Annotated in this window: 48 protein-coding genes, 1 tRNA gene and 1 riboswitch (2 of these 50 running past the window's edge); of the genes, 25 read left to right on the top strand and 24 right to left on the bottom strand. The window is 62.5% G+C overall.

The genetic code is table 11. From position 1 onward, the window contains the following. The 7 genes from uvrC to HDE77_RS06340 all read right to left on the bottom strand — a co-directional run. Nucleotides 1–458, bottom strand: the start of a protein-coding gene (gene uvrC, locus HDE77_RS06370) for an excinuclease ABC subunit UvrC (protein ID WP_184416310.1). Its footprint begins 1384 nt before the window's first position; the window shows 458 of its 1842 coding nt (coding positions 1–458); its start codon is at nucleotides 456–458; the stop codon falls past the left edge of the window. Between the two features lie 34 nt (nucleotides 459–492). Next, nucleotides 493–1056 carry an HIT family protein gene (locus HDE77_RS06365; RefSeq protein ID WP_221444141.1) on the bottom strand — a complete coding sequence of 188 codons (564 nt, stop codon included), beginning with the start codon at nucleotides 1054–1056 and terminating at the stop codon, nucleotides 493–495. 4 nt (nucleotides 1057–1060) lie between these two features. Continuing rightward, nucleotides 1061–1840: a 3-deoxy-manno-octulosonate cytidylyltransferase gene (gene kdsB / locus HDE77_RS06360; RefSeq protein WP_184416309.1), complete on the bottom strand. Its 780-nt coding sequence runs from the start codon at nucleotides 1838–1840 to the stop codon at nucleotides 1061–1063. A 62-nt stretch (nucleotides 1841–1902) separates the two neighbouring features. After that, nucleotides 1903–3210: a 3-phosphoshikimate 1-carboxyvinyltransferase gene (gene aroA / locus HDE77_RS06355; protein WP_184416308.1), complete on the bottom strand. Its 1308-nt coding sequence runs from the start codon at nucleotides 3208–3210 to the stop codon at nucleotides 1903–1905. 41 nt (nucleotides 3211–3251) lie between these two features. Beyond that, entirely contained in the window at nucleotides 3252–4340 is a 1089-nt protein-coding gene (gene pheA, locus HDE77_RS06350; protein WP_184416307.1) for a prephenate dehydratase, read from the bottom strand. Nucleotides 4341–4416: 76 nt separating this feature from the next. Continuing rightward, the gene (gene serC / locus HDE77_RS06345; protein ID WP_184416306.1) at nucleotides 4417–5502 is read right to left on the bottom strand and encodes a 3-phosphoserine/phosphohydroxythreonine transaminase; all 1086 of its coding nucleotides are present in this window, start codon (nucleotides 5500–5502) and stop codon (nucleotides 4417–4419) included. Between the two features lie 253 nt (nucleotides 5503–5755). Next, nucleotides 5756–6523: an FHA domain-containing protein gene (locus tag HDE77_RS06340; protein WP_184416305.1), complete on the bottom strand. Its 768-nt coding sequence runs from the start codon at nucleotides 6521–6523 to the stop codon at nucleotides 5756–5758. A gap of 179 nt (nucleotides 6524–6702) precedes the next feature. Between HDE77_RS06340 and HDE77_RS06335 the strand changes: the two genes are divergently transcribed. Together HDE77_RS06335 and infA are read left to right on the top strand one after the other, a co-directional pair. After that, entirely contained in the window at nucleotides 6703–6978 is a 276-nt protein-coding gene (locus HDE77_RS06335) for a polyhydroxyalkanoic acid system family protein (RefSeq protein WP_184416304.1), read from the top strand. 93 nt (nucleotides 6979–7071) lie between these two features. Further along, on the top strand, nucleotides 7072–7290 hold the full coding sequence (gene infA / locus HDE77_RS06330; RefSeq protein WP_007508585.1) for a translation initiation factor IF-1: 219 nt from the start codon (nucleotides 7072–7074) through the stop codon (nucleotides 7288–7290). A gap of 196 nt (nucleotides 7291–7486) precedes the next feature. On the opposite strand, the gene clpA is transcribed toward infA, so the two are convergent. Further along, nucleotides 7487–9766 (bottom strand): ATP-dependent Clp protease ATP-binding subunit ClpA, encoded by a 2280-nt coding sequence (gene clpA / locus HDE77_RS06325; RefSeq protein ID WP_184416303.1) that lies wholly within the window; start codon nucleotides 9764–9766, stop codon nucleotides 7487–7489. Nucleotides 9767–9831: 65 nt separating this feature from the next. Further along, nucleotides 9832–10158 (bottom strand): ATP-dependent Clp protease adapter ClpS, encoded by a 327-nt coding sequence (gene clpS / locus HDE77_RS06320; RefSeq protein ID WP_184416302.1) that lies wholly within the window; start codon nucleotides 10156–10158, stop codon nucleotides 9832–9834. 200 nt (nucleotides 10159–10358) lie between these two features. Here clpS and HDE77_RS06315 point away from each other — a divergent pair, with 200 nt between their 5' ends. The 8 genes from HDE77_RS06315 (at nucleotide 10359) to HDE77_RS06280 (ending at nucleotide 21076) form a co-directional block, all read left to right on the top strand. Further along, the gene (locus HDE77_RS06315; RefSeq protein WP_184416361.1) at nucleotides 10359–10859 is read left to right on the top strand and encodes an NUDIX hydrolase; all 501 of its coding nucleotides are present in this window, start codon (nucleotides 10359–10361) and stop codon (nucleotides 10857–10859) included. Further along, nucleotides 10856–12007 carry a tRNA 2-thiouridine(34) synthase MnmA gene (gene mnmA, locus HDE77_RS06310; protein WP_184416301.1) on the top strand — a complete coding sequence of 384 codons (1152 nt, stop codon included), beginning with the start codon at nucleotides 10856–10858 and terminating at the stop codon, nucleotides 12005–12007. Before HDE77_RS06315 ends, mnmA begins: the two co-directional genes overlap by 4 nt. Before the next feature lie 28 nt (nucleotides 12008–12035). Further along, nucleotides 12036–12659 (top strand): high frequency lysogenization protein HflD, encoded by a 624-nt coding sequence (gene hflD, locus HDE77_RS06305; protein ID WP_184416300.1) that lies wholly within the window; start codon nucleotides 12036–12038, stop codon nucleotides 12657–12659. Between the two features lie 206 nt (nucleotides 12660–12865). Continuing rightward, the gene (locus HDE77_RS06300) at nucleotides 12866–13531 is read left to right on the top strand and encodes a response regulator (RefSeq protein WP_184416299.1); all 666 of its coding nucleotides are present in this window, start codon (nucleotides 12866–12868) and stop codon (nucleotides 13529–13531) included. Beyond that, nucleotides 13528–14931, top strand: a complete 1404-nt coding sequence (locus HDE77_RS06295; protein WP_184416298.1) for an ATP-binding protein — start codon at nucleotides 13528–13530, stop codon at nucleotides 14929–14931. Before HDE77_RS06300 ends, HDE77_RS06295 begins: the two co-directional genes overlap by 4 nt. 203 nt (nucleotides 14932–15134) lie before the next feature. Next, complete coding sequence (locus HDE77_RS06290; protein ID WP_184416297.1) at nucleotides 15135–18374, top strand: efflux RND transporter permease subunit; 3240 nt, start codon at nucleotides 15135–15137, stop codon at nucleotides 18372–18374. Next, a complete protein-coding gene (locus HDE77_RS06285) occupies nucleotides 18364–19572 on the top strand; it encodes an efflux RND transporter periplasmic adaptor subunit (RefSeq protein ID WP_184416296.1) in 1209 nt (402 codons plus the stop codon). The genes HDE77_RS06290 and HDE77_RS06285 overlap by 11 nt, the downstream gene beginning before the upstream one ends. Further along, nucleotides 19550–21076 carry an efflux transporter outer membrane subunit gene (locus HDE77_RS06280; RefSeq protein ID WP_184416295.1) on the top strand — a complete coding sequence of 509 codons (1527 nt, stop codon included), beginning with the start codon at nucleotides 19550–19552 and terminating at the stop codon, nucleotides 21074–21076. The genes HDE77_RS06285 and HDE77_RS06280 overlap by 23 nt, the downstream gene beginning before the upstream one ends. A 245-nt stretch (nucleotides 21077–21321) precedes the next feature. Here the strand turns inward: HDE77_RS06280 and HDE77_RS06275 are convergent, their stop codons facing one another. Then, nucleotides 21322–22668 (bottom strand): hypothetical protein, encoded by a 1347-nt coding sequence (locus tag HDE77_RS06275; protein WP_184416294.1) that lies wholly within the window; start codon nucleotides 22666–22668, stop codon nucleotides 21322–21324. 400 nt (nucleotides 22669–23068) lie between these two features. On the opposite strand from HDE77_RS06275, the gene rnt reads away from it, so the two are divergent. The 6 genes from rnt to phoU all read left to right on the top strand — a co-directional run bounded on the left by rnt (nucleotide 23069) and on the right by phoU (nucleotide 28598). Then, on the top strand, nucleotides 23069–23707 hold the full coding sequence (gene rnt, locus HDE77_RS06270) for a ribonuclease T (RefSeq protein WP_255482562.1): 639 nt from the start codon (nucleotides 23069–23071) through the stop codon (nucleotides 23705–23707). A gap of 156 nt (nucleotides 23708–23863) precedes the next feature. After that, nucleotides 23864–24898 (top strand): phosphate ABC transporter substrate-binding protein PstS, encoded by a 1035-nt coding sequence (pstS, locus tag HDE77_RS06265; RefSeq protein WP_221444158.1) that lies wholly within the window; start codon nucleotides 23864–23866, stop codon nucleotides 24896–24898. A 151-nt stretch (nucleotides 24899–25049) separates the two neighbouring features. Further along, nucleotides 25050–26072, top strand: a complete 1023-nt coding sequence (pstC, locus tag HDE77_RS06260) for a phosphate ABC transporter permease subunit PstC (protein WP_184416291.1) — start codon at nucleotides 25050–25052, stop codon at nucleotides 26070–26072. Further along, complete coding sequence (gene pstA, locus HDE77_RS06255; RefSeq protein WP_184416290.1) at nucleotides 26072–26938, top strand: phosphate ABC transporter permease PstA; 867 nt, start codon at nucleotides 26072–26074, stop codon at nucleotides 26936–26938. The genes pstC and pstA overlap by 1 nt, the downstream gene beginning before the upstream one ends. Then, nucleotides 26931–27752, top strand: a complete 822-nt coding sequence (pstB, locus tag HDE77_RS06250) for a phosphate ABC transporter ATP-binding protein PstB (protein ID WP_184416289.1) — start codon at nucleotides 26931–26933, stop codon at nucleotides 27750–27752. Before pstA ends, pstB begins: the two co-directional genes overlap by 8 nt. 120 nt (nucleotides 27753–27872) lie before the next feature. After that, nucleotides 27873–28598, top strand: a complete 726-nt coding sequence (gene phoU / locus HDE77_RS06245; RefSeq protein WP_184416288.1) for a phosphate signaling complex protein PhoU — start codon at nucleotides 27873–27875, stop codon at nucleotides 28596–28598. A 58-nt stretch (nucleotides 28599–28656) separates the two neighbouring features. On the opposite strand, the gene sugE is transcribed toward phoU, so the two are convergent. The 4 genes from sugE to rnr all read right to left on the bottom strand — a co-directional run bounded on the left by sugE (nucleotide 28657) and on the right by rnr (nucleotide 32851). Next, entirely contained in the window at nucleotides 28657–28974 is a 318-nt protein-coding gene (gene sugE, locus HDE77_RS06240) for a quaternary ammonium compound efflux SMR transporter SugE (protein WP_184416287.1), read from the bottom strand. A gap of 237 nt (nucleotides 28975–29211) precedes the next feature. Continuing rightward, complete coding sequence (locus tag HDE77_RS06235; protein ID WP_184416286.1) at nucleotides 29212–29493, bottom strand: hypothetical protein; 282 nt, start codon at nucleotides 29491–29493, stop codon at nucleotides 29212–29214. After that, nucleotides 29490–30236, bottom strand: coding sequence for a 23S rRNA (guanosine(2251)-2'-O)-methyltransferase RlmB (rlmB, locus tag HDE77_RS06230; RefSeq protein ID WP_184416285.1), 747 nt, complete (start codon nucleotides 30234–30236; stop codon nucleotides 29490–29492). Before rlmB ends, HDE77_RS06235 begins: the two co-directional genes overlap by 4 nt. Then, the gene (gene rnr, locus HDE77_RS06225; RefSeq protein WP_343206066.1) at nucleotides 30233–32851 is read right to left on the bottom strand and encodes a ribonuclease R; all 2619 of its coding nucleotides are present in this window, start codon (nucleotides 32849–32851) and stop codon (nucleotides 30233–30235) included. Before rnr ends, rlmB begins: the two co-directional genes overlap by 4 nt. A gap of 271 nt (nucleotides 32852–33122) precedes the next feature. Here rnr and HDE77_RS06220 point away from each other — a divergent pair. Together HDE77_RS06220 and HDE77_RS06215 are read left to right on the top strand one after the other, a co-directional pair. Continuing rightward, nucleotides 33123–33209: transfer RNA gene (locus tag HDE77_RS06220), tRNA-Leu, on the top strand. A gap of 22 nt (nucleotides 33210–33231) precedes the next feature. Beyond that, the gene (locus tag HDE77_RS06215; protein ID WP_184416283.1) at nucleotides 33232–33423 is read left to right on the top strand and encodes a hypothetical protein; all 192 of its coding nucleotides are present in this window, start codon (nucleotides 33232–33234) and stop codon (nucleotides 33421–33423) included. A 76-nt stretch (nucleotides 33424–33499) separates the two neighbouring features. Here HDE77_RS06215 and HDE77_RS06210 read toward each other — a convergent pair whose 3' ends face one another. After that, entirely contained in the window at nucleotides 33500–33907 is a 408-nt protein-coding gene (locus HDE77_RS06210; RefSeq protein WP_184416282.1) for a VOC family protein, read from the bottom strand. A gap of 380 nt (nucleotides 33908–34287) precedes the next feature. Continuing rightward, a riboswitch (glycine riboswitch) is annotated at nucleotides 34288–34425 on the top strand. A 39-nt stretch (nucleotides 34426–34464) separates the two neighbouring features. Here HDE77_RS06210 and gcvP point away from each other — a divergent pair. Continuing rightward, nucleotides 34465–37335: an aminomethyl-transferring glycine dehydrogenase gene (gene gcvP, locus HDE77_RS06205; protein WP_184416281.1), complete on the top strand. Its 2871-nt coding sequence runs from the start codon at nucleotides 34465–34467 to the stop codon at nucleotides 37333–37335. Nucleotides 37336–37549: 214 nt separating this feature from the next. Here gcvP and HDE77_RS06200 read toward each other — a convergent pair whose 3' ends face one another. Together HDE77_RS06200 and HDE77_RS06195 are read right to left on the bottom strand one after the other, a co-directional pair. Next, nucleotides 37550–38290: a hypothetical protein gene (locus HDE77_RS06200; RefSeq protein ID WP_184416280.1), complete on the bottom strand. Its 741-nt coding sequence runs from the start codon at nucleotides 38288–38290 to the stop codon at nucleotides 37550–37552. A 179-nt stretch (nucleotides 38291–38469) separates the two neighbouring features. Then, complete coding sequence (locus tag HDE77_RS06195; protein WP_184416279.1) at nucleotides 38470–39492, bottom strand: phospholipase D-like domain-containing protein; 1023 nt, start codon at nucleotides 39490–39492, stop codon at nucleotides 38470–38472. 151 nt (nucleotides 39493–39643) lie between these two features. On the opposite strand from HDE77_RS06195, the gene HDE77_RS06190 reads away from it, so the two are divergent. Continuing rightward, nucleotides 39644–41227 (top strand): inorganic phosphate transporter, encoded by a 1584-nt coding sequence (locus HDE77_RS06190; RefSeq protein ID WP_184416278.1) that lies wholly within the window; start codon nucleotides 39644–39646, stop codon nucleotides 41225–41227. Between the two features lie 163 nt (nucleotides 41228–41390). After that, the gene (locus HDE77_RS06185; RefSeq protein WP_184416277.1) at nucleotides 41391–43505 is read left to right on the top strand and encodes a catalase; all 2115 of its coding nucleotides are present in this window, start codon (nucleotides 41391–41393) and stop codon (nucleotides 43503–43505) included. 185 nt (nucleotides 43506–43690) lie between these two features. Here the strand turns inward: HDE77_RS06185 and HDE77_RS06180 are convergent, their stop codons facing one another. The 7 genes from HDE77_RS06180 to miaA form a co-directional block, all read right to left on the bottom strand. Beyond that, nucleotides 43691–43957, bottom strand: a complete 267-nt coding sequence (locus tag HDE77_RS06180; protein WP_184416276.1) for a hypothetical protein — start codon at nucleotides 43955–43957, stop codon at nucleotides 43691–43693. Between the two features lie 171 nt (nucleotides 43958–44128). Continuing rightward, nucleotides 44129–45421, bottom strand: a complete 1293-nt coding sequence (locus HDE77_RS06175; protein WP_184416275.1) for an adenylosuccinate synthase — start codon at nucleotides 45419–45421, stop codon at nucleotides 44129–44131. 90 nt (nucleotides 45422–45511) lie between these two features. Next, nucleotides 45512–46390 (bottom strand): protease modulator HflC, encoded by an 879-nt coding sequence (hflC, locus tag HDE77_RS06170; RefSeq protein ID WP_184416360.1) that lies wholly within the window; start codon nucleotides 46388–46390, stop codon nucleotides 45512–45514. After that, nucleotides 46390–47466, bottom strand: coding sequence for an FtsH protease activity modulator HflK (hflK, locus tag HDE77_RS06165; protein ID WP_184416274.1), 1077 nt, complete (start codon nucleotides 47464–47466; stop codon nucleotides 46390–46392). The genes hflC and hflK overlap by 1 nt, the downstream gene beginning before the upstream one ends. 176 nt (nucleotides 47467–47642) lie before the next feature. Next, entirely contained in the window at nucleotides 47643–48944 is a 1302-nt protein-coding gene (gene hflX / locus HDE77_RS06160; RefSeq protein WP_184416273.1) for a ribosome rescue GTPase HflX, read from the bottom strand. 61 nt (nucleotides 48945–49005) lie between these two features. Beyond that, a complete protein-coding gene (gene hfq / locus HDE77_RS06155) occupies nucleotides 49006–49293 on the bottom strand; it encodes an RNA chaperone Hfq (protein WP_184416272.1) in 288 nt (95 codons plus the stop codon). A 168-nt stretch (nucleotides 49294–49461) separates the two neighbouring features. Continuing rightward, the gene (gene miaA / locus HDE77_RS06150) at nucleotides 49462–50433 is read right to left on the bottom strand and encodes a tRNA (adenosine(37)-N6)-dimethylallyltransferase MiaA (protein ID WP_184416271.1); all 972 of its coding nucleotides are present in this window, start codon (nucleotides 50431–50433) and stop codon (nucleotides 49462–49464) included. A gap of 524 nt (nucleotides 50434–50957) precedes the next feature. On the opposite strand from miaA, the gene HDE77_RS06145 reads away from it, so the two are divergent. The 4 genes from HDE77_RS06145 to kbl form a co-directional block, all read left to right on the top strand. After that, a complete protein-coding gene (locus HDE77_RS06145) occupies nucleotides 50958–51680 on the top strand; it encodes a hypothetical protein (protein WP_184416270.1) in 723 nt (240 codons plus the stop codon). A gap of 136 nt (nucleotides 51681–51816) precedes the next feature. Further along, nucleotides 51817–52839 (top strand): L-threonine 3-dehydrogenase, encoded by a 1023-nt coding sequence (gene tdh, locus HDE77_RS06140; RefSeq protein ID WP_184416359.1) that lies wholly within the window; start codon nucleotides 51817–51819, stop codon nucleotides 52837–52839. A gap of 185 nt (nucleotides 52840–53024) precedes the next feature. Beyond that, nucleotides 53025–56669, top strand: a complete 3645-nt coding sequence (locus HDE77_RS06135) for a DUF748 domain-containing protein (RefSeq protein ID WP_184416269.1) — start codon at nucleotides 53025–53027, stop codon at nucleotides 56667–56669. Between the two features lie 292 nt (nucleotides 56670–56961). Then, on the top strand, nucleotides 56962–57671 hold the 5' portion of the coding sequence (gene kbl / locus HDE77_RS06130; RefSeq protein WP_184416268.1) for a glycine C-acetyltransferase. Its footprint extends 490 nt past the window's final position; only the first 710 of its 1200 coding nucleotides appear in the window; its start codon is at nucleotides 56962–56964; its stop codon lies off the right edge, out of view.

Raw genomic sequence — 57671 nt, 5'->3', positions numbered from 1 at the left:
AATTTCTGCATCAGGCTGAGGCTTTCGCGCACAGCGTAGGTGCTTGGGTACGGCCCGAAATAACGCCCTGGCAGGTTGCGTGCGCCGCGATGAAACGCCAGCCGCGGGTAATCCTCGCCGCTGGACAGATAGATATACGGGTAGCTCTTGTCGTCGCGCAGCAGGATGTTGTAGCGCGGCTTGAGCGACTTGATCAGCTGCGATTCCAGCAGCAACGCCTCGCCCTCGGTACGCGTCACCGTGATCTCGACGCGAGCGATCTGCGCCACCATCGCGGCGATGCGCGGCTCCATCCGCGGCTTCAGAAAATAGCTGCCAACGCGCTTTTTGAGATTGCCGGCCTTACCGACATACAGCAATTCGCCAGCCGCATCGAAATGGCGATAGACGCCAGGCGAGCTGGTCAGCGTGCGGACGAAAGATTTACCGTCAAACGGATGCGGCTGGGTGGACTGCATGGATCAGAGTTTATCTTGTCAACGCAGCGAACGATCACTGCATCGCGACAGCGATTCTGGCCGCCAGCGCCATGCGATCCAGCTGACCGCTCTTGTCCCGGGCGAACCGCGGTGGCTTGCCGTTCCAGCAAGGGATCACATGGACGTGCAGATGAAAAACTGTCTGCCCTGCGGCGGCCCCGTTGTTTTGTTGAACGATCATGCCATCGGCGCCCAGGGCGATGCGCTCGGCACGGGCAACGCGCTTGACGACCAGCATGATCCGCGTGAGATCTGCCGGCGACATATCCAGGATATTGCGGGCCTGAGAGGTCTTGGAAATCACCAGTACGTGACCGGGCGCTTTCTGATTGGTCGACAGAAAGGCCACGACGTCGGCGTCTTCGTAGACTTTATCTACTGGCAACTCGCCACGGAGAATCTTGGCGAAAGGGTTCTGCGGGTCATAGTGACCATCCAGCTGCTGATCGACTGCAGGCTTGTCGGTTTTGACCACACCGGTATGGCCGAAAGCCGGGGCCGCAACACACAGGACCGCCGCACACGCCAGTCGAAGCATGAATTTCATGGTTGATCCGTGGGAGATGGCAGCCAGCACAGGATTACGCATGCTCCGCCAACCAGCGCTCGGCGCGCTCCAGATCGCCGAGGGTGTCGATACCGGGCGGGAACGGTTCGGGAGTGAGTCGCACGGCAATCGCGTAGCCGTGTTCCAGCACGCGCAATTGTTCCAGCGATTCGGTCTGTTCCAGCGGCGTGCGCGGCAAGCCGGCGTAACGCGCGAGAAACTCCGCCCGATAGGCGTAGATGCCGATGTGCCGCAGGAAGGGTGACCCCGATGGCAGCGCATGCCGATCGGTGGAAAATGCATCGCGCGCCCACGGCAACGGGGCACGGCTGAAATACAGTGCGCGCCCGTTCACCCCACGCACCAGTTTCACCACATTCGGATCGAACAACTCCTCGGCGTCGATGATCGGTGTCGCCAGGGTCGCCATCGGCGCGTTGTCGCCAGCCAGCGCCTCCGCCACGGCACGGATGCCGGCGGCTGGCGCAAACGGCTCGTCGCCCTGCAGGTTCACCACGATAGTGTCGTCGGCCCAGCCGTAGTGGGCGGCACATTCGGCCAGCCGGTCACTGCCCGAGGCGTGGTCGCTGCGGGTCATGCAAATGTCCACGCAGGCCTGCCCGGCCAGTGCGTCGGCGATGCGCTGATCGTCCACCGCCACCACCACCTGGCTCGCGCCAGCCTGCAGTGCCCGCTGGGCCACCCGCACCACCATGGGCACGCCGCCGATCTCGCGTAACGGCTTCGCCGGCAGCCGGGTCGAGCCGTAGCGGGCGGGGATGGCGACGATAAATGGAAGCGTGGCGTTGGACATGGGCAATCTCGTGGCTCAGTGGCAAGCCTAGCGGCAACCATGCACCTGAGCGAGAGAATGATTCAATCGACGGACTGCAACGCAAAACCACAGCGATTGGCCAGCTCGAGAAAACCGGGAAAGGATGTGGCGACATGCCGGCAATCGTTGATTCGCACCGGCCCGGATGCCACCAGTCCGGCCACCGCAAAGCTCATGGCGATGCGGTGGTCGAGATGGCTTTCGACAGAGCCGGCACCGATCCTGCCACCCTGGATGATCGCGCCGTCCGGGGTTTCCTCGATGGCTACGCCCAGCGTACGCAGGCCGGTGGCCATCGTCGCAATGCGATCGGACTCCTTCACCCGCAGCTCCGCCGCGCCCCGGATGACAGTACGGCCGCTCGCCACGGCAGCGGCGATGAACAAGCAGGGAAACTCATCGATCATGTCCGGCACCAGCACCTCTGGCAGATCCACGCCGTGCAGCGGCGCATGACGCACCAGGAGATCGCCGACCGGTTCGCCACCACTTTCGCGAGGGTGCTCGACCACGATATCCGCGCCCATCAATCGCAGCGCCTGTAACAACCCGGTGCGGCGCGGATTGAGGCCGACTGCCGGCAGGCGCAATTCGGAACCCGGTACGATGCTGGCGGCGACCAGAAAGAACGCGGCCGAAGAAAAGTCAGCCGGCACGTCCACATCCGCAGCGCGCAGCGTGTGACCGCCTGCCAGGCGGGCACGACCCGGCGCAAACGTAATCGGCCAGCCGAAGGCCGCGAGCATGCGCTCGGTGTAATCGCGGGTGGGATGCGGTTCGATGATCTCGGTTTCGCCAACAGCGTACAAGCCGGCCAGCAAAAGCGCCGATTTGACCTGTGCACTGGCAACCGGCAACTCATAACGAATGCCTTGCAACGACTGTCCGCCACGAACATCCAACGGCGGCAGTCCATCCTGCGTGTCGATGTGCGCACCCATCTGCGCCAACGGATCAGTCACCCGGCGCATCGGTCGCTTCGACAGCGAGGCGTCGCCGACCAGCATGCTGTCGAACGCCTGCCCTGCCAGCAGGCCGGCAAGCAGGCGCATGCCGGTGCCGGCATTGCCGCAGTCCAGCGGTTGCGACGAGCCGCGCAGGCCGTGCAAGCCGACGCCATGCACGTATCGCTCCCCCACTGAAGGTGTCTCGATGTGCACGCCGAGCTGCGACAGTACCGCCGCCGTGGCGCGGGTATCTTCTCCTTCCAGGAAGCCGCGAATGCGCGAATCCCCTTCGGCGATCGCCGCCAGCATCAGAGCGCGATGCGAAACGGACTTGTCACCGGGCACTCGCACGCTGCCGTGCAAAGCCTTGCCCGGTTGGCTGCTCCAGTCGAGACGATTCAATCGAATTCCTTCAGTGTGAAACTGGCAAGGTCAGGGCAAGCTCAGGGCAATGCCACCGGATAGGAGCCCAGCACGCGTATCGTCGCCGCCGACTCACCAATCTCATCCACGGCAGCCTGCAATGCCGCATCGTCGATATGGCCGGAGACATCGATGAAGAACGCGTACTGCCACTTGCCGGTGTGCGCCGGCCGCGATTCGATCCGGTTCAGGCTCACCCCATGCTTGGCGAACGGGCTGAGCACATCGTAAAGCGCGCCCGGCTTGTCGTTGACGGTGATCAGCAGCGACGTGCGATCGTTGCCTGACGGCGGAAACAGCGAACGGCCGATGACAAGGAAGCGCGTGGTGTTGTCGGCGCGATCCTCGATGCCTTCCGCCACGGTCTTGAGCCCGTAGATTTTCCCGGCAGTCTCGCCGGCAATCGCTGCGCTGTCGTCGGCATGCCGTGCCATCCTGGCCGCCTCGGCGTTGCTGCCCACCGCGATGCATTCGACGCCCGGCAGGTTGATGCGCAGCCAGGTCTTGCATTGCTGCAGCGACTGCGCGTGGGCATAGACGCGCTTGACGTCTTCAAGTTTTCCCAGCTGCGAATGCAGGCACTGGTGTACGCGCAGCTCCACTTCACCGCAGATCGTCGCGGCCGAGGTGAGAAACATGTCCAGCGTCACCTGGATCATGCCCTGGCCGGAGTTTTCCACGGGTACCACGCCGAAATCCGCATGGCCGGCGGCGACTTCCTGAAACACTTCCTCGATGCTGCCCAGCGGCAGACCGTAGGCGGCATGTCCGAAATGTTTGCGCACGGCCTGCTCACTGAAGGTACCTTCCGGGCCGAGAAAGCCGATCTTCAGCGGGTCTTCCTGCGCCAGGCAAGACGACATGATCTCGCGGAACAGGCGCACCATTTCGGTATCGGACAGCGGGCCGTCGTTACGATCCACCACCATGCGCAACACGTGCGCCTCGCGTTCCGGTCGGTAATAGTCGATCGCCGATAGTCCCTCGCCTTTTACCTTGGCCACTTCCTGCGCGCGATTCGCACGCTCGGAAATCAGCTGCTGGATCTGCCGGTCGATGCTGTCGATACGCTCGCGCATTTCGCTCAGCGAGGTTTTCGGGTCACTCATACTACTAACCGCCTGGAAGTAAAGAAGTCCAAATGATGTACGGGTATCTTGCCTGAAAAGTGTCGCGGATGTTCGATCAACCGTGCTGACGCGTGAACTCGCGCATGAATGCCGTCAGCGCCTCGACAGCCTCCAGCGGCACCGCGTTGTAAAGCGAGGCGCGCATGCCGCCCAGCGCCTTGTGGCCCTTCAAGGCAAGCAGGCCAGCCGCTTCCGATTCTTTCAGGAAAGCGGCGTCCAGCGCACTGTCGTGCAGCGTGAACGGGATATTCATGCGCGAGCGCGCGGACGGATCGATCGGGTTGCGGTAATAGCCATCCGAACCGTCGATCGTTCGATACAGCAACTCGGCCTTGGCGCGATTGCGCTCGGCCATGACCGTGAGACCGCCCAGAGCATTCAGCCACTGGAAGGTCAGGCCGGCCAGGTACCAGCCCCAGGTGTTCGGCGTGTTGAGCATTGAATCGTTCGCCGCCTGCTCGGCATAACGAAAGATCCGCGCCATCGGTCGACTGGCCCGCTGCAGCAGATCGCGGCGGATGATCATCACCACCAGACCCGACGGACCGATATTTTTCTGCGCGCCGGCATAGATCAGCCCGAAGCGAGAGACATCCAGCGGCCCGGACAGGATATTCGACGACATGTCCGCCACCAGCGGCACGGTGCCGACATCCGGAATCCCATGAAACTCCACGCCATGAATCGTCTCGTTCGGCGTGTAATGCACATACGCGGCACCCGGATCGAGCCGCCAGCTGTCACGCGCGGGCAGCCGAAGATAGTTGTCGGCCTTGCCGCTGGCTGCCACGTTGACGCGCACGTACGGTGCCGCCTCGCTGATCGCCTTCTCGCTCCAGTGACCGCTGTCGATGTAGTCGGCGCTGTCTCCCTCGCCGGCCAGATTCATCGGAATCTGTGCAAATTGCTGGGTGGCGCCTCCCTGCAGAAACAGCACGGCGTAATCGGCAGGAATCGCAAGCAGCGTGCGCAGGTCGGCTTCAGTCTGCGCGGCCATCTCGATGAAGCGCTTGCCACGATGGGATTGCTCCATCACCGACGCACCGCTCCCATTCCAGTCAAGCAATTCGCGCTGGGCGCGCTCGAGAACGACAGGCGGCAACGCCGCCGGACCGGCGCTGAAATTCCAGACTCTGCTCACGTGCTCTTGCATCCCGTCGAGGTGGTCCCCGCATTATGGCGCGGCGCAGCATGGGGCGGTCAACTGCGCATGCAAATCGAGCGAGGGGAGTCTCTCCACGTAGCTTCGAAGCACTCCCTCCTCTGCTCGCATGGGAGGGTTGGGGCGGGGTCGCTCTTGGCGCAGAAGATCAAAAAGCCCTACCCCTCCCAACTTCCCCCTGCGAGCAGGAGGAGCAAAGCAGGCGACGCATGCAGAAGGTTTGGAACAGGATTCAGAACCGAATCAGCAGCACCAACGCAATGCCCAGTGCCAGCACGGCGGCAGTAACGATCAGCCACCACACTTCGCCAATCGGGCCAGCCGCTTCTTCCGGTAGATGCACGGGCTCTGGCTCCTGCATGACGATCTCGGGCTCGGGTTCCATTCCCGGCGCATCGATTACGAAGCGGTGCTTGGCCAGACCGACCTGATCACCGGGCTGCAAGGCCAGTTTTTGCGCGATGACGCCGTTGACCCGCAACGGATGACGCTCGGACGGCTGAGTGACTTCCAGTAGCAGCTGGCCGTCTTGCCAGAAAATGCGCAGCGAGGCGACGTCGCCCTGCGGCAACTCCAGCGGGCAGCGGCCCTGTGGGCCAAGCTCAAGACTGTCCTCCAGCGACAGCACCTTGCCGGAAAGCGGGCCTGCCACAGCACGCAGCGCCACCGTGCAACGCCCCTGTTCCGGCACGCTCAGCGGCGACCTCTGGGCTGGGTCCTGATCGGCGCGCAGCAGCATGCGGCAATCACCTACGCTGACCACGTCGCCAGCACGCAATAATGCCCGTTCGCGCACCGGCCGCGCATTGACGTGGATACGGTCCGCCGACGGCAAAACCTGCAATATCCAGCCGCGACGATCCTGCTGGATTCGCAGATGCTGGGGTGCGGCCTGGCCGGCGGCGAGCACGAGGTCATTGTCGGGCGCGCTGCCTATGCGCAGCTGCGCCTGTGTCCAATGGAAATCCTCGCGGGCCGCATTGGGAAATTCGATGCGCATGGGTGAACCGGTCGATAGACCCCGAAACTCTAACATGCAGTCCACCAGGTCTCGGTGCATGATGAGCCTGCACTTCGCTGACCCGTACTTCGTTGGCCCGTACTTCGTTGCCCCCTGCACGTCCATAAGCCCGCACCTCATAAAGCATTAAGATGCGCTGCTTACGTCAGGAGCCCGTCATGCCGAAAATCGATATTCGCCGCCCGCACCAGCTGTCGATCTCCGAGGCCCGTGCTGTGGTCGACAAGGTCGCCGCGCGAATGCGCGAGAAATTTGGCATGGATGGGCAGTGGCAAGGCGATACCCTGCGATTCTCGCGCCCCGGAGTCAGCGGCACGATCGCCGTCGGCAGCGACGCCATTCAGGTCAATGCGGAACTGGGGATGATGCTGGCGCCGCTGAAGGGCATGGTCGAACAGGAGATCCGGCGCAAGCTGGATGAACATTTCGCCTGACCGATTGCTTGATGATTCTTTAACCAAACGCTCATCCATGGCATACTCGACGGCTTACGCAGCCATGACGGCTGTGCGTGAACCCCGGAACACATGGCCAAAGACGACGTCATCGAAATGGAAGGCACGGTCCAGGAGACCCTGCCCAACACCATGTTTCGCGTGCAACTTGAGAACGGGCACGTCATCATCGCCCACATCTCCGGCCGCATGCGCAAGCATTACATCCGCATCCTCACCGGCGACAAGGTCAAGATCGAAATGACCCCATACGACCTGAGCAAGGGTCGTATCACGTACCGCATGAAGTAAGTGGGGATGAAGTAAGTCGAGTCACGACCCAGCAGCGCTAGTGCGCAGTGGGACAGATTCGATGGGTGTTGAAACGAAAGGCGGCGCAATGCGCCGCCTTTCGTTTGGGTGTGCCTGGGATTTTTGTTGGGGCGAAAGATCAAAGCCCCCCCCCCTCGCAACCTCCCCCTGACAGCAGGGGGAGGGGCACAGCAGATCAGCCTGGTTCAACCACGGCCGGCAGCTTTTCGAGCGTCTCGCAGTCGACCTTCAGTTCGCCATCGTGAACGCTGAGGCGCACCTGGCCACCGTCGGCGAGCTTGCCAAACAGCAGCTCGTCGGCCAGCGCACGCTTCACCTTCTCCTGGATCACCCGCGCCATCGGCCGTGCGCCCATCTGCGGATCGAAACCGTGCTCGGCCAGCCAGCGGCGGGCATCGGCATCCACGTCCAGACTCACGTGCTTCTCGGTCAGCTGGCTTTCCAGTTCGATCAAGAACTTGTCCACCACGCGCAGGATGTGCTCGAAATCGAGCGCACGGAACTGGATGACCGCGTCCAGCCGGTTGCGGAACTCCGGCGTGAAGATGCGGCGGATCACTTCCATCGCGTCCGACTCATGCTTCTGCTCGACGAAACCCATGCTGCGCCGTGAAGCGAGCGCGGCGCCCGCGTTGGTGGTCATCACCACCACCACGTTCTTGAAGTTTGCCTCGCGACCGTTGGTATCGGTCAGCACGCCGCGATCCATCACCTGCAGCAGGATGTTGAACACATCCGGATGGGCCTTCTCGATCTCGTCCAGCAGCAGTACCGCGTGCGGGTGCTTGGTCACCGCCTCGGTCAGCAGGCCACCCTGGTCGAAACCGACATAGCCCGGGGGCGCGCCGACCAGCCGTGACACCGAATGACCTTCCATGTACTCGGACATGTCGAAGCGGATCATCTCGATCCCAAGCTGCATCGCAAGCTGCTTGGTCACCTCGGTCTTGCCCACGCCGGTAGGCCCGGCAAGCAGGAAGCAGCCGATCGGCTTCGACGGATCGGCCAGGCCCGAACGGGCCATCTTGATCGATGCGGCGAGCGCTTCGATCGCCGGATCCTGGCCAAACACGACCATCTTGAGGTTGCGCTCCAGGTTGCGCAGCACGTCGCGATCCGACGCCGACACCTGCTTGGCCGGAATGCGCGCCATCTTGGCGATGATGTACTCGACCTCGGTCACATCCACCTTGCCCGTGCGCTGGTCCAGCGGGAGTAGCCGTTGCCGAGCGCCCGCCTCGTCGATCACATCGATCGCCTTGTCCGGCAGCAAACGGTCGGGAATGTGCTTGACCGACAGGTCCACCGCCGCCTTCAGCGCCTCGTTGGTATAGGCAACGTGGTGATGTTCCTCGAAACGCGAACGCAGGCCCTTCAGGATCTCGATGCTGTCGGCCACGGTCGGCTCGACCACGTCGATCTTCTGGAAGCGCCGCGCCAGTGCGCGGTCCTTTTCGAACACGCCGCGGTATTCCTGGAACGTGGTCGAACCTATGCAGCGCAGCTCACCGGAAGCGAGCATCGGCTTGATCAGGTTGCTGGCGTCCATGGTGCCACCGGAAGCCGACCCGGCACCGATGATGGTATGGATTTCGTCAATGAACAGGATTGCACCCGGCTGCTTCTTCAGCTGAGCGATGACGCCCTTGAGGCGCTTCTCGAAATCGCCGCGATACTTGGTGCCAGCCACCAGCGCGCCGAGGTCCAGCGACCAGATGGTGGCGCCTTCCAGCACCTCCGGCACCTCGCCATCGACGATGCGCTTGGCCAGGCCTTCGGCCAGGGCCGTCTTGCCCACGCCGGCATCGCCGACGTAAAGCGGGTTGTTCTTGCGCCGGCGGCACAGCACCTGAATCGTGCGCTCGATCTCGTCGGCGCGCCCGATCAGTGGATCGATCTTGCCTTCCAGCGCCAGTTCGTTGAGGTTGCTGGCGAATTCATGCAGCGGATTGCCCTTCGGCTCGCCGCCCTCCTCAGACTCGCGCTCGCTTCCGCCGGCTGCGCCCGCAGCCGGTTCATCACCGATCTTGGCGATGCCGTGCGAGATGTAATTGACCACGTCGAGCCGGGTGATTTCCTGCTGATGCATGAAATACACCGCGTGGGAGTCCTTTTCGCCGAAGATCGCCACCAGCACATTGGCGCCGGTGACTTCCTTTCGACCCGAGGATTGCACGTGATACACGGCACGCTGCAACACCCGCTGGAAGCCCAGCGTGGGCTGGGTATCGCGTTCGTCGCCGTGCGGCAGAACCGGCACGGTTTCGGCGATGATCCGCTCGAGTTCGGTCGACAGACGTGGCAAATCCACGCCGCAGGCGCGCAAGGCACCCAGTGCCGACTGGTTTTCGGTCAGCGCCAGCAGCAGGTGCTCCACCGTCATGAATTCGTGGCGCTGCTCGCGGGCCTGCTTGTAGCAGTGGCCGATGGTGACTTCAAGATCCTTGCTGAACATTCGGATCATCTCCGCTTGAAAAGTGAGCGGCCTTCAGCGCCGCAATGAGCACAAAATGGGGTCGCTCAGAGCTTTTCCATAGTGCACAACAACGGATGCTGATGGGAGCGTGAATATTCGTTCACATGGGTTACCTTGGTCTCGGCTACTTCCCGCGTAAATACACCACATACGCCCTTACCGCGCGTATGTACATGCAACATCACCTGCACCGCCTGTTCCTGGTCCAGGTTGAAAAAACCGCGTAACACCTCGACCACGAAATCCATCGGGGTGAAGTCGTCATTCAGCAGCAGCACCTGAAACAGTGGGGGACGCGCCACCTCCGGTTTGGCGGTTTCCAGTGCCAGTCCGCGGCCGCTGTCTTGCTCGTGTTCGGATTCGTGGGCCATAGTTTCTTGGGTGTTCGATCTTTGATACGAAGTATACGCCGCCGTGGATGCACCACTTAGGGCCTGATTGTGATCTCGTCGGTGGCCCGCGCCGGGATCTGCGGGGATCACAAACCCGCTCTTGGCAGCGACCGTCCCCACAGGTGATGGCACAATGGCCGCTTTTCCAGTGCCCCGTGCCCAGTCTCTTGCCCAACCTGATGGCCAACCCCCTTTCCACCACCGACAATTCCGGCGCCGACATCTGGCGTCCGCGCGTCACCGTGGCCTGCGTGGTCACCGCTGGCGATCGTTATCTGATGGTCGAGGAAGAAGTGAACGGGCGGCTGGCCTATAACCAGCCGGCGGGCCATCTGGACGACGGCGAAAGCCTGGTGACTGCCGCCGTGCGCGAAACGCTGGAAGAAACCGGCTGGACGGTCGAGCTGCAGCACCTGATCGGCGTGCATCAATGGCGCAGCACCGAGCATGGCGATGCGGTGGTCCGCTTCAGTTTTGCCGCTCGCGCCTTGAGCCATGATGCAGCTCGCCCGCTGGACGACGGCATCCGACGTGCGCTGTGGCTAACCCGCAGCGAGATCGCTGCGCTCGGCGAGCGCCTGCGCAGTCCGCTGGTGCTGCTGAGCATCGATGCCTGGCTGGCTGGCCAACGGCTGCCGCTGAGCACGCTGGGCTATCTACCCGAAGCTCGCAACGCATGAACGGCACTCACACCAAAGTCATGCTCGGCATCTCCGGTGGCGTCGACTCCTCGGTGGCGGCACTGTTGCTGCAACAGGCGGGCTACCAGGTCGAAGGCCTGTTCATGCAGAACTGGGAGGAAGACGAGCGCAGCGGTCCCTGCACTACCGACGCCGACCGCAAGGACGCCGTGGCCGTCTGCGGCCGGCTTGGCATTCCGTTCCATGCACGCAATTTCGCCGCTGCCTACTGGGATGGTGTGTTCGAGCACTTCCTCGCCGAGTACCGCGCCGGGCGCACGCCGAACCCCGACGTGCTGTGCAACCGCGAGATCAAATTCAAGACGTTTCTGGACGAAGCGCACTCGCTGGGCGCGGAAAAAATCGCGACCGGCCACTATGCCCGCGTCGACTGCCGCGACGGCCAGTATCGCCTGCTGCGCGCGGTGGACATGGCCAAGGACCAGAGCTATTTCCTGCATGCACTGGGACAGCAAGCGCTCGCCGCCACACTGTTTCCGCTCGGCGAGATGGAAAAGCCCCGCGTGCGCGAGCTGGCCCGTGAAGCCGCGTTGCCCACGCATGCGAAGAAAGACTCCACCGGCATCTGTTTCATCGGCGAGCGCGATTTCCGCAGTTTTCTCAGCCAGTACATCCCGGCCCGCCCAGGCGAGATGCGCACCCCGGCCGGCGAGCTGATTGGCGAGCATCAGGGCGCGATGTATTACACCCTGGGCCAGCGCAACGGGCTGGGCATCGGCGGCCGTCACGGCGCCAGCGGGGAGGCCTGGTACGTGGTCGGCAAAGACGTGGCTACCAACGTGTTGTATGTCGCCCAGGGCGGCGAAAACCATTGGTTGTATTCAGAGCGGTTGCAGACCGAGACGCCTACCTGGGTCGCCGGTGCCGCGTCGGCCAACCCGTTCCGCTGCACCGCCAAGACCCGCTATCGTCAGGTGGACCAGAGCTGCCTCGTCACCGTTCTGGACCACGGCCTTGAGGTACGCTTCGACGAACCGCAACGCGCCGTCACCCCCGGGCAGTCCGTAGTCTTCTACGATGACCAGGTCTGTCTTGGCGGCGCCGTGATCGCCGCGACCGATGCACCCTATGGCGGCCTGTTGCCTGCATTCTCGCCGTCTCCCACGTTCACTTCTGCGACAGGATAACCGCGACCCCGTGTTTGAAACCTTTGCCATGAATGAAGAGCGCGTGCTCGCCCTTGCCGGGCTGTTCCAGGCCTGTGCACTGGCGCAGCAGCTGGCCAATGAAGGCACTTGTGATGAAGCCACGATGGAGGCCAGCGTGGCTAGCGTGTTCCGCATCGACGCACCCTCGGTCGTCGGTGTCTACGGCAATATTTCGGGCCTGCGACTGGGCCTGCGCAGCTTGATCGCACAGCTCGATGAAAGCGACCGCGATATGTCAGTGACCAAGATGGTGGTGACCGTGATGCGACTGGAGCGCAGCCTGTCGAGGCGACCGGAGTTGCTCGGCAAACTTCAGCAAGGCATCGTCGCGGCGCAGCGCCAGGTCGAGCACTTTGGCCAGGGTTCGACGCAGGTCATCGGTCGGCTGGCCGAATTGTATGCGTCCACCCTGTCCACGCTGAAGCCGCGGGTCATGGTGAGCGGCAATCCGCAACAGCTGCAACAAGCTGCCGTGGTGGAAAAAGTGCGCGCCAACCTGCTTGCTGCCGTGCGTTCGGCAGTGCTGTGGCGCCAGGTGGGCGGCCGGCAATGGCAACTACTCCTGTATCGTCGCCAGTGCGGCATGCTGGCACGTGGGCTGTTGACCGGTGCGACGCTGGACAATCGCTGACTGCGCAGATTGGCTGGGATCCAGCGCCTCATCGGTATGCTGCGGGCGCGAGTCTTCGCATGTGAAGGCGGCCGCTTCCGAAAGACGTAATTTCACCTTAAGCATTGCCAGGGATGATCGACAGCGGAAGATGATCGATACCGAGACCCACTGCCAGCCATAGGGCAGACATCAAGGTCTCGCTTGCTGACGACAGGTGACCCAACGTGCACATAGTGCTTGTGGAAGATGATGCCCAGCTCGGCGACGCCATCCGCATCGCCCTGGAACATCAATCCTATGCGGTCACCTGGCTGCGCAACGGGCGCGAAGCGACCCTCGCGCTGCGCGATCAAACCGCCGATCTGGTGCTGCTCGACCTTGGCCTGCCTGACAAGGATGGCCTCGAAGTGCTGGCCGAAGCACGACGCATGGGGATCAAGACGCCGGTCCTGGTGATGACCGCAAGGGACGCGCTGGAGACGCGCATCCGCGGGCTCGATCTGGGTGCCGACGATTACCTGATCAAGCCGTTCCATCTGGAGGAACTGGCGGCGCGGATCCGCTCATTGACGCGGCGCGCGCAGGGCCTGGCCGACAGCGTAGTCGAAGCGGGTGGCCTGCGCTTGAACCTCGCCACGTCCGAAGTGGAATTTCGCGGCAACCGCATCGTTCTCACACGCCGGGAGTTCGCCCTGCTGCGTGTGTTGATGGAGCGCGCCGGGCGCATCGTCCGACGCGAAAGCCTGGAAAATTCCGTCTATGGCCTGGATACCAACGTGGAAAGCAACGCGCTGGAAGTCCAGGTGCATTGGTTGCGCCGCAAACTGAGCCCGGACGTCATCCACACGGTGCGTGGCGTCGGCTACATGATTCCGCGGGAACCGAAATGAAACCGGTCAGCCTGCGCACACGACTGACCTGGCTGATCATTACCGTCATGGTCCTCGTGCTGATCCCGCTTGGCTTCCTGAGCTACCAGCGCGAGTCGAGGGAAATGAACGAGCTGCTGGACGGGCGTCTGGCCCAGGCCGGCCGCACGCTGGGCATCCTTATCGAGCACAGCGACGCGATGGCCCAGCAGGGTCCCAATGCCAGCACGTCGGGCACGCCGCTGCCGGTACGTCAGGCGATGGTGGTTTCCGTGCATCGCCACAACTACGAACCCGAGGTGGGATTCCAGGCTTACGGGCCACAGCGGCAACTGATCGTGGCAACCGCGAACCTGGAAGATCTACCGCCGCCGACACCCGCGGACATGGGCTTCCGCGACATCCTGCACGAAGATCATCGTTGGCGGATTTTCACCTTGCAGAATCGCGCCAACCTGGTGATCCGCATTGGCGAGCGCTACGACAACCGGCAGGACATTACTCGCGGGCTGATCCTCGAACACAGCCTGCCCTTGCTGATCGGCCTGCCCTTGCTGGCCCTGCTGGTCAGCCTGGCCGTGCGTAGAGGCTTGCTCCCCTTAAGGTCGCTGACCAAGTCGCTGGACGAGCGCACACCCGGCAGCCGGCAACCGGTGGCCATCGACGACACGCCGCCCGAACTCAAGCCATTGATCCGCACCTTGAACCAGCAGTTCGAGCGGCTGGAAGACGCGATCGAACGCGAACATCGCTTCAATGCCGATGTGGCGCATGAGCTGCGCACACCGTTGACGGCAACCATGATCCACCTTGAGAGCGCCGCCATCGCCGGTACGCCGCAGGACGTCGAGTCGGCGCTGAAGAGCGCACAGCAGAGCCTGACCCGGTTGGCACGACGCATCGAACAGATTCTGGCGCTGGCCACGCTGGAGGCCGGCGCTGCTGCCAACCAGCGCGTCACCCTGGATCTGGTCACGGTTGCCACCGAGGTAATCGAGGAGCTGGCCCCACTGATCGTCGAAAAAGGTGTCGAGCTCAGTCTCGTGCATGACATCCCGCAATTGCCCGTACTCGGACACGAAGCGGCACTCACCGCGATGTTCCGCAACCTCATCGAGAATGCTTTGCGCTACGTCGGACCGAACGGTCAGGTCGAGGTGGCGCTATGCAAGTCGCCGCAGGCAGCGGTCATCGATATCAGCGACGACGGTCCCGGCATTCCGGCCGAGCGTCGAGAAATCGTGTTCGACCGCTTCCACCGCGAAGACAAGCAGCCCAGCAATGGCCACGGCCTGGGCCTGAACATCGTCAAGCGCGCCGCACAACTGCACGATGCCCGGATCGAGCTGCTCGATTCAGCGTTCGGTCATGGCCTGCACGTGCGCGTCAGCATCCCGCTGAATCCCTCGGCCACCCTGTAGGAGCGCACCCCGTGGGCGCGCGCAGCCTGCCCCGGACTCGATCTGGGGGTGCGCTCCAACAACAGGCGCCGAGTGAAGGATACGTGGACAAAAGGTTGCCATAAGGCGGAGTCGTGATCATGCAATGACTGCAGTTCGATACTGAGCCGCATTACGCACTGCTTGCACCGACGTTCACCGCCGACGTTTACGGAACCCCCTCCATGCTTGGTCTCGTTCGCTTAGCACTCGCACGGCCCTACACTTTCGTTGTGCTGGCGCTGGTCATTCTCATTGCCGGGCCGCTGGCAGCGCTGCGGACGCCCACTGACATCTTTCCGAACATCGGCATACCGGTGATCAGCGTGGTATGGACCTACAACGGCCTGCCGCCGAATGAAATGTCCGGCCGCGTGATCTACTACTACGAACGCCAGCTGACCACTTCGGTCAACAACATCGAGCACATCGAATCGCAGTCCCTGCCTGGCGCCGGCATCGTCAAGATCTTCTTTCAGCCGGGTGTGGATATCCGCACGGCGACCGCCCAGGTCACCTCGATCTCGCAGACGGTGGTCAAACAGATGCCGCCCGGCATCACGCCACCGCTGATCCTCAACTACAACGCCTCGACGGTGCCGGTGCTGCAGATGGCGCTGTCCAGCAGAGCGCTGTCTGAAGCGAAGATTCGCGACATTGCCCAAAACGACGTGCGCCCCACCCTGGTCTCGGTGGACGGCGTGGCGATACCGACGCCCTATGGTGGCAAGCAGCGCCAGATCACGCTCGATCTCGATCCGCAGGCGCTCGCCGCCAAGGGGCTGTCTGCGCAGGATGTGGCGAACGCCCTCGCCGAGGAGAACCAGATCATTCCGGTCGGCACCGCGAAAATCGGCACCTACGAATATCACATCCAGTTGAACAACAGCCCGACCGCGATCGATGCGCTGAACAGCCTGCCGATCAAGACAGTCAACGGCGCGAGCATCACGATCGGCGAAGTGGCTCACGTGCGCGATGGCTCGCCGCCGCAAAACAATGTGGTGCGCGTGGACGGCAAACGCGCGGTCCTGATGCCGATCTTGAAGACCGGCAGTGCGTCGACCCTGGCCGTGGTCGCCGGCGTCAAGAAGCTGATGCCGCTGATCGAGGAGACCATGCCCGCCTCGCTAAAGATCTCGATGCTCAACGATCAGTCGGTCTTCGTGAAATCGGCGATTGCGTCGGTGGCACGCGAAGGCATCATCGCAGCGTTGTTGACCTCGGTAATGATCCTGGTCTTTCTCGGCAGCTGGCGCTCCACTGTCATCATCGCGGTGTCGATTCCGTTATCGATCCTGTCAGCGATCGCCCTGCTCTCGCTGACCGGCCAGACCCTCAACATCATGACACTTGGCGGTCTGGCGCTCGCGGTGGGTATCCTGGTCGACGATGCCACGGTGACCATCGAGAACATCAACTGGCATCTCGAACAGGGCAAGGACGTGCACTCGGCGATCATGGATGGGGCGAGGCAGATCGTCACGCCAGCGTTCGTGTCTCTACTGTGCATCTGCATCGTGTTCGTGCCGATGTTCATGCTCGATGGTATTGCCGGCTTCCTGTTTCGCCCGATGGCGTTGGCGGTGATCTTCGCGATGGCCTCGTCGTTCCTGCTGTCACGCACGCTGGTGCCGACGATGGCGATGTATCTGCTCAAGCCCCACGTGACCGAGCAGGGCATGGGTGATCATCCCGAAGACATTTACATCAACCATCACGAAGGCGATCAGCACCAGGCAGCCCGTCACCTGATCGTGCGCAAGGCGATCGCCTTCCAGCTGGGCTTCGAACATCGCTTCACAAAGATCCGCGACGGCTACTACGCCATCCTCGGCATCGCGATGGCGCAGCAACGACGCTTCATCATCGGCTTCCTGGCGTTCGTGGTGGTTTCGTTTGCGTTGGTGCCTTTCCTCGGCCGCGACTTCTTTCCCGATGTCGACGCCGGCGCGATCGCGCTGCACGTTCGCGCACCGATGGGAACCCGTGTGGAAGAAACGGCCGCCGAGTTCGATCGTATCGAAGCAGCCATCCGCAAAGTGATTCCAGCCGATCAACTGGAAACCGTCATCGACAACATCGGCCTGCCATTGAGCAGCGTGAACCTGGTTTACAGCAATACCGGCACCATCGGGCCACAGGACGGCGACATCCAGATCGCTCTGAAGCAAGGCCACCAGCCCACCGCTGAGTTCGTGAAGATACTGCGGGAACAACTGCCGAAGGAGTTCCCCGGCAGCGAGTTTGCGTTTCTGCCGGCTGACATGACCAGTCAGATCCTGAACTTCGGCGCACCGGCACCGCTGGACGTATCGATTACCGGCCGCGACAGCACCGGCAATGAAGCCTATGCGATGCAGATCATGCAACGCCTCAAGGCGATTCCCGGTATCGCCGACGTACGCCTGCAACAGAGCACCAGTTATCCGCAATTGAACGTGCACGTCGATCGCACGCGCGCCGACGCGCTGGGCATCACCGAGCGCGACGTCACCAACAGCATGGTCGCCACGCTGGCGGGCAGCGGTCAGGTGGCGCCGGCGTTCTGGCTGAATCCCAAGAATGGTGTCTCGTATGCCATCGTCGCTGCCACGCCGCAGTACAAGATGGATTCGATGGCCGACCTGGCGCGATTGCCGGTCACCTCGTCCGGCAACAAGGGCAGCCAGATGCTCGGTGGCATCGCCAGCTTCACACGTGAGCCCAGCGCCGCCGTCGTATCGCACTACAACATTTTGCCTGCTTACGATATCTACGCGTCGGTACAGGATCGCGATCTTGGCGCCGTCGCCACCGATGTGAACAAAGTGCTGGGTGACTTTGCCAAGACACGTCCCAAGGGCACCATGGTCACGCTGCGTGGCCAGGTCGGCACGATGAACGAAGCTTTCAGCGGACTGCTATTCGGACTGCTGGCGGCCGTGCTGATGATCTATCTGCTGATCGTCGTCAATTTCCAGTCCTGGCTCGATCCGTTCGTGATCATCACCGCATTGCCCGCCGCGCTGGCTGGCATCGTATGGATGCTGTTCATCAGTCATACCACGCTGTCGGTACCCGCGTTGACCGGCGCGATCATGTGCATGGGCGTGGCGACCGCGAACTCGATCCTGGTAGTGAGCTTCTGCCGCGAACGGCTGGCAGTGCACGGCGATCCGGTCAAGGCGGCGCTTGAAGCAGGCTTCACCCGCTTCCGTCCGGTCTGCATGACGGCGCTGGCGATGATCATCGGCATGCTGCCGATGGCGCTGAGCCAGGAACAGAACTCGCCACTGGGTCGCGCCGTCATTGGCGGCCTATTGTTCGCCACATTCGCGACCCTGCTGTTCGTGCCGGTGATCTTCAGCATCGTCCACGCCAACGACGAGCAACGCTCGCCTTCCGCCCTACCCCTGCTTGGAGAAGATCCTCATGTCGCATAACGTCGCGCCGCATAACGTCGGCGAGCCGGCGCAGCGCCCACCGCGTCTGCGACTTGCGATTGTCGTCGTGCTCGTCGTGGCGGTGCTCGCGACGATCATTGGACTGGCCGTGCGCGCCCACGAGTATCACAAGCTGGTGAGCTGGACCGACGCTCAGGAACTTCCGACCGTCCAACTAGCTGCCCCACTGAATTCGACTGACGCACGTCAAATGACCCTGCCCGGTCACCTCGAAGCCTGGATCAGTGCGCCCATCCATGCACGCGTCAGCGGCTACCTGAAGAGTTGGAGCAAGGACATCGGCAGCCCGGTCAACGCTGGCGACACGCTCGGCATCATCGATACACCGGAGCTGGACCAGCAATACGATCAGGCCAAGGCAGGGCTGGTTCGCGCCCAGGCCGACGAACGGCTGGCGCAAATCACCAGCCAGCGGTGGCAGCATTTGCTGACATCCAATTCGGTGTCCAAGCAGGAGGCCGATGAAAAGAGTGGCGAGGCCGAAGTGGATGCCGCGAATGTTCTTTCGGCGCAGGCCGATGTCGATCGACTGGCCGCGCTCGAATCCTTCAAGCACATCACCGCGCCATTCAGCGGCACGGTCACCAGTCGCAGCACCGACATCGGCGATCTCATCTCCGCGACCAGCGACAACAGCAGCCCGGCGCTGTTCACCGTGGCTGACACCAGCAAGATGCGCCTGTATGTCAGTGTCCCGCAAGGATATGCGGCATCGATCAAGCCAGGCATGACGGTCAGCCTAAGCGTGCTGGAACATCCCGGCACGATCTACCAGGCCACGCTGATCGGCTCATCCGGCTCGATCAATCAGGCATCGGGTTCGCTGCTGGCACAGTTCGAAGTGCCCAATCTCCACGCCGAGCTACTACCCGGCGACTACGCGGAGGTGCATCTGCCGGTAGCTACGAGCACGCACGTGATTACCGTGCCCGCCACGGTGCTTATCTTCCGAGCCGCTGGCCCGCAGGTGGCGGTGCTTGGCCCGAACAATCGCGTGCAGCTGCGCGATGTGCACATCGGCATGGACCTGGGTGACGCGCTGGAAATCGACCAGGGCCTGCAGCCGACAGACCGGATCATCGACCATCCGCCGGACTCGCTGATGCAAGGCGATCCGGTACGTCTGGCAGCCACGACGAAGGAGGAGGTTGCACATGATCAGCCCAAGGCAAAGTAATGCCGTGCTGACGACCACGCCGCTCGCCAGCCGCATTTCCCTCTGGCAAAAACATTGCCGCCGCATCCTGCCCAGCTGTCTGTTGCTGGCATTGGCCGGTTGCTCATTGGCACCGACCTATATGCGCCCGGCGATGACCGTCCCGGTGACATACAAGGAGACGCAGGGCTTGTGGACCCAAGCCACGCCCGGTGACATGCAGGCGCGCGGCGACTGGTGGAAGCTCTTTGGCGACGCCACCCTCGATGGGCTGGAGGCGCGCCTCGACCAAGCCAATCCGTCAGTAGCCGTCGCCCTGGCGCGCTATGACATGGCCCATGCTTACGAGAGCGAAGTCAGCTCCGGGTTGTTCCCCCATCTTGGTGCTGAGGCAAGTCCGACCAATGATCGCCAGTCCAACAACCGGCCTTTGCGCGGCAGCAACCAACCCAACGAATACGATGCCAACACAGCGCAGTTCTCGTTGGATTACGAACTGGATCTATGGGGTCGCATCCGCAATGAGGTTGCCGCCGGCAAGGCACAGGCGCAAGCGGCCGATGCGGATCTGGCTTCGGCAAAACTCAGCCTGCAGGCACAGCTCGCCGATCTGTACATCCTCCTGCGCGGCTACGACATCCAGGCGCACATTCTGGATAGCTCGCTTGACGCCTACCGCAAGGGGCTGACCATGACCCAGAACCGTCTTGCCGGTGGCATCGACTCGGGTCTATCCGTGGCGCGCGCACAAAACCAGCTGTCTGACGCGATGGCCCAAGCCGCTGAAGTCACCGCGCAACGCGCACTCACCGAGCACGCCATCGCCAGTCTGGTCGGTGAATCGGCATCCAGCTTTTCGCTTCCTGATTCGGACGTCCAGATTCGCTTGCCCTCGATCCCGGTGGGCATCCCATCGACACTGCTGCAGCGCCGGCCCGACATCGCCGCCGCCGAACGCCGAACCTTCGCCGCAAATGCAGATATTGGTGTGGCACGGGCCGCGTTCTATCCCGACTTCAGCTTGTCCGCGATCCTGGGATGGCAGAACACCGGCAGCGGCAGCCTGCTGACGGCCGGCAACCGCATGTGGGCGCTGGGTCCCACGGCCGCGCTGAGCATCTTCGACGGCGGCTTGCGCCATGCCAGGGAGCGCGAAGCGCGGGCCGCTTTCGACGAGGCTTCGGGACAATATCGTCAGACCGTGCTTAACGCGTTCCAGCAGGTGGAAGACAACCTGTCGTTGCTCAACAACCTGAGTGGCGAAGCACACGATGAAGATGCGGCCGCAGCGGCCGCCCAACAGTCCGAACAGATCGCCACCAACCGCTACAGCGAAGGCATCGTCAACTATCTGGACGTGGTTACCGCGCAAACCAGCTACCTGCAGGCGGAGCGCAACGCCGAGCAGGTGCGCACGCGCCGGTTGCAGGCCAGCGTGAACCTGGTCCGTGCCTTGGGCGGCGGCTGGAGCAACGACGCATTGAAAATGCCGCCACAGGATGACCCCGTGGCGGCAGCACGCTGAACTGTAAGCCGGCCCGTGAACGACTGGCTGCTCGTTTTGATTGCACCAGCCGAAACGAGTCTCTTGCCCAAAGCGCAATCGCGGAAAAGCAAACGGCGGGCAATGCCCGCCGTTTTCCGTCCTTGGGTCGAACTCCCTTGCGATAACCTTTGCCTCGATGGATGCAGCCTGCCACGACCATGTGACGGTTTTAGAACATGGTCGTTACAAGTCTGCCATCCCTCGGGACACCGCTATAAGCATGCTCAGAACTTGTAGCTGAGCATCACGCGGTTGTAGGTGAACGGCTGATTGCCCGGGTTCAGGTTGTTGATGCCGCCCACGGATTTTTCCCAGCGATCGCGGATCTGGAAGCCCTTCAGGAAACCGTCAAAGTTATAGATGATGTCGAAGTACGTATCGTGGAAGTTGCCGTCCAGATCGGTGGTGTACTTGGCATAGGCGCCAACCAGCTGCAGCTTGTTGTCGAAGAAGCCGTAGGTCATCTTGGCCTTCCAAGCGTGACCCGGACCAGATTCCACCAGACCGCGAATCATCGAGGTGGTGTAAAGCGGGTCAGTGGCATAGTTGGCGGTGAACGGCGAGATGATCGCACCGTCGCCGATGACATTCCCGGTCTCTTTCTCGGCCTTGTTGTAGTACACATCGAAGCGGCCATTCGGGATCACGACGCCGAGGTCGGCGCCCCAGACACGGCTGTCCACGTCGGTACCGGCAACACCGTTGATCTTCAGCTTGTTTTCGACCAATACGTTGTCCGAACCGCCGCCACTCTCGGTCAAGGCCTGCAAGCCGATGACCGGGTCGAAGCCGGTGCCGGTCTTGAAGACATAGCTGCCGTCGGCGTAACCCATGCGGGCGAAATCGAGGAAGTCGTAGTACCAGCCCTGAGCCTTCAGGCCGCCGTTAACGTACGTGGTACCCACAGTCCATGTGCCGCTGGTCTGTTTCGCGGTCAGCGGCAAGCCCTGGTTGCCACCATAGAGCGTGTCGCCCTGATAGGTGGTCGGGTAGTAGTTGTTGTCATTGAAATAGTCGTCGGACGTGCGGCTCTTGTAGCTGAACTCGCGGATAGCATAGATATCCCAACCCTTCACCGGGGTGAAGTCGGCGCTGATGGCTTCGTACGAATTCGGAAGCAGACGGCCGTCGCTGTTACCCATCCACGGCGTATTGAGATACTGATAACCACCCTTCACCTTGACCCAGTCGTTTGCGTACTGCAGGTACGCTTGGCTCAGTGCCGTCAGCGAATCGCTGGCGCCCATCAACGTGGTGTCGACCCGCTTCGGATTGTCGGCAAGCGAACCCAGCGAATTCGCGCTGACCAGCGACGCGCCAGCACTGAAACCGTACAGCGAGGCGGTGTTTGCATTGAGCAAAATCGAGCCACCAAAGGCACGCGCACTCGGCTTCGCCGCCACACTGTCGTCATAGGTACGATTGAAGTCGTACAGACGAAACTCGCCATCAACATGACCCTGGGTAAAAAGGTCGTGGAAGGTATTGATGTCGCTGTCATCGGCGTGCGCGCCGAAACTGAGTGTGCTGAACGCAGCAGCGACGGCTACGGCGATAAGTTTGTTGCGCATGTGATGGCTCCATGTCGAGGACGAAAAATGATGTAGTGCTCCAGCGCTTCACCCATGGTTGTCATCAACCACGGGGCAGTCGGCTACGTCGCACTTGTATTAAGTTTCTGTGATGAATGTGACATTCATATAATTTGAATGTGACAGTAGGATTACCGTCGTAACGAGAACGAGTGCACAAAAGCCCTTCAGCCATGGATTCCCGTCCGCATGCTGGTACTCCCGGTGGATACGGCAATGCTCAATCGGTAACCGCGGAAGGTAAAGGATGAGCAAGTCACTGACGTTGCAGGCCTCCTTGCATGCTCTGTCATGATGGCTGCCGGAACGCTGCTGTTATGCTTGTCGGATGCCTGATCTCTTGACACCCGACCTTTCGACGCCTGACCTTTCTCGCCCCATGGCCCTGCGCATGGCGGAGCGCTTCCGCGGCTTCCTGCCGGTGGTGGTGGACGTGGAAACGGGCGGATTTGATGCCGAACATGACGCCCTGCTGGAAATCGCGGCCATTCCGCTATCCATGGACAGCGATGGCTTTCTGCGTTCGCAGGCAACTGTTTCGACCCATGTTGAGCCCTTCCCCGGGGCAAACCTTGATCCACGCTCGCTGGAGATCACCGGGATCGACCCCACCAACCCCCTGCGCGGCGCCCTGGGCGAACGACAGGCGCTGGATCACATCTTTCAAGTAGTACGCGAAGCTGTGCACGCGAGCGGTTGTCAGCGCGCGATCCTGGTTGGCCACAACGCCGCGTTCGATCTGGGTTTTCTCAACATGGCCATCCGTCGCACCGGCCACAAGCGCAGCCCGTTTCACCCTTTCAGCTGCTTCGACACCGTCAGCTTCGGTGGACTTGCTTATGGGCAGACCGTACTGAGCAAGGCTGTGCTGGCGGCCGGCTTGCCGTTTGACAGCCGCGAAGCACATTCCGCCGTGTATGACGCCGAACGCACCGCCGAATTGTTCTGCAGCGTGGTCAATCGCTGGCGCCAGCTTGAGCTTTTCGAACGGGCACATAGCGGTCTCGACACCGTGTAAAGCCCGGCTGGGCTTTACTGTTCGTTGGTTTCGGGACCGCTTCGACGACAATTCGTGACGATTGTCATCTGCCTGCAACATTCATCTCATCTCATTGCAACACGAAAGGCCTGAAATAGCGGAGTCCATTCGACATCCGCCCAAGGAGCTACCGTGTTGACCTCTTGCAAATCCCCGCTTCGATTCGCCGCCGTTGCCACTATTGCCGTGGCTTCAACGTTCGGCATGGCAGCGGCGCAGGCCACCGATATCACCGGTGCCGGCTCCAGCTTTGTTTACCCGGTCATGTCCAAATGGTCGGCCGCGTATGCCGAAAAGACCGGCAACCACCTCAACTACCAGTCAGTCGGCTCCGGCGCCGGCATTGCGCAGATCAAGGAAGGCACGATCGATTTCGGCGCCTCCGATGCGCCGATGAAGGCGGAAGACCTTGAGTCGCTCGGCCTCGGCCAGTTCCCGATCGTGGTTGGCGGCATCGTGCCGGTGGTCAATATCGTTGGCGTGAAGGCTGGCCAGATCAAGCTTGATGGCGCGACCCTGGGCGATATCTTCCTGGGCAAGATCAGCAACTGGAACGATCCGAAGATTGCCGCATTGAATGCAGGCCTCACCCTGCCCGCCGGCAAGATCACCGTCGTGCATCGTTCGGATGGTTCGGGTACCACGTTCAACTTCACCAACTTTCTGTCCAAGGTCAATCCGGAGTGGGCAGGCAAGGCGAAGTTCGGCACGGCTGTCGAATGGCCGACCGGCGTGGGTGGCAAGGGCAACGAAGGCGTGTCGCAGTACGTGCAGCAGATCAAGGGTTCGATCGGCTACGTCGAATACGCGTATGCCGTCAAAAACAAGATCACCTGGGTTGACCTGAAGAACGCCGCCGGTCATGTCGTCGCGCCGAGCGCCGCCAGCTTCGCCGCTGCCGCCGTCACCGCCGACTGGGGCAGTGCCAAAGATTTCAACCTGATCATGACCAATGCACCGGGCGCCCAGGCGTGGCCGATCACCGCCACCACCTGGATGATCATGTACAAGACGCCGAAGAACGCGGTGAACAGCAAGGTCGCCTTCGACTTCTTCAAATGGTCGCTGGAACATGGCCAGCAGGATGCATCCGCACTCGACTACGTGCCGCTGCCGAATGCACTGGTCAGCAAAATCGAGGCTTACTGGGCTTCCGAATACAAGCATTGAGGTAACCGGCGCTGATCCAGTTCACCGGATCAGCGCACGAGGTAGCGAAACCGCGCCGCCCTTCTCCGGAAGGGCGGCTTTCCGCTGAAGGTCGTGCCCGCAGCCGCACGCCGTAACACTCTCCATCGGCTCCCCGAGGACTGCAACGCACATGTCAGCTCAACCCGGCACCATCGCGTCCTCCGCCATCATCCAGGAGCAACGCAGCCGCCGTGACGCCCTTGACGAGCGTCTGTTCCGTTGGCTGTTGATGGGCTGTGCCTTGCTGGTGCTGGCCTCGCTGCTCGGTGCAGCCGGCGCTACGCTGTGGGGTGGCCGCGAGGCGTTTGCCAAGTTTGGCTGGCACTTTCTGGTCAGTACGGCATGGGACCCGGGCAATGACGTCTACGGCGCACTGGTCCCGGTCTACGGCACTATTGCCACCTCATTGATCGCGCTGTTGATCGCGGTACCGGTGAGCTTCGGCATCGCCCTGTATCTTTCTGAAGTCGCACCCCCGTGGTTGCGCACGCCGGTGTCCTCGGCGATCGAATTGCTGGCCGGCATCCCGTCGATCATCTACGGCATGTGGGGCCTGTTTATCTTCGCCCCGTTCTTCGCCGATCACATCAAGCCATGGCTGACCAACAACCTCGGCGACAAGCCCGATGACGGCAAGCTGTCCTGGGTGGTCCAGCACGTACCGTTTATCGGCAAGCTGTTCGGCAGCGACTACCCGTTTGGCGCCAGCATCCTGGTCGCCGGCATCGTGCTTGCGATCATGATCATCCCGTTCATCTCCTCGGTCATGCGCGAAGTGTTCCAGACCGTACCGACCCGATTGAAGGAGTCGGCCTACGCACTCGGTTCGAGCACCTGGGAAGTGTCATGGGACATCGTGTTGCCCTATACGCGTTCTGCGGTGATCGGCGGCATTTTCCTGGGCCTTGGTCGGGCATTGGGCGAGACCATGGCGGTGACGTTTGTGCTCGGCAATGCGATGACGCTTTCCGCCTCGCTGCTTGATCCGGGCACGTCGATTGCCGCGACCATCGCAAACCAGTTCAGCGAAGCCTCCGGCCTGCAGAAATCGTCGCTGATGGCGCTCGCGTTCCTGCTGTTCGTCGTCACCTTCATCGTGCTGCTGATCGCCCGACTGATGTTGCGTCAGCTGAAACTCAAGGAAGGTCGCTGATGAGCTCGCTATACCTGCGCCGACGCATCACCAACTGGGTCGCCATGGGGCTCAGCATGCTGGCCACCCTGGTCGGTCTGGCGTTTCTGGCCTGGATCCTGTGGGAGACACTGCGCCAAGGCATCGCCGCATTGAACTTCAGTCTGTTCACCAAGATTACCGCCAACGGCGCCGATGGCGGCCTCGCCAATGCCATGGTCGGCAGCCTGGTGATCAACTTCATCGGCATCGCGGTCGCCACGCCGATCGGCGTACTCGCCGGCGCGTGGCTGGCCGAATACGCAAACCGCACGAAACTTGGCGAATCGATCCGCTTCCTCAACGACATCCTGCTGTCAGCACCGTCGATCGTGATCGGCCTGTTCGTCTACACCATCGTGGTGCTGCCGACCACCGCACTCACCCACGGTTCGACCACATTCTCCGGTTTCGCCGGTGGTATCGCGCTGGCGCTGATCGCGCTGCCGGTGATCGTGCGCACCACCGACGAGATGCTGCGGCTGGTGCCATCGACGCTGCGCGAAGCGGCGCTGTCGCTTGGCGTGCCGCAGTGGAAACTTACCGTGCAGATTCTGATCCGCGCTGCCCGCTCGGGCATCATCACCGGTGTACTGCTGGCGCTGGCACGAATCAGCGGCGAGACCGCGCCGTTGCTGTTCACGGCATTCGGCAACAATTACATGGCCATCAACCCGATCGACAAGATGTCCAGCCTGCCGCAAATCATCTACCAGTACGCGAACGATCCAGGCGATGCGATGCACTCGATGGCCTGGGCCGGTGCGTTCGTGGTCACCATGTTTGTACTCTTGCTCAGCCTCGCCTCCCGTCTGGTCCTTTCACGCAACAAGGTGTCCCATGAATGATTCCGCCGCCACCATGAACCAGGGACCGGTGGCTACCCCGCAGGCCACCACGTCCGCTGGCGCGCCCAAGCTCACCGTGCGCGACCTGCACTTCTACTACAACGGTTTCCATGCGCTGAAAGGCATCAACATGGATATCCCGGAGAAGAAGGTCACGGCAATCATCGGCCCCTCCGGTTGTGGCAAGTCGACCCTGCTGCGCATCTTCAACCGCATCTATGCGATCTACCCCAAGCTTGAAGCGAAGGGTGAGATCGTGCTGGACGGCGAAAACATCCTCGATCCGCGTTATTCCATGAACCGCCTGCGCAGCAAGGTCGGCATGGTGTTCCAAAAGCCGGTGCCGTTCCCGATGACCATTTTCGAGAACGTCGCTTACGGTATCCGCCATCACGAGAAACTGTCCAAGACGGACATGACCATCCGGGTGGAACAGGCACTGCGCAGCGCGGCACTGTGGGACGAGGTGAAGGACAAGCTCAAGCAGAATGCGCTCGGTCTGTCCGGCGGTCAGCAGCAGCGCCTGTGCATCGCGCGTGCGATCGCCCTGAAGCCAGAGGTATTGTTGCTGGACGAGCCGACCTCGGCGCTTGACCCGATCGCCACAGGCCGCATCGAGCAATTGGTGGAGGAACTGAAAAACGAATTCACCATCGTCATCGTCACCCACAACATGCAGCAGGCAGCGCGCTGTTCCGACCAGACCGCGTTCATGTACATGGGCGAGTTGATCGAGTTCAGCGGTACCGAAAAAATCTTTACCAAGCCCGGCAAGAAGCAGACCGAGGATTACATCACCGGTCGCTTCGGTTGATGCATTGATGCATGGAAGGGAGGGTTCGAGCGGGACATCAATGCCCCGCTCCACCCGAACCCTCATCCGCCCTTCGGGCACCTTCTCCCACAGAGAGAAGGAAACAACAGAGGCCGACTCATGAACACCAGCAGCAAAGAACACATCATCAAGAGCTACGACGACGAACTGACCCGGCTCACCGGCGAAATCGTGCGCATGGGCGAGCTGTCGGTGACCCAGCTGGAGTCAGCCATCGACGTGGTCGAACGACGCGACGAACGTGCCGCGCAGCGCGTGGTCAGCAACGACGATGCGATCGATCTGCTGGAACAGGAAATCAGCCACGACGTGGTGCGCTTGCTGGCGCTGCGTGCGCCGATGGCTGGCGACTTGCGCAATGTCTTTGCTGCCCTGCGCATCGCCGCCGACATCGAGCGCATCGGCGACTATGCCGCAAACGTGGCCAAACGTTCGATCCCGTTGTCGATGGTCGCGCCGGTGGCGCCCGTCGGCGGACTGGGACTGCTGGCCGAACTGGCCGCGACCGAAGTGCGCGAGGTGCTGCTGGCATATCGCGATCGCGATGCCGAGCGCGCTTACCAGGTGTGGAAAGACGATGTCGTGCTGGATGAAGCCTATACCGGCTACTTCCGTCAGCTGCTGACCTACATGATGGAAGACCCGCGCAACATCACACCATGCACGCACCTGCTGTTCATGGCCAAGAACATCGAGCGCATCGGTGACCACGCCACCAATATCGCCGAGAACGTGTGGTTCCAGGTCACCGGCGAACCGCTGAACAAGCAGCGCAGCAAGGGTGACCTCACGTCGAACCCGGAGCTGGGCAAGCTGGGCGACTAGGTATAGTGATCAGCAGCAGCCCGTGCCAGGGCTGCTGCGATGGAGGCTCATCGACGGCTCAATGCGCAGTCAGCTTGAGCCCGATGATGCCTGCAACGATCAAGGCGACACACAGCAGCCGCAGCGGCGCAGCGGAATCGCCAAACAGCGCGATGCCGAGAATCACGGCACCGACAGCACCGATACCGGTCCAGATGGCGTAAGCAGTGCCGATCGGCAGGCTTCGGGTGGCCAGCGCCAGCAACAACACGCTGATGATCATTGCCACCGCCGTGGCCACGCTTGGCCATAGCCGGGTGAAGCCATCGCTGTACTTGAGACCGACCGCCCAACCAATTTCAAACAGGCCGGCGAGCGCGAGATAAATCCAGGGCATGGGAGACTCCTCTGCATGCAGAGCAGGGTCGTCCCCGCGATCAATGAGAGAAACTCCGGCGGAGGTCGTCCTCCGCGCCAACGCTTGCGGGCCGTTGGTGCCGTCTTGCCTGTCGAGCATAGCGACGGATGACGCCGTGTGCCACCGCTCTTGTGGGAGCGACTTCAGTCGCGATAAGCCGGGGCGCGCAGCTCAAGCCAATCGCGACTGAAGTCGCTCCCACAGGTTTCGCCCCATCTAGGGCGCGCTGTCGGGGCGCGCCTCCCGACGAAGCTGCGTCGAGTGCACGATGCCGTAGACGCCAATCGTGATCCAGGCGAGCTGCATGAGGAATGCCGGCCAGTTGATCGGCCCCTCGCCAAAACTGAGTGAGAGGATCACGCCGATCGCACCAAACACGTTCATCAACTGGTAGACCAGACCATTGCCGCGCAGCTTGTGTGCCTGCAACAGCAGGAATGCCAACAGCACCAGCACTACGCCGATATAGCCGGCCCAGTCATACCAGAAGAAGTTCATCGTTTCGCACTCCGCTGCCGCAATGCCTCGAATAGAACCACACCGGTCGCAACGGAGACGTTGAGGCTCTCCATGGCACCCGGCATGGGAATTTTCGCCACAAAATCGCACAGCTCGCGGGTCAGTCGACGCATGCCCTCGCCTTCCCCGCCCAGCACCAGCGCCACCGGCCCCTTGAAGTCGACGGAGTAAACCGAGGTCTCGGTTTCGCCATCCAGGCCGGTGATCCACACGCCAGCGTCCTTCAGCTCGCGCAACGTGCGGGCAAGGTTGGTCACCGCGATCAGCGGCACCCGATCGGCGCCGCCGGCCGAGGCACGACGCACCACTGGCGTAAGGCCGACAGCGCGATCCTTCGGCACGATCACCGCGGTGACTTTCGCCGCTGCCGCGCTGCGCAGGCACGCGCCGAGGTTGTGTGGATCGGTGACGCCGTCCAGCACCAGCACCAGCGTGTCGCTACCGTCACGCTCCATCAGCGCGGCCAGGTCGTTTTCATGCGCCAGCGGTGGTGCTTCGTAAAGCGCCACGACGCCTTGATGACGCGCCTCGCCAGCGACCTTGTCCAGTTGCTCGCGCGGTCGATGATTGACCGGGATCTTCAGCGCCTTCGCACGCTCGGCCAATTCCAGCACGCGCGCATTGCGCTGGCCCTGTTCGACCATCAGCTCGCGCACACGCTCGGCGTCATTGCTCAGTGCGCCTTCGACCGGGTTGATCCCGACGATCCAACTTTCACTCATGGCTTGCCTTTCGGTTTCGGTTTGCGTGCACCGCGCTTACGGCCACCACCGGCTGGTGCTGGCGTCGGCTTGGCTGGCTGATGGCTTTGACCCTGTGCCTTGCCGCGGCTCGACCGGCCCGATCCAGACTTTGGTTCGGACTGAGCGGGTGCTGCACCACGACGGGGACGATGGCTTCCTTCGTCGGATGGCTTGGAAGCGCGCGAACGCGGCGGAGGATTATCCCTCAATATCCGCCCGCTGGGTAACGGCTCGCTCGGTGCCGCTGCTTCCGGCACCACCTTGTCGCGCCGACCGAACGCGCGGCCGATCGCCTTCGCAGCTCGACCTAACATGCCCGGCTTGCTCGCTGCACTGGCAGGTTTTTTCGGCAACGAATAGCGCTCGCCACTGGCGGCATAGTCGTATGCCTTGGCGGTACCCACCGGCGGAGTGACCACCGCGCGCGGTGCCACCAGTCGGAAATCGATCTTGCGATCTTCCAGGCTCGCACGCAGCACCTGCACGCGCACATGGTCGCCAAGACGGAACTGGGTGCCGGTGCGCTCGCCCTTCAGCAGTTTGCGGATCGCATCGAAGTGGTAGTAGTCGTTGGCGAGCTGGGAGATGTGTACCAGTCCCGACACCTTCGACTCATCCAGCTCAACGAACAGGCCGAACGACGTCACGCCGGTGACCACGCCCTCGAACTCGCTGCCGATGTGCTTCTCCATCCACGCACACTTGAAACGCTCGTCGACGTCGCGCTCGGCCTCTTCGGCACGCCGTTCGCGTTGCGAACAATGCACGGCCATCGCCGCCATTTCGCCGGGGCTGTAGCTGTAGTCGCTCGGCTTGCCACCGGTCAGCGCATAACGGATCGCCCGATGCACCAGCAGATCCGGGTAACGGCGGATCGGCGAAGTGAAATGCGCGTACGCCTGCAACGACAGGCCGAAGTGGCCGCGATTGTCCGGCTGGTACGCCGCCATGCTCTGCGAGCGCAGCAACACGTTCTGGATCAGTTCGCGCTCGGGGCGGTCGTGCACCATGCGCAGGATTTCCGAGAAGTCGCCAGGTGTCACCTTATCCACCGGCGGCATGCTCAACTTGAACTCGCGCAGGAACTGCTGCAGATCCTCGTACTTCTCTGCCGGCGGCGGCTCATGCGCGCGGAACAGCGCGGGAATTTTCTTCTTCTCGAGGAAAAGGGCCGCCTGCACGTTGGCGGCGATCATGCACTCCTCGATCAGCTTGTGCGCGTCGTTGCGCTCGGTGGCGCCCATCGATTCCACGCCACCGGTCTGGTCGAGGCGGAACTTCACTTCCGGCGTTTCGAAATCAATCGCACCGCGGCGTTTGCGCTGCTGCGCCATCGCCTTGTACAACGCGTGCAGGTGTTCCAGCTGCGGCAATACGTCAGCCACTTCGTGAATGGCATCGGCATCCCGCAGCCCAACCACCTGCCACACCTTGTCGTAGGTAAGCCGCGCATGCGAGCGCATCACTGCATCGTAGAACTTCGACTTGACGACATTGCCTTCGGCATCGACCTGCATGTCGCAGACCATGCACAGTCGTTCGACTTTCGGATTCAGCGAGCAGATACCGTTGGACAATGTCTCCGGCAACATCGGCACCACGAAACCGGGGAAGTAGGTCGAGGTGCTGCGTTCGTAGGCTTCGCGATCCAGCGCATTGCCGATCTGCACATAGTGCGACACGTCGGCGATCGCCACGATCAGCCGCCAGCCGCCGCCGCGCTTCGGTTCGGCATACACCGCATCATCGAAATCGCGCGCGTCGGCGCCGTCGATGGTGACCAGCGGCAGCTGCCGGATATCGGTGCGGCCTTCGCGTTCCGCGGCCGTCACCTCGGGCTCAACCTGAGCGGCGTCGCGCAATACTTCAGGCGGCCATTCGTGCGGCAGATCGTGGCTGGCAATCGCCATCTCGACCACCAGCGACGGCTGCAGCCGATCACCGAGCACGGCTCGGATCTCGCCCATCGGGCCACGATGCGGCGTTGGTGGATCAGTGATTTCGACCACCACGATCTGGCCGGAACGTGCGCCCTGCTCCTGTCCCGGCTTGATCATCACGTCCTGATTGAGCCGGCGATCGTCCGGCGCCACCAGGGTCACGCCGTTTTCGATGACCACCCGGCCGACCAGTCGCGGCGAACGGCGCTGCAGCACTTCGGCAATCGCGCCCTGTTTGCGGCCGCGACGGTCGATGCCGACCACGCTGGCCAGCACGCGATCGCCATGCATCACTGCGCGCATCTGCTGCGGCGACAGGTACAGGTCGTCACCGCCATCGTCGGGGCGCAGGAAGCCGTAGCCCTCGGCATTGGCCAGCACGACGCCAGCGATGAGATCCAGCTTCTGGGTTGGCGCGTAGCCGCCGCGTCGACCGAGCAGCAGCTGACCATCGCGCACCATGGCCCCAAGGCGCTTGCGCAGCGCTTCGAGATCGGCCTCGTCATCAATATTCAGCGCCTCGGCAATGCGTGCCTCGGTCAGCAGTTCGCCGCGCTCCTCGAGCAGGGCGAGAATCGCCTCGCGGCTCGGAATCGGGCGCGCATAACGCTGCGCCTCGCGATCGGCATGGGGATCGGTCTGGGAGGAGCGCACGGCGCCTGTGGCGGCCTTGTTGCGTCGTTGTCCGGTCGATGCGCCGGCTTGCGGCTTCGCGTCGGCGGGCTTCGCCCGACCTTTACCGGGTGGGGAATCCTGACCTTTGCCAGGCTGCGGGGGAGTTTTTCTGGTCACTAAATATCCTTGTGGTGTACGCGGCGCGGAGAATGACACGACGCGATGTAATGAGGGTGAAAAAGTGTTGACAAGCTACCGACAGATGCCTACATTACGCGGCTCACGCAGCTCGCAGAGCGGTGTGACACCTGCCCAGGTGGCGGAATTGGTAGACGCACTAGCTTCAGGTGCTAGCGGGGGCAACTCCGTGGAGGTTCGAGTCCTCTCCTGGGCACCAATTGTAAACGAAGGCCGCCTTAATGGCGGCCTTCGTCTTTTCCGGGTTTCAAAAAGTCAGGAAGGCCGCCTTAATGGTGGCCTTCGTCTTTTCCGGGTTTCAAAAAGTCAGGAAGGCCGCCTTGATGGTGGCCTTCGTCTTTTCAGGGCTTTATCTAGCCGGAAGTCGTGATTGGGGTGGCCGCCTTGCGCGGGCACCGCGTAGGTTGGGGTGAGCGCAGCGATACCCAACGTCTTTGTGGCTTGAGGTCATTGTTGGGCATCGCTGCGCTCACCCCAACCTACGCCACTTCAGGCTGACGGCGGCCCTTTCAGCTCGATCATGTTGCCTTGTGGGTCGTAGAGGTAGATCGACGGGCCTTCGCCCTGTGCGCCATAGCGCGAGCCCAGCTCGCCGATGCGCACGTCATGCGTCTTGAGATGGGCAAGGATCGCCGCCTCGTCGAAGTCCTCTATGCGCAGGCACAGATGATCCATGTTGTGGCCCTCGCCTCCTGGCGCGACGCCGCCGTGGCGGCCCAGCTTGCCGTCGATGCTGACCAGTTCGATCAGCGATGCGCCAGCGCGCAGCTGCACCAGGCCGATCTCGTCCTGCCGACGCTCGACACGGCAGCCCAGTACGTCGCAATAAAAGCGTTGCATGGCCGCCATGTCGATGGCGCGCAATACGACATGGTCGATTTCGGCGATGCGGATCATGGCGGCTCTCAGGGACTGAGGGAGATCGTTCCAAAGCATAGCGCGGGCCGCCGGCAGACCAGCTTTGGCTCGTCATTCCGGGGGCCTTGAACAGCCGCTGGCCAAGGTGATTCCGGCGTAATCAGCGCATTGGTTGCGTTGCTGGGTGACCAGCTTCGCTGTTGAGAAGCTCCTCCGCCCTTCGCCGGAATGGCGGCTTGGCGTCCGGTCGGGGTCCAGCCCGTTCAGGCAGAACCTGGGCAACCGCAAGAATCCCGCGCGCGACACCTGTATAATTACCCCGGTAAACGCTTGGTGGGAGAAGCGGACGGCCCTGTGCAGGGCACATCCGCTGCCGAAGACGCAACGCCCGTAATCGCTCAGGCTCCCATACCACCGCGCGTAAACACTCTGGAGAGACCGGTTGAATCCGGCGCCGAAGGTGCACGAAGCGAGGATCACCGATGGAGATCACACCGATCAACATCAGCGATCAGACAGGCTTCCAAACTCTCAGGCAAAAGGACAGAGGGGCGCCCTACGTGCGGCACGGCACGTTGTCTGCGGATGCCCTTGTCATGAGCCATAAAAATACCCCTTCCCTGCGCGAGCTCGAGCACCACCACGCCTTCCTCGAACGCCACATCGGCCCTAACGATGCGGAGATCGAGCAGATGCTGCACGTCATCGGGCACGGTTCGCTCGAAGCGATGACCGACGCGATCGTGCCGGGCAAGATCAAATCGCCGGCGCCGCTGGCCTTGCCGCAGGCGATCACCGAGGTCGAGGCGCTGGCCAAGATCCGCACCATTGCGGACAAGAACCAGGTGTTTCGCAGCTTCATCGGCCAGGGTTATTACGGCACGCTGACGCCGAACGTCATCCTGCGCAATATCCTGGAAAACCCTGCCTGGTACACGGCCTATACGCCGTATCAGGCTGAGATTTCACAGGGCCGCATGGAAGCGCTGATCAACTTCCAGACCATGTGCGCCGACCTCACTGGGATGGAAATCGCCAACGCGTCGCTGCTGGACGAAGGCACCGCCGCGGCCGAAGCGATGACGCTGGCCAAGCGTTCGTGCAAGTCCAAGTCCAACGTGTTTTTCGTCTCCAACGGCGTACATCCGCAGACGCTCGAAGTGGTCAAGACGCGTGCCGAAGCGCTGGATATCGAGCTGCATATCGGCGATGACGCCGACGGCGCCACGGTCGACAGCTTTGGCGTACTGCTGCAGTACCCGAACACGTTCGGCCAGATCAATGACTACAAGGCACTCGCCGACGCCGCACACGCACGTGGCGCGCTGGTTGCGGTGGCCACCGATCTGCTCGCACTCACCCTGATTGCCTCACCCGGCGAATGGGGCGCGGACATCGTGGTCGGCAATTCCCAGCGGTTTGGCGTGCCGTTTGGCAACGGCGGGCCGCACGCCGCCTTCATGGCCTGCCGCGACGCGTACAAGCGCTCGATGCCGGGTCGCCTGATCGGCGTGTCGCTGGATGCCGAGGGCAAGCCGGCTTACCGCCTCACCTTGCAGACTCGCGAGCAGCACATCCGCCGCGAGAAGGCCACCTCCAATATCTGTACTGCGCAGGTGTTGCTGGCGGTGATGGCCAGCATGTACGCCGTGTACCACGGGCCGGAAGGTCTGACCCGCATTGCGCGTCGCACGCATCGCCTTGCCGCGATCCTCGCCGCGTCGCTGCGTCAGGCCGGCCACACGATCGGCCCGGATTTTTTCGATACGCTGCATGTGGTCAACGTCGACGCCGACGCACTCATCGCCAAGGCCCAGGCAATCGGCATCAACCTGCGCCAGATCCACGGCCAGAGCGTGAGCATCAGCCTCGACGAAACCACCACGCGCGCTGACGTCATCGGCCTCGCCACGTTGATGGACGCGTGCATCGACGACATCGACGAGCTGGATGCAGCGACCGCTGACGCACTGCCGAACGGCCTGCGTCGCCAGAGCGAATTCCTCACCCACCCGGTGTTCAACACGCATCACAGCGAGCACGAATTGCTGCGCTACATGCGCGCGCTGGCCGACAAGGATCTGGCGATGGATCGCACCATGATCCCGCTGGGCAGCTGCACCATGAAGCTCAATGCCACCGCCGAGATGATCCCGGTGACTTGGCCGGAGTTCGGCAACATCCATCCACTGGCACCGGTCGCGCAGACGCAGGGCTACAAGGAGCTGATCGAAGGCCTCGAGGCGATGCTGGTGGAGTGCACCGGCTACGACGCCGTGAGCCTGCAGCCGAATTCCGGCGCGCAAGGTGAGTACGCCGGCCTTCTGGCCATCCGTGCTTACCATCGTTCGCGCAACGAAGGTCATCGCGACATCTGCCTGATTCCCGAATCCGCACACGGCACCAACCCGGCCTCCGCGCAGATGTGCGGCATGACGGTGGTGGTGACCAAGTGCGACGCGAACGGCAACGTGGATGTGGAAGACATCCGTCGTGCCGCCGAGAAGTACAGCGATCGCCTCGCCGCGCTGATGATCACCTACCCGTCCACGCATGGCGTGTTCGAGGAAGACATCGTCGCGATCTGCGAGATCGTGCACGAGCACGGCGGTCAGGTATACACCGACGGCGCCAACATGAACGCGCTGGTCGGCGTGGCCAAACCCGGCAAATGGGGCTCGGACGTTTCGCATCTGAACCTGCACAAGACGTTCTGCATTCCGCACGGCGGCGGCGGCCCGGGCGTCGGCCCGTGTGCGGTCAAATCGCACCTCGCTCCGTTCCTGCCGCGCACGCTCGGCGGCGAAGGCAGCGTGGGCATGGTCAGCGCGGCCAGCTACGGCTCCGCCTCGATCCTGCCGATCTCGTGGATGTACATCACGATGATGGGCAGCCAGGGTCTGCGCAAGGCCACCCAGGTGGCACTGCTCAACGCGAACTACATCGCCAAGCGCCTCGCGCCGCATTACGAGACGCTGTACACCGGTCGTAACGGCCTGGTGGCGCATGAGTGCATTCTCGATCTGCGTCCACTGAAGGACGCCACCGGTATCGGCGCCGAGGACGTGGCCAAGCGCCTGATCGACTTCGGCTTCCACGCGCCGACGCTGAGCTTCCCGGTCGCCGGCACGTTGATGGTGGAGCCGACCGAGAGCGAATCGCTGCATGAACTCGATCGCTTCATCGACGCGATGATCCAGATCCGCGACGAGATCCGCGCCGTCGAGGAAGGCACGCTCGATCGCGAAGACAACCCGCTGAAAAACGCCCCACACACCGCCACCATGGTTGCCGGCAGCGAGTGGACCCACGCTTATCCGCGCGAACTCGCCGCCTTCCCGCTGCCCAGCCTCAAGCTGCAGAAATACTGGTCACCGGTCGCCCGCGTCGACAATGTCTACGGCGACAAGAACATCATGTGCGCCTGCATTCCGATCGATGCGTACAAGGAAGAAGCGGAGGTCTGATCTCCCGTAGTTAGCCATTGACTAAAGAAGGGCCTCGTCATGCGAGGCCTTTCTTTTTCGACGTAGGTCGGGATGCAGAAAATGAATCCCAACGCGCGCCCTGGCCGCGCATCGCGCGAGCAGCAGATCGTGCCGATCAACGTGGGCAATCACGACGAGGTGTATTGACGACGCGCCACCCACCCGCCTGAATCAAGGCGTCACTATCAACACATCACTTCGTCCCAGGTGCGGCATCGGTTGGCGCAGCTACTTGCTGCAATGGGCCGACCGTGACATGAGTTTTCCACCCCTCGAACAGCTGCGTGGCGGCCTTGTCGACGGCGCTGACGACGACTTGTATCGGCGGGCATTGTGAAGGGTCTGGGGCCATGGACGACTGCGCGGCCGTCGAGACGCCCTCCATGCAGTAGTTGCCGCCGTTGGATTCCACGCGCCTGAGTTGAGCCATGCCCTGTGCATAGCGTTCCTCGGCGCGCGGCGCGGCGGTGGCATCGCCATAGGTCGGGCGCATCTTCATCAGCAGATCTTCGGCAGCTCGTCGTTCACGCGCTGTGGCGCCGGCATATGCGGATTTGTAAGCCGATTCGAAATTCGAATGCGGTCGCTCTGCCGCCAGCGCCAACCACGCGAGCCCAAGGGGACGATTGATCGGTTGATGATCGCCGCCGAGCGCCATGACGCCGAGGACGTATTGCGCAGGCTTGCTAGCCCAGCTCGCGGCGGTCGTGAAGAATTTCTGCGCGTACTCGTAGCGTTGTTCACCGTAGGTCTGCTCAGCGATGCAGTAGTAGTAGTCACCCGGCACGATGCGTTCTTCGCCAATCGCACATTTCGTGGCCGCCAGATCCGCGTCGCTCGGCACGCTGGCCGTGCTTTGCGGCGCCGCTGGCCCATCGGTTGTGGCGCTCACGGCCAAGGGCGCGGCGAACCCGGCCACAAGCAGGCACGTCATCCCTAAAGACTGCATCGATTTCCAGCACGACCCATACATGGCGCAACTCCGGCGATTGGACAACGGCTCTGATAGCCGACCCGTGATATTAACGGCCATCCGTCCCATCGGGATGACAGCCCTGACGGTGTCCTTGGCTGTATCCACTTATCGAGCCACATTTCGCCACAGCCGGCGCCCTATTTCCATGGCGTACCGCCGGAAAAATCGCTGACAACCGTCATGTTGAGGCGGGACAAAATGGCGGGGTCTGTGGTGATCAATCCGAGCTCGCGGTTCTTGGTCAATGAGGCCTCGGAGAAGTTTTCCGAACCCACGAACGCCTTCGCACCCGACTTGCCGTAGTCAGCCACGATCACCTTCGCGTGGATGTACAACGAAGCCGTCGCGGCGTAGGTGCTGATATGCACGCCCGCCTTGGCCAGCGTATTGAGGTTTGCGGTCCAGTCGCTGCTGTCAGTCATGCACAGCGTCACGCTCACCCCGCGCTTGGCCGCCTTGCTTAGCGCCGTGACGATGGCGCTGTAGCTCAGCTCCTCATTTTCAATCAGCAGACTGGTCTTTGACCCACTGATCAGTTTGACCAGATCGGCCTTGGACACCGTCGGACTCCAGACCAGGCTGTCGCCCACTGGTGGTGTGATCGCCTTATTGGCAAAGTCGGCATTGAAGGTGGTTTCGATCGCGCTGACGTCCTTGGGATCGCTCTCGACCACCGCAAAGTCGCGACTGCTGCTGTAGTAGCGGGTGGTGAGGTTGAGCGTCATCACCGCCGCCGTGGTGCCGTCAATGACCACGCTCTTCTGATGCGTCGCGGCGTACTTGATCGGCGCCCACACCACCTGCACACCGTGCGACTGCAGGTCGTTGAAGGCGGCCAGATTGTTGCTGCGTTCGAGATTCTGATCGAGGATCACGCGAACCTTGACGCCCTTCGCAGCGGCCTGATCAAGCAGCGTCTGTGCCTGCGTATCCACCAGTTCGTACATCGTCATGTCGATGCTGGTCTTGGCCGACTGGATCAGGTTGTAGATCGACGTAAGGCCCTGGTCCGGTTCAATGACCAGAGTCTGGGTCGTCGCGTTGGCCTTGGGGGGTTTGGCTTGCGCATCGCTGCACCAGGCGCCCGCGCAAAGGCTGCAAAACACGACGGCGAATAACGTGACTCGCCCCTCTTCGGACCACCAGTAACGGCTTCTCATGGCTCGAATCCTCCGTCGATGTAGAGGGATTATGGCGCGGTTCCGCCTATGCAAAGTGATCGTCACGACCAGCGCCGACAGTGACCCGGCTGTCACACATTTGTCTCAACTCTCGTCTAGTTTCGGTCGGACCAACCGACGGGAGTAGACGATGTCTTCAGAAGCCGCCGTTTCGGCCATTGCGCCCCCAGACAAGAAGTCGGGTCGAATTTTCGCCATTATTTTCGGGGTGATCCTGCTCATCGGCGGCAGCTATGCTGCGGTGCACCTGATGCAGGATCTGGCGATCGTTCGCTCCAGTACGGCCACGCCCTATGTGCTGCTTGGCGTGGCCTTGCTGATCGCGCTGGGCTTCGAGTTCGTCAACGGCTTTCACGATACCGCCAATGCCGTGGCCACGGTGATCTATACGCATTCGTTGCCACCCAATTTCGCGGTGATCTGGTCGGGCGCATTCAACTTCCTCGGCGTGCTGACGTCGTCTGGCGCGGTCGCCTTTACCATCGTGGCGCTGCTGCCGGTGGAGCTGATCCTGCAAGTGGGCAGCCAAGCCGGATTCGCGATGGTGTTTGCGCTGTTGATCGCCGCCATCCTGTGGAATCTGGGCACCTGGTATTTCGGGCTGCCGAATTCATCCTCGCATACGCTGATCGGCTCGATCATCGGCGTGGGCCTGGCGAATCAGCTGATTTCGACACACAGCGGCACCAGCGGCGTGAACTGGGACGCCGCCATCGGCGTCTTCAAGGGCCTGGTGTTTTCCCCGATCGCAGGCTTCATTCTCGCCGGCCTGCTGATGGTGATATTGAAGGCTGTAGTGAAGATCCCCGCGCTTTACAAGGCACCGGAAGGCAACAAGCCGCCGCCGTGGCCGATCCGTGCGCTGCTGGTGCTGACCTGCACCGGTGTGAGCTTCAGCCATGGCTCGAACGACGGCCAAAAAGGCATGGGCCTGATCATGCTGATCCTGATCGGCACGGTACCGACGGCGTATGCCTTGAATGGCGCGGTGACCGGCGGCCAGGTGAAGACATTCCACCAGGTCTCGGCGGAGGCGCAGCAAGTGCTGGCTGGTCTCGGCGGCGTTCCGGGTGCGACGCTTGATCCGCGCAAGGACGTAACCGAAGCCGTGCAGAAGCAGACTTTCCTGCCCAGCACGGCGCAAGCCCTGTCTGCGTTGATGGTGGCGATCGACAAGCAACTCGGCACTCGCACGTCACTTAAAACGGTGCCGCAGGATCAGATGGGCAATGTTCGCAACGATATCTATCTGGCCGACACTGCGATTCCGCTGGTGCTGAAGCAGCCCGGCCTGACACCCCAACAAACCGCAACGCTGACCGCATGGCGCGGCCTTGGCACGCAGGCGACACAGTTCATTCCGACCTGGGTAAAGGTCGCCGTGGCGCTGGCCCTGGGCCTCGGCACGATGGTCGGCTGGAAGCGCATCGTCGTGACGGTCGGTGAGCGCATCGGTAAAGAGCATCTGACGTATGCGCAAGGCGCCTCGGCCGAACTGGTGGCGATGGTGCTGATTCAGGCAGCGGATGCGTATCACCTGCCGGTCAGCACGACCCACGTACTCACCTCCGGCGTCGCCGGCACCATGGCCGCGAATGGCTCCGGCCTGCAGTGGAATACCGTGCGCAGCCTGCTGATGGCATGGGTTTTGACCCTGCCCGCCTCGATCCTGCTGGCGGGGTCATTGTTCGTGGTGTTCCGGCATATTTTCTAACGACGGCGACACCTACGTTTGATCGGGAGTGTCAGGTTGGCCCAGGTGGCGGATGCGTAACAGCGCATCGATCCATCAGTTTTCTTACGGAACAGTCGACGAAGTGTTCACCTCGCGGGGTGCACCTTCGGGGGATACCCATCCCCTGCCCCGGAGCAAACCCATGGCGAAGATCAAGCCCAGCACGTCGTCCTCGAAATCCACCAAGACGAAAGCCGCCAATACCAAGACTGGCGACACCCGCGGTACGGGTGACGAGCTGCATCAGCGTGGCGGCGGCCAGCATCCGGCGCTCACCACCAACCAGGGCCTGCCGGTCTCGGACAACCAGAACTCGCTGCGCGCTACCCCGCTGGGGCCGACGTTGCTGGAAGACTTCATCCTCCGCGAGAAGATCACCCACTTCGATCACGAGCGCATCCCGGAGCGCATCGTCCATGCGCGCGGTTCCGCCGCTCACGGCTATTTCGAGCTGACCAAGTCGCTGAAGAAAGTCACCACCGCAAAGATCCTCACCGAGGTCGGTGTGAAGACGCCGCTGTTCACGCGCTTCTCCACCGTCGCCGGTGGCGCCGGATCAATCGACACGCCGCGCGACGTGCGCGGTTTCGCCGTGAAGTTCTATACCAAGGAAGGCAACTGGGATCTGGTCGGCAACAACATCCCGGTGTTCTTCATCCAGGATGCGATCAAATTTCCAGACCTCGTCCACGCCGTGAAGATGGAGCCGGACCGCGGCTTCCCGCAGGCCGGCTCGGCGCACGACACGTTCTGGGACTTCATCTCGCTGACGCCCGAAGCGATGCACATGATCATGTGGGCGATGTCCGACCGCGCCATCCCGCGCTCGCTGCGCATGATGGAAGGCTTCGGCATCCACAGCTTCCGACTCATCGATGCCGATGGCAAATCCACCTTCGTGAAGTTTCACTGGCGCCCGAAACTCGGCCTGCAATCCACCGTATGGGACGAAGCGGTAAAACTCGCCGGCGCCGATCCAGACTTCCATCGCCGCGACCTGTTCGAAGCGATCCAGGCCGGCGACTATCCGGAATGGGATCTTGCCGTGCAGCTGTTCACCGAGAAGGAGGCCGACGCCTTCCCGTTCGACCATCTCGACCCGACCAAACTCATCCCCGAAGAACTGGTGCCGCTCACCGTGATCGGCCGCATGGTGCTGGATCGCTGGCCCGACAACTTCTTCGCCGAAACCGAGCAGGTCGCGTTCTGCCCCTCGCACATCGTGCCGGGCATCGACTTCTCCAACGACCCGCTGCTGCAGGGGCGGTTGTTCTCCTATCTGGACACGCAACTCTCGCGGCTGGGCTCGCCGAACTTCCACCAGCTGCCCATCAACGCACCCAAGTGCCCGTTCGCAAACCAGCAGCGCGACGGCCACATGCAGATGGAAGTACCCAAGGGCCGCGTGAACTACGAGCCGAGCTCACTCGATCCGACCTCGGCACGTGAAGTCGCCAGCGGATTCCACAGTGCTGCCACACCAAGCGAAAACGGCGCCAAAGGCCGCATCCGCGCCGAAAGCTTCGCCGACCACTACAGCCAGGCGCGCCAGTTTTATCGCAGTCAGACCCGCTACGAGCAGGCGCACATCGCCTCGTCCATTGTGTTCGAGAATTCCAAGGTGGGAACCCCGCACGTGCGTGAAGCCGTCGTCGGCCACCTGCGCAACATCGACGAAGATCTGGCCCGGCGCGTAGCCAACGGCCTGGGCATGGCCAGCCTGCCGCCCGCCGCACCCACCGCCGTCAAAGCCAAAGACATGCCCAACTCCCCCGCACTGCAGATCATCGGCAAGATGAAGGACACCCTGCAGGGCCGCAGCGTCGGTATCCTGATCCACGACGGCTCCGACGCCGGTACCATCAAGTCACTGCGCAAGGCGATAGAAGCGGCCGGCGCCACCGCCAAGCTCGTCGCCATCCGCCTCGGCAACATCAAGCTCAGCGACGGCAAACCCGTCGACGCCGATGGTCAGCTGCTGGGCACGCCATCACTGGTATTCGACGCCGTCGCCATCGTGCTGTCCGATGAAGCCGGCAAGCAGCTGGCCAAAGAGGCCGCCGCTGTCGACTTCGCCAGTCAAGCCTTCGCCCACCTCAAAGCCATCGCCGCTGATGCTGGCGCGCAGGCTGTGCTGAAAGCTGCCGGTGTTGCGAAGGATGCGGGCGTGGTTGGTGCGGACGACACCAAGGGATTCATCAAGGCGGCGAAGACCCGGCAGTGGGATCGCGAGGCGAAGCTGCGTACGCTGGCGTAATCGCGGCAGAAAAGCGGATACGAAGAGGCCCGCAATGCGGGCCTCTTTTTCATGCTTGGCAGTGGCATCAAGTTCGGATCAAAACAGCGAGCGACTCTACGAACGCGCGCCTTGCTGCATTGAATACCAGATCGTTCGCACCAATCAGCTGTCCTCATCTTCGACGGCAATCACGACGCGAAGAACTACGCCTCAGGCTCCGGCTTCATCTTCTCCAGCACGTCCTCCAGCTCAGTGATCGTCGTTTCCAGCGCCTCGTGCAGCTGCCCCTGACGATCCATCAGATCAGCAATCTTCTCGGCCTGCTTGAGCTTGGACAACTCACCGTCGAACAGCAGCCACGACGTGGTTAGCGCCTCCACGTTGTTCTTGGAGTAATGCCGCATCTCCTTTAACTGCGACAACGTATCGCCGATATGGTCGGCGGGAGTCTTGGCATTTTCGTCGGACATGGGTTGTTCCTCGTGGCAAAGCGTCACTCTCTACCGAACACTAGCGTCGCGGACGCGAAGCTGAAGTCAATGGTTAGCTGAAGCGCATCGTGATGCCCGAATGCCACCGTCCGAAACAAAGAGGCCCCGCGATGCGGGGCCTCCTTTCATGTAACGCTCGTTAGGGAAAGATCAAGCAAACGGATCATCCAGCACGATCGTGTCCTCACGATCTGCACCAGTAGCCACCAGCGCTAGACGGCAGCCCGACAGCTCCTCGACCGCACGCAAGTACGCACGCGCAGCAGGCGGCAGCTTGTTCCAGTCGCGAATACCGGCGGTGGATTCTTCCCAGCCCGGGAATTCCAGGTAAACCGGCTTGCACTCGTCCCAACCGTCGGCGTCGAGCGGGGCGAGTTCGCGACGCTTACCGCGGTATTCGTAGGCGATGCAGACTTTGATGGTTTCGAGGCCGTCAAGGACGTCGAGCTTGGTGATGGCGAGGCCGTTGATGCCGTTGATCTGGGTGGCGCGCTTGAGCGCGACCAGGTCGATCCAGCCGCAGCGGCGCGGGCGGCCGGTGCTGGCGCCGAATTCGTTGCCGACTTTGCGCAGGCGTTCGCCCATCTCGTCGTTGAGTTCGGTCGGGAACGGGCCGCTGCCGACGCGGGTCGCATAGGCTTTGCAGATGCCCAGAACGTAGTCGATGTCGCGTGCGCCCACGCCGGTGCCGGCGAGTGCGCCGCCGATGGTGGTGTTGCTGGAGGTGACGTAGGGATAGGTGCCGTGGTCGATATCGAGCAGTGCGCCCTGCGCGCCTTCGAACAGGATGTTGCCGCCTTCCTTGCGGATGTCGTGCAGGATGGTGGCAACGTCGTCGACCATCGGGCGGATGTATTCGCCCCAGGCGAGCGCGTCGTCCAGCACGGTCTGGTAATCGACCGGCTCGCACTTCAGCCACTGGGTGAGGATGAAATTGTGGTAGTCGACGGCGGTTTTCAGCAGCGCCGGCAGTTCCTGCGGATACATCAGGTCGGCGACGCGGATGCTGCGGCGGGCGACTTTGTCTTCATAGGCCGGGCCGATGCCGCGACCGGTGGTGCCGATGGCCTTGCCGCCGGCGGCGATCTCGCGCGCCTTATCGACGGCGATGTGGTACGGCATGATCAATGGTGTGGCCGGGCTGATCTTGAGGCGCGAGCGCACTTCGACGCCGTTCGCTTCGAGCTCGGCGATTTCTTCCATCAGCGCGGCGGGCGACAGCACCACGCCGTTGCCGATCAGGCACAGCGCGTCGTCGCGCAGGATGCCCGAGGGGATCAGGTGCAGCACGGTCTTCTTGCCCTTGATCACCAGCGTGTGGCCGGCGTTGTGACCGCCCTGGAAACGCGCCACGGCGCTGACACGCTCGGTCAGCAGATCGACGATCTTGCCCTTGCCTTCGTCGCCCCACTGGGCACCAAGAATTACGACTGACTTACCCATGATCTTCTCGCTCAGGTTTGCATGCCCCACGCGTGGGGCAGTCGGTGAATGGTTTTACGACCCGGCCGCTTCGTGCGGCATCGGTGGTGATCAGCGCTTCGTTGCCGTCGCTGGCATCGGATCGCTGAAGTAACGCAGGAATTCCGAATCAGGCTTCAGCACCAGCACGCCCTTGCCGTCCTCGAACGACTTTTTATAGGCGGCCATGCTGCGATAGAACGCGAAGAATTCCGGGTCCTGGCCGTAGGACTGCGCGTAGATCGCCGCCGCCTGCGCGTCGCCATCACCACGAATGGTGGCGGCGTCGCGGTCAGCATCGGCGCGCAATACCTGGCCCTGGCGATCTGCATCGGCCTGGATCTTCTCGGCCGATTCCTGCCCGGTGTAACGCAATTCATTGGCCAGCTGCAGTCGTTCGGCGCGCATGCGCTTGTAGACCGATTCGCTGACCTCGTCCGGCAGGTCGATACGCTTGATACGCACGTCGACCACGGCGATGCCGAGGTTCTTGCGCGCTGCCGCGTCGGTCTGCACACGCACACGTTCGGTGATGTCCTTGCGGCCGCCGGAGATCAGCTCCTGCAGCGTGCGCGCATTGAACTCGAAACGCAGCGCGTCCTTGATGATCGGGGTCAGCCGCTGTGCCGCCTGCAACTGATCGCCACCGGTGGCGCGGTAGTACAAGGCGTTGTCGGCGATCCGCCATTTCACGTAGAAATCGACGTTGACGCTTTTCTTCTCGGAGGTGAAGTAGCGCTCCGGCGCAGCGTCCAGCGACAGGATGCGATTGTCGAACGGCATCACCTGCTGGATCAGCGGGATCTTCAGATGCAGGCCCGGCTGGAAGTCGGTGCGCACGATGCGGCCGAACTGAAGCAGCAGCGCGTTCTGGCCTTCGCGCACCACGAATACGCTGTTGAGTCCGAGCAGGATCAGCAGCGCGGCGATCACGGCAGAAGTGATCTTCATCATGGCTGCTTCCCCTTGTCGGCATCGCTGCTGCCATCGGTAGCCGGCGGTGCCACGGCGCTGACGGCGCCGGTGTTCGCGGGGTTCACTGGCGGCGCATCGGCGCGACCAAACGGCATGTTGATGATGTTGCGGCCACCGGTGCTGTCGATCACTTTCGGGTTGTTGGCCAACACCTGCTCCATCGTCTCCAGCCACAGGCGCTTGCGCGTGACATCCGGCGCCGCCTTGTATTCCTTGAGGATCTGGTTGAAGCGGGTGGTGTCGCCCTGCGCGCGCGCGATGCGCTCAGCCTTGTAGCCCGAGGCCTCGGCGGCGATGCGCGCGGCGTCGCCACGGGCGACCGGCACGACCTTGTTGGCGTACGCGAGCGCGGCATTCTCGATGCTCTGCTTGTCTTCGCGGGCGTTGTTGACGTCGTCGAACGCGTCTTTGACTTCTTTCGGCGGCGACACGTTCTGGAAGCTCACTTCGGTCACGCGCAGGCCGGAGTCGTAGCCGTCCATGGTTTTCTGCAATGTCACCTGCGCTTCGCTGACCAGGTTGGCGCCGGCGGCGGACAGGATCTGATCCATGTCGCTGCCACCGATCACGCCACGCACGGCCGCCTCGGCTGCGGCCTGGATGGTGCCGTCCGGGTCGTTCAGCGAGAACAGATACTTGCGCGCGTCGTCCACCTGGTATTGCACGGTGAAATCGACGGCGATGATGTTTTCGTCGCGGGTAAGCATGGTCACTTTGTCGTTGACCGAACGCACGCGGGTCGCCTCGACCTTGTTGATCGACTCGATCGGCTGCGGCAGCTTGAAGTGAAAGCCAGGGCTCAACGTGCGCGAATACTGGCCGAAGCGCAGCACGACGCCGACCTGCCGCGCATCGATGATGGTGTAGCTCGAGAGCAGCAGGCCCACGACCAGGAGCACCAGCACACCCGTGAGGATGCTGCCGGGGCCAGGCCCCAGTTTGCCCAGATGGGTCTTGAGGGTCTTGAGCAAGCCGTCCAGCGGCGATTTGCCGGTCTGGCGATTCTTGCCCCATGGATCACGCTGCCCGTTGCCGGGTTCATTCCATGCCACTGTCAGTCTCCTTGGGGCCGCCGGGAGGCCGGCAACCGCGGCCGGAACACACGTTGAACGGGTTTGCACATGAGATGGGGCCAATGCTGCCGAAGCGGTGTGCGGCCCGACAGGCGATCGCACAAACGCTGGGCATTCTAGCAGAGCCGAATGGAATCTTCCGCTGCCAGCCGCCGCTATTCCGGCTGAGCCAGCAGTTCGCGCAACAGCCGGGTTTCAGCCGCATCGCCACCGCTCAAAGGCGCGATGACGCTCCGTGGGGCATCGATCACCAGTTGCCAGCCGTGTTCATCGACTGTCTCACCAGTAATCGCCCCGGCTGCCTTGAGCCGAGCATGTAGCCGACCAGCCGTCAGCGGCAACTGCAGGGCGGACTGCACCCGCTCGCCACCGAGCAGCTCGCCGAGCGCCTGACGCAGCAGATCGATGCCGGCACCGGTGGCGGCAGACAGCCAGACACGTACCGGTTTGCCGGCAGCATCGCGGTCGATCCGCGGCTCGATGCCGGCGACGTCGATCTTGTTCATGATCTGCAGCTGCGGCAGGTCGCCGGCATCGATCTCGTCGAGCACCTTGTCGACCACCCGATGAAGACGCTCGCGCTCGTCGTCCGCCGCGTCGCTGACGTGTAATAGCAGGTCGGCATCGCGCGCTTCGGCCAGGGTGGCGCGGAAAGCGGCCACCAGATCATGCGGCAGCTCACGGATGAAGCCCACGGTGTCGGCCAATACGGCCGGGCCGCAGCTCAGGTCTTCAAGTTTGCGCACGGTCGGATCGAGCGTGGCGAACAGCAGGTCGGCCGCGTAGACGTCGCCGGTGGTCAGCGCATTGAACAGGGTCGACTTGCCGGCATTGGTATAGCCGACCAGCGCCACGCGCGGCACTGTGTTGCGCAGGCGCGCGCGACGTTGCTGGCTGCGCTGGGTCTGCACTTTTTCCAGCCGCTTGGTAAGCATCTTGACGCGCTCGCCAAGCAGGCGGCGATCGAGTTCGAGCTGGGTTTCACCCGGGCCACGGTTGCCGATCAGGCCGCCGCGCTGGGTGTCCAGATGGGTCCAGCCGCGCACCAGCCGGGTGGCAACGTGCTTGAGCTGGGCCAGCTCCACTTCGAGCTTGCCCTCGTGCGAACGCGCACGCAGGGCAAAGATGTCCAGAATCAGGCCGGCCCGATCCACCACGCGGACATTCAGCAGCTTTTCGAGGTTGCGCTCCTGCACGGGAGTCAGCTCGTGGTCGACCAGCACCACGTCCGCTTCCAGCGCCAGCACGGCCTCGGCCACCTCGTTCGCCTTGCCGCTGCCGATGTAATAGCGCGGGTTGGGGTCCTCGACCCGGGCCGCCACCACGCCCAGCACTTCGGCGCCGGCGGATTTGACCAGTTCGGCGAACTCTTCCCCGCGGCGGGTGGTGTCACCTTCGCCGCGGGAATGCGGCAGCACCAGTACGGCGCGGTCGCCCTTCTTCTGTCTATCAAACATCTAGTGGAAGTGGCCTCTTTAGCGAATCAGACCTACTTCATGCGGGCGAACATCCCCTCAATCAAGCGTCAGCTTCGTCCGATGCAGGTGATGCGTCGGCATGACTGTCGTGGCCGTCATGGCCGTCATGGCCATTGCCGATACGCACATTGCGGCTCGGTACCACGGTGGAGATGGCGTGTTTGTAGACCATCTGGCTGACCTGGTTGCGCAGCAGCACCACAAACTGGTCGAAGGACTCGACCGTGCCCTGCAATTTGATGCCATTGACCAGATAAATGGCGACTGGCACGCGTTCACGACGCAACGCGTTCAGAAACGGATCCTGCAACGATTGTCCCTTGGACATTTCTTGTTCTCCCCTTGCAACGGACAGGCCCGAGAAAAAACGCCGAAGGCGCCCCGGCCCAACTTGCTTGGAATCTTAGCTGCTTTCAAACGCTTGGTGAAAGGAGATTGTTAAGTGCGAAAAGCGCCGTCGTTCACGCTGGTGGCATATGGGGGTGCCGCGCCAGGCTCATGCCCTGTCTGGTGCGCCGGGACCGCTCAGAAACAACTGCACGGCGTCAGTGGCACGGTCATTGAGGGAGGGTTGATCGGGATCAAACAGTCGTGCACCGAAGTCGCTGCGCAGCCAGGTGATTTGGCGCTTGGCCAGCTGGCGAGTGGCGAAGATGCCGCGGTCGCGGAACTCGGCCAGGTCAGTCATACCGTCCAGGTGTTCCCACGCCTGTCGATAGCCGACGGCACGGATTGCCGGCAGGTCGGCGTGGAGGTCGCCGCGGGCGCGCAGTGCACGCACTTCGTCGAGGAGCCCGGCCGCCAGCATGGCGTCGAAGCGCTGCGCGATGCGTGCATGCAGCACGCTTCGATCGGGCGGCAGCAGGGCCAGCTTGAGTACACGCCATGGGAAGGCGGTTGAGCCCGTGGCGCCGCTGCGCTGAAGTTCGGACAGCGGCCGGCCGGTCAGCTCGATCACTTCCAGCGCGCGTTGCAGACGCTGGGCGTCGTTACAGCCGATCCGGCGGGCGGCAGGCGGATCCAGCTCAGCCAGCCGGGCGTGCAAGGCTGGCCAGCCGAACTGCTCCGCCTCGGCGGTAAGCCGCGCACGGGTCGCCGGGTCGGCCTCGGGCAAGTCGGAAAGCCCTTGTTGCAACGCGCGGAAATATAGCCCGGTACCGCCGACCAGCAGCGGCACCCTGCCTCGCACGCTGATCTGCTGCATCGCCGGCAGCGCATCGGCGCGAAAATCCGCCGCGGAATACGGCTGCGCCGGATCGCGGATATCGATCAAGGCATGGGGATAACGGGTCAGCGTTACCGTATCGGGCTTGGCGGTGCCGATGTCCATGCCGCGATAGACCAGCGCCGAGTCGACACTGATCAGCTCCAGCGGGAACCTCTCGCTGAGTTCGCACGCCAGCGCGGTCTTGCCCGAGGCGGTGGGACCCATCAGGAAGATGGCGAGGGGACGTTGGTCGACAGGCATCGGCGCATTCTAGTGGTCATGCCCCGATCTGATTAGGTTTCAATCTCGGCCGGGTCAGCTTTTGGCTCCCTCCCCCGCATGCAGGGGAGGGTTGGGGTGGGGCAAAGCTCTTCCCACCGACGTGATGAAGGGCTCCCATCCCAACCTCGCCCTGCAGGCAGGGAAAGGAGCAAACGGGACGCGCGACGAACACTGGGATGAGCGTTGGCGATGCCCAACGCTGTCGTGCAGCAGTGTTGGGCATCGCTGACGCTCAGCCCAACCTACGCGGCATCTCTCAGCCGGCCGGCTTTTGGCCCCCTCCCCCTGCTTGTCCCGAAGAAGGGACTTCCTTCGGTCGCAGGAGAGGAGCCAACCGCTCGGCGACGGGGCTCGCTCGCCACGGTCAACCGGTGCCGCGGACCGGACGTTTTCATGGGACGTGCTACGCATCGCGATGTCTGGGCCGCGCATGGCCGCAAGGCCGCCACTCAACGGCAAGTGCGATGGGCGTAGTCCAACAAAACCACGGTGAAACTGTTGCCATGACCTTCCGCAAGTCGCTGTATCTGCCCTGCGCGCTGGTCGTCGCAGGCTTGTTCGTATCCGGCGGCCTCGCCCGCGCTGCCAACACTTCGCTGCCTGATTTCAACGGCGTTTGGCGGCTGGATCAGCTGCATAGTGATGACGTGTCGGTCATTGGCGCGCGGCTGCGCGCTGAGAAAAGACGCGAACAGCCGGCTGTGCAACCAGCCGCCGCCACATCGACCGCCGCGCCAGCCGCCAGCCAGGCCTCGGGCCAGCATGGTGGGCATGGCGGCGGCATGGGCGGCAGCGGTATGGGTGGGGGTGGCATGGGTGGCAGCCATGGCGGGGGCCATGGACATAAATCCAGCACCGCCAGCGACAATGACAGTGATACCGCTGCGTCCAACGATTCGCCGCCACCCCTGCTCAACGTCGATTCGCTGCTGAATGTGCAGCAGGACGAGCACAGTGTGCAGGTCGCACTCGCCAACTCGAATCGGCTGGATGCGCGCCTCGACGGCATCACGCACGAATCGCTCAACGGCAACGCCATGGTGCGCAGCCAACTGACTGCGGATGGCCTGCAGATTTCGATGGAATTTGATGGCGGCATCCGGCTCGAGCAAAGCTGGGTGCGCTCGCCGGACGGTCATCAGCTGACTGTGACCGAGCAATGGACCCCCCCGTCGGTCAAGCAGCCGATCACGTTCACGCGCAATTACGTCCGCCTGGATATCTGAACGCCGTCCTGGGGCAGACGGGCCATGCCGCAGCGCGTCAAGGCACGGCATGCACCCCGCGATCTATAATGGTGAATTGAGTATCCCCTTCTCCGCCCGCCCCAAGGGCCAACCTGGAATCCCCATGCAGCAGACGATGAAAGCCCTGGTCAAGCGCAAGCCCGAACAGGGTATCTGGATGGAAGAGGTGCCGATGCCGGTGGTCGGCCCGAACGAAGTGCTGATCAAGATGGAAAAAACCGCGATCTGCGGCACCGATCTGCACATCTACAAGTGGGACGAGTGGTCGCAGCGCACGATCACGCCGGGCCTCACGATCGGCCATGAATTCGTCGGCCGCATCGTTGAGATCGGCCCGGGCGTTACCGGTTACAAGATCGGCGACCGCGTCTCCGCCGAAGGACACATCGTCTGCGGTCACTGCCGCAATTGCCGCGCGGGCCGCCAGCACCTGTGCCCGAATACCGTCGGTATCGGCGTGAACCGCAATGGCGCGTTCGCCGAATACATGACCATGCCGGCCTCGAACCTGTGGCCGATCCCGGACCAGATCCCGTCCGAGCTGGCCGCGTTCTTCGACCCCTACGGCAACGCCGCACATTGCGCGCTGGAGTTCGACCTGATCGGCGAAGACGTGCTGATTACCGGCGCCGGCCCGATCGGCATCATCGCTGCGGGTATCGCCAAGCACATCGGCGCCCGCAACGTGGTAGTCACCGACGTCAACGATTACCGCCTGAAGCTCGCCGCCGACATGGGCGCCACCCGCGTGGTCAACGTCTCCAAGCAGTCGCTGAAGGACACCGTGAAAGAGCTGCACATCGAAGGTTTCGACGTGGGCCTGGAAATGAGCGGCAACCCGCGCGCGTTCTCCGACATGCTGGACTGCATGTACCACGGCGGCAAGATCGCGATGCTCGGCATCATGCCGCGTGGCGCCGGCATCGACTGGGACAAGGTGATCTTCAAGGGCCTCACCCTGCAGGGTATCTACGGCCGTCGCATGTACGAGACCTGGTACAAGATGACCCAGATGGTGCTCACCGGTTTCCCGCTGCAGAAGGTGCTGACTCATCAGATCGCGATCGACGATTTCCAGAAGGGTTTCGACCTGATGGACGCCGGCAACTGCGGCAAGGTCGTCTGTAGCTGGAACTAAGCCGGCTGCGTGGGCTGAACACAATGCCAACTTGCGCCGGTTTGTCCGGCGCAAGGGACGTTTTGCGGGCAAGGCCGCCTAGTACACTCCGGTCAGGGCGGCCGACAGAATCGCCGGGATTGTGAAGGTGTAAGGCCTGATGGCCGCACACGGTCGGCACGCGATGTCATCGGAGCATCGTCAGCATGGCTGATTTGAATCCCCGCCTGACCGCAGGACGCGACCGCGCCCTCGCCGTCTATCATTCCCATCGCGTGCGCAAGACGCTGCTGATCCTGGCCATTGTGCTGGTGATCTTCGGCCTGCTCGGGTTTCTTGCCGCACCGTCGATCATCCGCTCGCAGATCGAATCGCGCGCCAGCGCCGCGTTGCAGCGTCCGGTAACTCTCGGTGCAGTCCATCTGAACCCGTACACGCTGCGGCTGGAGCTGGACCAGCTGCATATCGCCGACCGTGACGGCAAATCGGCCTTTGTGGATATCGGTCAGGTAGTCGCCGACGCGTCATGGGCTTCCCTGTTTCGCCTGGCGCCGGTGCTGGATGAACTCACCCTGCAGCGCCCGCGGATCCGCATCGTGCGTACCGCGGACCAGCAGTTCAACTTCAGCGACATCATCGACCGGCTCAACGCCAAACCATCGGATCCGAAAGCTCCGCCCGCGCGTTTTGCGCTGTCCAACATCAGCGTGCACAACGGCGACATCCAGTTCGACGACCAGGCCATGAAGGCGAACCATCACGTCGAGCAGCTGGAGCTTGGCATTCCCTTCATGGCCAACCTGCCCAGCGACACCGACGTATTCGTGCAACCGCTGCTGGCGATGCGCGTGGACGGCAGCCCGCTGCGTATCGAGGGTCATACCAAACCGTTTGCAGACAGCCGCGAGTCGACGGTCAGCTTCACGCTCGACCGGCTGGATCTGTCGCGCTATCTCGGCTACGTCCCCGCCCCGCTGCCGGTGGCCATTCCCAATGGTTTGCTCAGCGGCACGCTTGAGCTGCATTTCGTGCAGGCCAAGCCCACCCCACAGTTGCAACTCACCGGCAATCTGCAGCTGGACGGCTTCGTGCTCAACAGCAGCAAGGGTGAGGCGATCACGAAACTCGGACACGGCACGGTGCAGTTGGTCGACGTAGAGCCACTGCTATCGCGCTACCACCTCGGTGCGCTGAAACTGGATCAGGCCGAGATCTATTACACATTGAGCGCCGACGGGCACGGCAACTTAGACACGCTCACTTCAAACCCCGCTCCATCGGAAGCCGACAAGAAATCGGCGCCGACGGATCTGCGCATTGCATCGATGACGCTTTCCGGCAGCGCCGTGCACTACACCGACGCGGCCCAGAACAAACTCGATCTGGTCAATCTCCATGGCAGCCTGCAGGGTCTGAGCATGCTTGCCGCACCGCCGGCCAAACTGGATCTGGCAGGCCAGTTGTTTGGCGGCGAAATCAACGCTCGCGGCACGCTGGATCTCGCCGCGTCGCGTCTCACGGCAGCGCTGGGCCTGAAGCAGGTGGACATGGTGCCGCTGCAGGCGATGGCGGCATCTTCAGTCGCCGCGCGCATGACCAAGGGCAAGCTCGACGCCAGCGGGCAGCTGCAGCTCGACTGGGGCAAGGCCGTCAACGTTCACCTCGCCGATGCGCATGCCGGCGTGACCGACTTCGCGCTGGAGCCACAGTTCAAGGGCCATGGTGCGCCCGTGGCATGGAACAAGTTGGAGGCAGACATCGCGCAGATCGACCTGGCCAGCCGTCAGGCGCAACTGGGTACCGTCACTGCGACCGATCTGAGCCTGGACATCCAGCGCAACAGCAACAAGTACATCAGCCTGCTTGATCTTTTCGCCGTCAAGAACGCACCGCGCCATGCCGCTCCGGATCATGGTCCGCCATGGCATTGGAGCATCGCCCATCTCGGCATCGAGAACAGCGCGATCGACGTCACCGACATGGCCGCTGGCAACAAGCCGGTGAAGATCAAGGTCGACTCGCTCACGGGCGGGCTCGACAACCTCAGCGACAAGCTCAACGAGCCGCGCGCTTTCAAACTGGAAGGCAAGGTAGCCAAGGGCAGCTTCACCGCCTCGGGCAAGCTGCAGCCGATACCAACCGTGGCCGATGTCCAGTTGACCACGCGACAGCTGGATATCGCCAACTTCGAGCCGTACATCAGCGTCCCGCTCAATGTCACCATCACCAGCGCCAGCGTCAGCAGCGACGGCAAGCTGCACTACGACGGTCGCAGTGCCGAGCCGAAATTCGCCTATAAGGGCAAGGCCGCGCTCGAACAGGTGCGCGTGCAGGACAAGATCACCGGCGACGATTTCATGCGCTGGCGGACGCTCAGCGGCTCCAGCATCGACGTGGCCTACGGCAGCGGCACGCCACGCGTGCACGTGGGCGGACTGGTGCTCAGTTCGTTTTATGCACGCATGATCGTCAACGCGAATGGACGGCTAAATCTGTCCGACGTCGTGGCCAAGCCCGAAACCGCACCGGTCTCGGTGACCCGCGCCGAGAACAATGCACCCGCAGCCCCAGCGGCACCCAAGCCGCAGCCCAGCGTGGCGCCAACAACAGCCACGGCCGCTGCACCGTCCGCGCCTGCGGCGGACATCCATATCGGTGGGGTCACGCTGGTCAACGGCCAGCTCAACTACACCGACAACTTCATCAAGCCGAACTACACCGCCAACCTCACCAAGCTGACCGGCAAGGTCGGCGCGTTCGGTACGAAGGAAGGTGCGCCACCCGCTGACCTGGCCATACAGGCCGCGTTGGACGATGACTCACCGGTAGATATCGACGGCACCATCAGTCCGCTGGCTCCGGTGGCTTTCCTCGACATCAAGGGCAAGGCCAACGAGGTTGAGCTGACCCGGCTCAGTGCGTATTCCACCCGATACACGGGTTACCCGATCACCCAGGGCAAGCTCACTGTCGACGTGCACTACACGCTTGACCAGGGCAAGCTCAACGCCGACAACCACATCTTCATCACTCAGCTGACCTTCGGCGATCGCGACGAAAGCCCGGGCATCTCTCATTTGCCGGTGAAGCTGGCGGTGGCGCTGCTCAAGGACACCCAGGGCAATATCGATGTCGATGTGCCGGTCTCCGGCTCGTTGGACGATCCGCAGTTCAGCCTTGGCGGTGTGATCTGGCACGCCATCGGCAACCTGATCGCGAAGGCCATCACCGCTCCGTTCCGACTGCTTGGCGCGGCGTTCGGCGGCAGCAACCATGAAGACCTGGGCTACGTGGAGTTCGACCCAGGCTCCGGGGTGCTGGATGCCAAGGCACAGGAGCGGCTCGGCAAAATTGTCGGTCTGCTCAACCAGAAAACGTCGCTCAACCTCGACATCATCGGTCGCGTTGATCCGACCAAAGATGAAGATGGCTTGCGCAAAGTCACCGTCGAAAACATGGTCCGCCGCGAGAAGCTCGAGGACACATCCGGCAAAAATGCCGACACGTCCGATGCCGCACTGGCGGCCGTGAAGGTGACGCCCGACGAGTACGAGGGTTATCTCAAGCGCGCCTACAAACACGACGACTTCAAGAGCAAGCCGCACAACCTCATCGGCCTGCAGAAATCGCTGGAACCGGACGAGATGCACAGCCTGATGGAAACCAACGTACCGGTGGACGCCAAGGCCATGCACGACCTGGCCGAGCGACGCGCCACCGCCGTCCAGACATGGCTGCACGGCAAAGTCGACGACAAACGCATCTCGCTGAAGGACCCCAAACTCACCGCCGAGGGCATCGACGACAAGGGCAAGACGACGCGGGTGGATTTTGGCCTGCACCAGGGGTGAGAGCCTGCTCAAAGACTTCGCGCCATAAGCGACCTTGTGGGAGCGACTTCAGTTGCGATGCTCTGGCTCTGTCGTTCAGTAAAGGCAATCAAGAGCATCGCGACTGAAGTCGCTCCCACAATAGCTGCAAGAGCAATCATTCCCCGCGAGCACCCGCCCCTCACACCGACCCTCTCCGGGAGGCAGAGAAAGCAGCGCGTCGCACAAGCGTAAGCAGCCGTTCCCAGCGCTTCCTTCACAGACCAGCCTCGAGGGCTCAAACTATGTCTTTGCCCCCAGCTGGAATCCCCCCATGAGCTACCCCGGCCAGACGCGTTACGCGAGCGAACTCGAATCCATCCGCGAACAAGGCCTGTTCAAGGCCGAGCGCATCATCACTTCGCCGCAGTCCGCCGAGATCGAACTGGAAGGCGGCCGCAAGGTGCTGAACTTCTGCGCCAACAACTATCTTGGCCTCGCTGATCATCCCGCAGTCATCCAGGCCGCCAAGGATGCGCTGGACACGCATGGCTTCGGCATGGCCAGTGTGCGCTTCATCTGTGGCACGCAGGATCTGCACAAGCAGCTGGAAGCGAAGATCGCCGAATTCTTCGGCACCGAGGACACGATTCTGTATGCCGCCTGTTTCGATGCGAACGGTGGCCTGTTTGAGCCGCTGCTGGGCGAAGAGGATGCGGTCATCTCCGACGCGCTCAACCACGCCTCGATCATCGACGGCATCCGTCTATGCAAGGCGAAGCGCTTCCGCTACGCGAACAGCGACATGGCCGATCTCGAAAAGCAGTTGCAGGCCGCCGATGCCGCTGGTGCGCGAACCAAGCTGATCAGCACCGATGGTGCGTTCTCGATGGACGGTTTCATCGCACCGCTGGACAAAATCACCGCACTGGCCGCGAAGTACAACGCGCTGGTGCATATCGACGAATGCCATTGCACCGGCTTCCTCGGCGACACCGGCCGTGGTTCGGCCGAGGTCAATGGCGTGATGGACAAGATCGACAT

Source organism: Rhodanobacter sp. MP7CTX1 (assembly GCF_014205795.1).
Taxonomy (GTDB): domain Bacteria; phylum Pseudomonadota; class Gammaproteobacteria; order Xanthomonadales; family Rhodanobacteraceae; genus Rhodanobacter.
Note: the sequence above shows the minus strand (reverse complement) of the source record. Positions and strands in the feature narration are given on the sequence as shown.

Bases quoted from the DNA above. Each gene is read 5' to 3' on its own strand.
- phoU (WP_184416288.1), top strand. From the start codon at position 27,873: ATGAACACCAGCAGCAAAGAACACATCATCAAGAGCTACGACGACGAA.
- pstA (WP_184416290.1), top strand. From the start codon at position 26,072: ATGAGCTCGCTATACCTGCGCCGACGCATCACCAACTGGGTCGCCATG.
- HDE77_RS06135 (WP_184416269.1), top strand. From the start codon at position 53,025: ATGGCTGATTTGAATCCCCGCCTGACCGCAGGACGCGACCGCGCCCTC.
- HDE77_RS06200 (WP_184416280.1), bottom strand. From the start codon at position 38,290: ATGACGTGCCTGCTTGTGGCCGGGTTCGCCGCGCCCTTGGCCGTGAGC.
- HDE77_RS06235 (WP_184416286.1), bottom strand. From the start codon at position 29,493: ATGAACTTCTTCTGGTATGACTGGGCCGGCTATATCGGCGTAGTGCTG.
- HDE77_RS06315 (WP_184416361.1), top strand. From the start codon at position 10,359: ATGGCCAACCCCCTTTCCACCACCGACAATTCCGGCGCCGACATCTGG.
- pstC (WP_184416291.1), top strand. From the start codon at position 25,050: ATGTCAGCTCAACCCGGCACCATCGCGTCCTCCGCCATCATCCAGGAG.
- HDE77_RS06285 (WP_184416296.1), top strand. From the start codon at position 18,364: ATGTCGCATAACGTCGCGCCGCATAACGTCGGCGAGCCGGCGCAGCGC.
- HDE77_RS06180 (WP_184416276.1), bottom strand. From the start codon at position 43,957: ATGTCCGACGAAAATGCCAAGACTCCCGCCGACCATATCGGCGATACG.
- sugE (WP_184416287.1), bottom strand. From the start codon at position 28,974: ATGCCCTGGATTTATCTCGCGCTCGCCGGCCTGTTTGAAATTGGTTGG.
- miaA (WP_184416271.1), bottom strand. From the start codon at position 50,433: ATGCCTGTCGACCAACGTCCCCTCGCCATCTTCCTGATGGGTCCCACC.
- pstB (WP_184416289.1), top strand. From the start codon at position 26,931: ATGAATGATTCCGCCGCCACCATGAACCAGGGACCGGTGGCTACCCCG.
- HDE77_RS06280 (WP_184416295.1), top strand. From the start codon at position 19,550: ATGATCAGCCCAAGGCAAAGTAATGCCGTGCTGACGACCACGCCGCTC.
- clpA (WP_184416303.1), bottom strand. From the start codon at position 9,766: ATGTTCAGCAAGGATCTTGAAGTCACCATCGGCCACTGCTACAAGCAG.
- rnt (WP_255482562.1), top strand. From the start codon at position 23,069: ATGGCCCTGCGCATGGCGGAGCGCTTCCGCGGCTTCCTGCCGGTGGTG.
- hfq (WP_184416272.1), bottom strand. From the start codon at position 49,293: ATGTCCAAGGGACAATCGTTGCAGGATCCGTTTCTGAACGCGTTGCGT.
- HDE77_RS06185 (WP_184416277.1), top strand. From the start codon at position 41,391: ATGGCGAAGATCAAGCCCAGCACGTCGTCCTCGAAATCCACCAAGACG.
- gcvP (WP_184416281.1), top strand. From the start codon at position 34,465: ATGAGCCATAAAAATACCCCTTCCCTGCGCGAGCTCGAGCACCACCAC.
- rlmB (WP_184416285.1), bottom strand. From the start codon at position 30,236: ATGAGTGAAAGTTGGATCGTCGGGATCAACCCGGTCGAAGGCGCACTG.
- HDE77_RS06190 (WP_184416278.1), top strand. From the start codon at position 39,644: ATGTCTTCAGAAGCCGCCGTTTCGGCCATTGCGCCCCCAGACAAGAAG.
- HDE77_RS06215 (WP_184416283.1), top strand. From the start codon at position 33,232: ATGGCGGCCTTCGTCTTTTCCGGGTTTCAAAAAGTCAGGAAGGCCGCC.
- kdsB (WP_184416309.1), bottom strand. From the start codon at position 1,840: ATGTCCAACGCCACGCTTCCATTTATCGTCGCCATCCCCGCCCGCTAC.
- HDE77_RS06195 (WP_184416279.1), bottom strand. From the start codon at position 39,492: ATGAGAAGCCGTTACTGGTGGTCCGAAGAGGGGCGAGTCACGTTATTC.
- pheA (WP_184416307.1), bottom strand. From the start codon at position 4,340: ATGAGTGACCCGAAAACCTCGCTGAGCGAAATGCGCGAGCGTATCGAC.
- HDE77_RS06175 (WP_184416275.1), bottom strand. From the start codon at position 45,421: ATGGGTAAGTCAGTCGTAATTCTTGGTGCCCAGTGGGGCGACGAAGGC.
- HDE77_RS06210 (WP_184416282.1), bottom strand. From the start codon at position 33,907: ATGATCCGCATCGCCGAAATCGACCATGTCGTATTGCGCGCCATCGAC.
- hflD (WP_184416300.1), top strand. From the start codon at position 12,036: ATGAATGAAGAGCGCGTGCTCGCCCTTGCCGGGCTGTTCCAGGCCTGT.
- HDE77_RS06145 (WP_184416270.1), top strand. From the start codon at position 50,958: ATGACCTTCCGCAAGTCGCTGTATCTGCCCTGCGCGCTGGTCGTCGCA.
- clpS (WP_184416302.1), bottom strand. From the start codon at position 10,158: ATGGCCCACGAATCCGAACACGAGCAAGACAGCGGCCGCGGACTGGCA.
- HDE77_RS06340 (WP_184416305.1), bottom strand. From the start codon at position 6,523: ATGCGCATCGAATTTCCCAATGCGGCCCGCGAGGATTTCCATTGGACA.
- tdh (WP_184416359.1), top strand. From the start codon at position 51,817: ATGAAAGCCCTGGTCAAGCGCAAGCCCGAACAGGGTATCTGGATGGAA.
- HDE77_RS06335 (WP_184416304.1), top strand. From the start codon at position 6,703: ATGCCGAAAATCGATATTCGCCGCCCGCACCAGCTGTCGATCTCCGAG.
- hflX (WP_184416273.1), bottom strand. From the start codon at position 48,944: ATGTTTGATAGACAGAAGAAGGGCGACCGCGCCGTACTGGTGCTGCCG.
- hflC (WP_184416360.1), bottom strand. From the start codon at position 46,390: ATGAAGATCACTTCTGCCGTGATCGCCGCGCTGCTGATCCTGCTCGGA.
- HDE77_RS06290 (WP_184416297.1), top strand. From the start codon at position 15,135: ATGCTTGGTCTCGTTCGCTTAGCACTCGCACGGCCCTACACTTTCGTT.
- mnmA (WP_184416301.1), top strand. From the start codon at position 10,856: ATGAACGGCACTCACACCAAAGTCATGCTCGGCATCTCCGGTGGCGTC.
- HDE77_RS06275 (WP_184416294.1), bottom strand. From the start codon at position 22,668: ATGCGCAACAAACTTATCGCCGTAGCCGTCGCTGCTGCGTTCAGCACA.
- infA (WP_007508585.1), top strand. From the start codon at position 7,072: ATGGCCAAAGACGACGTCATCGAAATGGAAGGCACGGTCCAGGAGACC.
- HDE77_RS06295 (WP_184416298.1), top strand. From the start codon at position 13,528: ATGAAACCGGTCAGCCTGCGCACACGACTGACCTGGCTGATCATTACC.